We start from the raw sequence: 56,936 nt of genomic DNA, 5'->3' as shown, positions 1-56,936 counted from the left end.
ATGCACGGCGCGGGCAACGACTTCGTCGTGCTCGACGGCTACACGCGCGAACTCGCGTTGACGCCCGAGCGCGTGCGCGCGCTGGCGGACCGCCATTTCGGCATCGGTGCTGATCAGCTGCTGCTCGTCGAGCGGCCGCGTACCGCCGGCGCCGACTTTCGGTACCGCATCTTCAACTGCGACGGCGGCGAGGTCGAGCATTGCGGCAATGGCGCGCGCTGCTTCGTCAAGTTCGTCCGCGATAGAGGGCTCACCGACAAGCGCAACGTGCGCGTGGAGGTCCATGGCGGCCTCATCACGCTGACGGTGCAGGACAACGGCGAAGTGATCGTCGACATGGGCCGGCCCGTCTTCGAGCCTGAAAAGGTGCCGTTCGACGCGAGCGGTCTCGCGGGTCGCCGGGAAGGCGCCGATACCGTCTGGCCCGTCGAGGCAGCCGGAGCAACGCATTGGGTGTCGGTCGTGTCGATGGGCAATCCGCATGCGGTGCAAGTCGTCGATGATGTGGAGGCTTACCCCGTCCTGACGGTAGGCCCGGATATCGAGCGTCACGCTCGGTTTGCCCAACGCGTCAATGCCGGCTTCATGCAGATCGTCTCGCGCGGCGCGATCAAGCTGCGCGTCTTCGAGCGTGGCGCCGGCGAGACACTGGCCTGCGGAACCGGCGCCTGCGCGGCGGTCGCGGCCGGCATCCGGCGCGGCCTTCTCGATTCGCCCGTCACCGTTGAAACGCATGGCGGCACATTGACCATCGCCTGGGACGGCGCGCGCGACGAAACGGCCCCGCTCACGATGGCCGGCCCCGCCGCCACGGTGTTCGAGGGTGAAATCGAATTGCCGGATTGAGCAGACGTGGTTAGCGTTTGCCCCAGCCCCTTTTTTGCACCCCCATGATGAACGATCGCGAAGTCGCCGAATTTCTGCTCGCCAACCCGGAGTTTTTCTCGCGGCACGCGGAGTTGCTTGCCGCCGTCCGGCTCGCGAATCCGCATGGCAAAGCCGCCGTCTCGCTGCAGGAGAGGCAGATGGACATGCTGCGTGAGAAGAACAAGCTCCTCGAGCGGCGGCTCGCCGAGCTCGTGCGCTATGGGCACGAGAACGACAGCATCGCGGCGAAGTTCAACCGCTGGACCGCGAGAGTGATGGCCGAGCGCGATGCGCATGCGCTGCCGCGCACCGTCACGCAGGGGCTGACCGAAGTCTTCGACGTGCCGAGCGCGGCACTGCGTCTCTGGGATGTCGCCGAGCCTTACGCGCACGCGGAGTTTGCGCGCCATGTCGGCGAGGAAGTGCGGATCTTCGCGGCGAGCCTCGGGGCGCCTTATTGCGGAACCAACACGGGCTTCGAGGCGGCGCAATGGCTCGACGCCGCGGCACCCATGGCGAAAGCAAGCGCCGCGGCATCGGAAAACGGCAGCGTCGAAGTCTCGCCAGGCGAATCGACCGAAGCATTTCAGTCGGTCGCGCTGATCGCGCTGCGCGAGCCGGCCCGCGCCTCGGCGAGCTCGGCGCCGGGCGCCGACGATGCAGGCCCGACGTTCGGCCTTCTTGTGATGGGCTCGCCCGATCCGCGACGTTTTCATGAAGGAATGGCGACCGACTTCCTCATGCAAATCGGCACGCTCGCGAGCGCGGCGTTGAGCCGGTTGCTGATGCGATAGCCGAACAACGGGGGCCTAGCGTTGCGCGCCGTCTCGCTGTTTTCTTCTCGATACTTGCCCACCGCCCCGGGACCGCGACCGTGCAGTCGGCCGACAAAGAACTGATCGCTGCCTATCTGTCGAGCCTCGAGCACGGCCGCAGGCTCTCCGAGCACACGCTGCGCAGCTACATGCACGAGCTTGAGGCGCTTGCGGTGCTGGCGAACGGGCGCCCGCTCGCAGCCCTGACAGCGATCGACATGCGCGGCGCCGTTGCGCGCGCGCATGCGAACGGCCTCTCGGCGCGCTCGATCGCGCACCGCCTGTCGGCTTGGCGCGCGTTCTACCGGTGGCTCGCCGAGCGCATCGAGATGCCGGCCAATCCTGTGGCGGCCGTGCGCGCGCCCAAGCAGCCCAAGCGGCTGCCGAAAGCGCTGTCCGTGGACGACGCGGCGGCGCTCATGGATGCCGAGCGCAGTGTCGACGCCGAAGGCCTGCGCGATCAGGCGATCCTCGAGCTCTTCTATTCGTCGGGGTTGCGTCTCGCCGAACTCGTCGGACTCGACGTCGCGTTCGCTGAAGTCGACGGCTACCGCTCGGCCGGTTGGCTCGACCTCGCGGCGGCGGAGGTGACGGTGCTCGGCAAGGGCAAGCGACGGCGCACGGTTCCCGTCGGGCGCAAAGCCGTCGAGGCGCTGTCGGCCTGGCTCGCCGCGCGCGGCGCGTTCGTCAAGCTGGACCCGCATCCGCTCTTTCTCTCCGCGCGCGGTGCGCGCATGTCGCCGAACGTCGTGCGCGAGCGGGTCAAGCGCGCGGCGCTCACCGCGGGCGTCCCGGCGAACGTCCACCCGCACGTCCTGCGCCACTCGTTCGCGACGCATCTGCTGCAATCGAGCGGCGATCTGCGCGCGGTGCAGGAGCTGCTTGGCCATGCGAGCGTCGCCGCGACGCAGATTTATACGTCGCTCGACTTCCAGCACCTCGCGCAAATTTACGATACGGCGCATCCGCGCGCTAAAAAGCGCGATTGACGTTCGCTGCGCGTCACGAAGACCGGTGCCTTCGTAACCAAGCATCGATACGCAAACCTTGTTTTCATTTCATGAATACCGTCACGCTCAAACCGTCGAAAGAAAAATCGCTGTTGCGCCGTCACCCGTGGGTCTACGCGAACGCCATCGAGCGCGTCGACGGCAAGCCCGCGCCCGGCGCGACCGTCGTCGTGCGCGCGAGCGACGGCCGCTTTCTCGCCCGCGCGGCCTTCAGTCCTCATTCGCAAATTCGCCTGCGCGTCTGGAGCTTCGATGAAGGGGAGCCGGTCGATCACGCTTTCTTCAAGCGTCGCGTGCAACGCGCCGTGGCCCACCGGCGCTCGTTCGTCAGCGGCACGCGGGGCGTGCGGCTCGTCTTCGGCGAAGCCGACGGGCTGCCGGGGCTCATCGTCGACTATTACGTCGCGGACGCCCCGAAGGAAATCCCCCACGGTGATGCCGCGACGGAAATCCCTTTGGGCGACTCTGCGAAGGAAGACGGCAGCCTTCCGCAGCCCGGCGATGAAGCGACCACTCGAGGTCAACTCGTCTGCCAGTTCATGGCCGCCGGCGTGGAGGCGTGGAAAGAGGCGATCGTCGCCGCGCTCGTCGGCGCGACGGGCTGCCCCAACGTCTACGAGCGCTCGGACGTGGCGATCCGCGAAAAGGAGGGGCTCGAGCAAACGACGGGCGTACTCGCGGGCGCCGCGCCGCCGGAGACGCTGATCGCCCGCGAGAACGGCGTGCGCTATCACGTCGACGTTCGAAGCGGGCACAAAACGGGTTTTTATGTCGATCAGCGCGACAACCGCGCGCTCGTGCAGGCCTACGCCGCCGATCGAGACGTACTGAACTGCTTCTGCTACACAGGCGGCTTTTCGCTTGCGGCGCTGAAAGGCGGTGCGCGCCGCGTGGTGTCGATCGATTCGTCGGGCGAAGCGCTTGCGCTCGCGCGCGCGAACGTCGAAGCGAACGGCTTCGAGGCGGCCCGCGCCGAGTGGCTCGACGCCGACGCGTTCCGCACGCTGCGGCGGCTTGCCGACGAAGGCGAGCGCTTCGACCTCGTCGTTCTCGACCCGCCGAAGTTCGCGCCGGCACGCGAGCACGTCGATCGCGCCGCGCGCGCCTATAAGGACATCAACCTGTCGGGCTTCCGGCTGCTGCGCCCGGGCGGGCTGCTCTTCACCTATTCGTGCTCGGGTGCAATCGATGCCGACCTGTTCCAAAAAATCGTCGCGGGTGCCGCGGCGGATGCACGCGTCGACGCCCGTATCCTCAGGCGGCTAGGCGCCGGCGTCGATCATCCGCTGCTCGCTTCGTTTCCCGAGGGCGAGTATCTGAAAGGCCTGCTATTGCAAATCCTCTAGCGCACCCCCATTTGAGGGGAGTTTCCGTGCGGAGGCCGGCCGCCGGCGGCCGGCACGGCGCCAGTGCGGATGCGCCAGCGAGCGCGCCATCCCGCCGACGAGTATCCTTCGATATTTAGTTGACCGCCCGATAGCGGTTACGACCCTGATTCAACCCGATTCGACAGGCGATTCCCATGATTCCCGTCACCATCCTGACCGGCTTCCTCGGCAGCGGCAAAACCACGCTGCTCAAGCGCATCCTGAACGAAAAGCACGGCATGAAGATCGCCGTCATTGAAAACGAGTTCGGCGAAGAGAACATCGACAACGAGATCCTCGTCCAGGAGCAGGGCGAGCAAATCGTGCAGATGAGCAACGGCTGCATCTGCTGCACGATCCGCGGCGACCTCGTGCGGGCGCTTGGCGATCTGGCCGAAAAGAAGCGTTCGGGCGAGCTCGCGTTCGACCGCGTCGTCATCGAGACGACAGGCCTCGCCAATCCAGGCCCCGTCGCGCAGACGTTTTTCATCGACAATGAAATCGCCGACGAATTCCTGCTCGACGCGATCATCACGCTCGTCGACGCGAAGCATGCCGACAATCAGCTCGACGAACATGAAGTCGTGCAACGTCAGGTCGGGTTCGCCGACCGCCTGTTCGTGACGAAGGCCGACCTCGTGGACGAAGCCGCGCTCGGCGAGCTACGTCACCGCCTCGTGCATATGAATCCCAGGGCGCCGATCAAGCTGGTCAACTTCGGCGACGCCGACATCAAGGAAATCTTCGATCTGCGCGGCTTCAACCTCAACGCGAAGCTCGAGATCGACCCGGACTTCCTGGCCGAAGACGATCACGATCACGATCACGATCATGACCACGCGCACGGCCATGACCATGATCACGATCATGCCGATTGCGATCATGACCACGGGCATTGCGCCCACGACGGCCATGCGCATCACCACCACGCGCACCACGACGACCGCATCAAGTCGTTCGTCTACCGCAACGACCGTCCATTCGATCCGAACAAGCTCGAGGATTTTCTCGGCGGAGTCCTGCAAATCTACGGCGAGCGACTATTGCGCTACAAGGGCGTGCTCTACATGAAAGGCGTCGACCGCAAGGTGGTGTTTCAGGGCGTCCACCAGATGATGGGCAGCGACTTGGCCGCCAAGTGGCTGCCGGCGGAGAAGAAGACGAACAAGATGGTCTTCATCGGTATCGATCTGCCGCAAGATCTGATCACGGACGGCCTCGACGCCTGCCTCGTCTGAGGCTCCCGCCGACGACGCGTGCCGGAGCGTGCGCAAGCGAGCGCGGCTGCGAGAGTGGGTGATCGCTTTTTGTCCGCTCGCACGCTATATTTTTGGGTTATTAGAGGTGCCGCGACACGGGTTTTCTCTGTTGCGGCGCGCAAGGGCGATTCAGTTACAATACGTGCCCGCCGGAGTATGGCAGGGGGCCGCAAGGCTTCTCCGGCGGCGCGGGCGCCTGCTTAGACGGGGCTGAGCGGGTACGACGACACCGGAAAATCTTATCCGGGCATTGTCGAAACAAAAGACGACACGAAGCGAAACGTCGGCGCTCGGCCTCGTTTCGCGGATGACGGGCCGCCCGTATCGAGAAATGTGGCTCGACACGGGAAGGAGCATCCGAGGATCGGTTTCCAAGGAGTTCGGCCCCGCAGCGGCGCTCGCCGGATTGACGGCCGGGCTGCCGCAGGCGCCTCTCGTTTATGGCGCCGCTTGCGGGCAACACGAAAGTGCAGGCAATATGTATAGGTTTTGCCTCGCAATTGAAGAAGCACGCAGATGACGACGAAACGACTCTTGACCGAAGCCGAAATCCTGAAGATGAGCGAGAAGGATTACATGAACGAGGACCAGCTCGCCTTCTTCAAGAATCGGCTCGAACAGTTGCAAGCGGAGATCCTCCGCAACGCGGGTCAGACGACCGAGAACCTGCGCGAAACGGTGATTGTGCCGGACCCGGCTGATCGCGCGACGATCGAGGAAGAACATGCGCTCGAGCTGCGCACCCGCGATCGCGAACGCAAGCTGCTGAAGAAGGTGCAGCAATCGCTTGCGCGGATCGAATCGGGTGAGTATGGCTGGTGCGAGGAAACGGGCGAGCCGATTGGCATTCCGCGCCTGCTCGCGCGTCCCACGGCCACGCTGTCGCTCGAGGCGCAGGAGCGCCGCGAGTTGCGTCAGAAGCTTTTCGGCGACTGATACGCGCGTTTTCGCGCGGCGGCAACGGCCGCGCGTCTTTACGCTGCTTCCTCAAGAGGCGCGCGGCATACCGCGCGCTTTTCTTTTTCCGCTGCTCAATGCGCCGCTGCACGTTTGCCGGTCCCGCTGCGGCTGCTCAGTGCGCTTACGGCTCCAGACTCGCTTCGAGTTCGTGCAGTGCTCCCTCGTGGGCGGACTCCATATGCCGGCGAACTTCGGGCAGCACGCGGCGCACGAGCGAGCGGGAGGACTTCGGGAGTGCGGCGCATGCACCTTCGATCTCTCCGCTGCGATGCTCACCGAGCATGGCGAGTAACACGCAGGCTTGCTGGACATCCTTCTGAGACTTGACGAGCGTATTGGTCCGCAACCTCGAGACAAGTAGCTTGTGAACGGCGAATCTCGCCGGATCCGGTACGCGCACGGGTACCGCCCCATGGCGCGAAATCAAAGTGCCCATGTGCGACTTGCCAAGCAGATAGGCGAGATACGGCAAGCCCGTCGCATGAGCGTTGAGCTCAGGCACGGCAACCGTCGGGAAAGTATCGTCCTGCGAAGGGACGAGCAAGTCGACATGGAAACGAGCGACCCCGGCCTGCTTGTAGGATGTCGACGGCGCACCCCGTGTCATCGCTGGAACTTCGACGAAGTGGATGCCAGTTTCCTTCAGGATTGCCAACAGCCCGCCGGTCGGAACATCCTCTAAAGCGAGCTGGTGTCCGCGCGCGATATCGATATCCTCGGTCTGATAGGCGATCGCCTTGATCCCCAGCCCGTTGAGCAGCGCCGCGAAAGCGTGTGAGCCGATCAGTACGGCGCCGGCCTGAAACAAGCCATGGTTGAACAGGACGCCCATCGTGGCGAACGTCTTGTTGTCCGATAACTGGAAGCCGAGCTTGGCGAGTTCCCGAATGCGGTCAATGAGGCCCTTACCGAGCTCGATGCGCTCTCGAACTTGCTGGATGCGAGCCTCAACGGCCGGGTCGCCCTGCGGCCCGCCGAGATTTTCCTCCTGTTTCTTGCCCTCCGGGCTCATGTACTGCCTTGCGTAATAGACGAGCTCGCCGCGCTTATGCTCGATGATGGTGCCTGGCGCGCCGAGGAGGATCGTGTCCTGCGCCGCCGCAGCCTGCTCGACATTCGCAAATTGCAAGCAGTACGCTTGGTCGTGCTGCTCGTAAAGAGGCATTCGATGCATGTTGGGGGCTTTCAGTAATTTTTCAAATTTTACTGAAAGAGGCGGTGGGCGTCCAATTTCAGTAATTTTTCAATCTTTACTGAAAACTGTCCCTTATTCTTACTCTGCGTCTTCAGTCTTGCCGCTGCGCGCCCGCGTCGTAGGGCTGGAGAGCTACTTTCCGGTCCAGGCGTGCCATTGGCTCTTGATAAAACAGCGCTCGCCCTAAAATGGACTCGACGTGCGTCGCGCGAGCGGTGGGCTTTTGGCGGCCACCGGTCGCCCACCACCCGTTTCTGCCGCGCGGTGCATGCGCCGACGGCGCTTTCGACGTTTTTGAAGGAACGCACAATGGAGCAATTTCACGGCACGACGATCGTTTCCGTGCGGCGCGGCAGCCAGGTCGCGCTGGGCGGCGACGGCCAGGTGACGCTTGGCAACATCGTCATGAAAGGCGGCGCAAAGAAAGTCCGGCGCATCTACAACGACAAGGTGCTCGTCGGATTCGCCGGCGGCACGGCCGATGCGTTCTCGTTGCTCGATCGGTTCGAGGCGAAATTGGAGAAGCACCAGGGGAATCTCACGCGCGCCGCCGTCGAGCTCGCCAAGGATTGGCGTACCGACCGTATGTTGCGCCGCCTCGAAGCGATGCTGATCACGGCCGACGCGAACACCACGCTCGTCATCACCGGCAACGGCGACGTGCTCGATCCCGAAGGCGGAATCTGCGCGATCGGCTCGGGCGGGGCCTATGCCCAGGCCGCGGCGCGCGCGCTCGCCGAAAACACGAGCCTTTCGCCGCGCGAGATCGTCGAGAAATCCCTCGCGATCGCGGGCGACATGTGCATCTATACGAACCATAACCGCGTCATCGAGACAATCGAGTAAGGAAGGGAGAACAGAGTGAGCACCATGACGCCCGCCGAGATCGTCTCGGAACTCGACAAATTCATCATCGGCCAGCAAAAGGCGAAAAAGGCCGTTGCGGTCGCGCTGCGCAACCGCTGGCGCCGCCAACAGGTCGCCGAGCCGCTGCGACAGGAAATCACGCCGAAAAACATCATGATGATCGGGCCGACCGGCGTCGGCAAAACCGAAATCGCCCGGCGTCTCGCGAAGCTCGCCGATGCGCCGTTCATCAAGATCGAGGCGACGAAATTCACGGAAGTCGGCTATGTGGGCCGCGATGTCGACAGCATCGTGCGCGATCTCGTCGAGATTTCGCTGAAGCAGACGCGCGAAACGGAGATGCGCAAGGTGCGCACGCAGGCGCAGGATCAGGCCGAGGACCGCATTCTCGACATCCTGCTGCCGAGCGCGCGGCCCGTCGGCTTCGGCTCGCAAGCGTCGAGCAGCGAGTCTGCCGAAGGCAGCGCGACGCGCCAGACGTTTCGCAAACGCCTGCGCGAGGGCCAGCTCGACGACAAGGAGATCGAGCTCGACGTCGAGCTGCCGCAGCTCGGCATGGACATCATGGGGCCGCCCGGCATGGAGGACATGACCGAGCAGATCCGCTCGATGTTCGCGAACCTGGGTGGGGGCAAAAAGACGCGCCGCAAAATGAAGGTCAAGGAAGCGCTGAAAGTGCTGACCGACGAGGAAGCGTCGAAGATGCTCAACGACGAGGAGGTCAAGTCGAAGGCCGTCCAGAACGTCGAGCAGAACGGCATCGTCTTTCTCGATGAAATCGACAAGATCGCCTCGCGCAGCGGCGAGCTGGGCGGCGGCGGGGGTGAGGTGTCGCGCCAGGGCGTGCAGCGCGATTTGCTGCCGCTCGTCGAAGGAACGACGATCAATACGCGCTACGGCATGGTGAAGACCGATCACATTCTCTTCATTGCGAGCGGTGCCTTTCATCTGTCGAAGCCGAGCGATCTGATTCCCGAGCTGCAAGGGCGTTTTCCGATTCGTGTAGAGCTCGATTCGCTCTCCGTGCAAGACTTCGAATCGATTCTCGTGGCAACTGACGCGAGCCTCGTGAAGCAATATCAAGCGCTGCTCGCGACAGAAAGCGTCGAACTCGAGTTCGCGGACGACGGCATCCGGCGCATGGCTGAAATAGCGTACTCGGTCAACGAGCGCACGGAAAACATCGGGGCGCGTCGACTTTATACCGTCATCGAAAAGCTGCTTGAAGACGTTTCGTTCGCGGCCGGCAATCATGCGGGCAAGGTCGTGCGGATCGACGCAGCCTATGTCGATCAAGCGCTCGGTGACATTGCGCAGAGCGAGGATTTGTCGCGGTACGTGCTGTGAGGCTGGCACTCATCGCGATCGCACGTTCCGCAGAGGGGGCGGTCTGCGCGAGCCGCCTTCTCTTTTCGTTCGCGCGTCCTGTTATGTGCCGCCGCAGGCCTACTGCTTCACCGGCCGCTTAGCCAGCTTCCTCTGCAACGTCCGACGATGCATGTTGAGCGCGCGCGCTGTCGCCGAGATATTCCCCCCATTCTCAGCCAGCGCCCGCTGAATGTGCTCCCATTCGAGCCGCGCCACCGATAGTAGTGACGGATTCTCGAGCGCGGCTTCTGCCTGCTCCACACTCGCCTCGACCTTCAGCGCATTCAAAATCGACTCGACGTTCGCCGGCTTCGCCAAATAGTTATCGGCCCCATCCTTCACGGCCTGCACCGCCGTCGCGATGCTCGCGTACCCGGTCAGCACGAGCATGCGCGCATCGGGCTGCAGATCGCGCAACGGGGCAACGAGATTCAACCCGGAATCCCCGCCGAGATGCAAATCGACCGTCATGAGCTCGAACTGATGCTCGTTCGCGAGCTTGATGGCCTCCTTCGCGTCGTGCGCCTGAAAGACCGCGTAGCCCCGGCGCGTGAGTCCGCGTGCGAGAACGCCCGCGAACACTTCGTCATCGTCGATCACGAGGAAGTTCGTATCGCTCATGTTGTACTCTCCTTCGAATCCGAAATTGAAGCCGACGAGGCGGCCGGCACGCGCAGCACAGCGCGCGTGCCGCGCGGCTCGCCTTCGACGAGCTCGAGCGAGCCGTTGAGTCGCGCCGCGGCCGAGAATGCCAGATACAAGCCCACGCCGTGGCCGCCTTGCGTACTGTCGACGGGCGCCGCGCCGAGTTGCGCGCGTAATGCGGGCGAAATGCCGGGCCCGCTGTCGCGTACTTCGAATTCGATCGAACCGCCGTCGACCGTCGCCCGCAGCGTCACGCTATCTCGGCTCACACGCGCCGCATTGTCGAGCAGAATTGTCAGAATCTGACCGACGGCCGTCGTGTCTTCCACCCAGGCGTCGCCTGAAGGCGCGGCAAGCCGCTCGAATTTCACATGCGGATGCCGCAGCCGCCATTGCTCGCTGAAGCCGGCGAGCCATTCGCCGAGCTCCTCGCGATGCGAGGATACCGACGCGCGGCTTCTCAGCCGCGCCAGCGCCGACGTGCAAAGCGTCATCTGCTTCTCGAGCACTTCGAGATCGGCCGCGTAAGGCGCAAGACCCTTGTCCGTGCTTGCCGCGTCGCGGAGTTCTTCTGTGATCATGGAAATCGTCGACAGCGGCGTGCCCATCTCGTGCGCGACGGTCGCGGCCTGCACGCCGAGCGCCACCGCCCGCTCGTCGCGCAGCAAACGCTGCTGCGCGTCGCCGAGCGCCGCATCGCGCTGGCGCAGCGCATTCGACATGCGCGCAACGAACCAGGCGATGAGGCCCACGCTCACCATGAAGTTGACCCACATGCCGGCGCGGTAATAGTCGAAAAGGTTCGCCGGGTTATCCATATTGAGCGGCACCGAGTCGAAGCCGAGCGCCACGTAGCAGCACATCGCGAAGATCGCGAGCCAGATCATGTGGGTCCACGGCAGCACGGCGGCCGCGATCGCAAGCGACGGCAGGTAGAGCGAGACGAACGGGTTCGTCGTGCCGCCCGACAAAAACAGCAACCCGGACAGCGCGCCGAGGTCGACCCAGAGCTGCCCCAGCAACTCCAGGTTCGTCTCCGGCCGCGCGCTCTTCACGCGCATCCAGGTCAGCGCGTTGAACATGACTTCCAGCGCGATGATCATCAGCATGGCCGGCAAAGGCAGATGCACGCCGAAGAACTGCTGGACGACGGCGATCGTCGTCAGCTGGCCGATGATGGCGAGGCTGCGCAGCCAGAACAGATGGCCCAGATTGACGCGACCGGTGTTGGTGATACGCTGCATCGGAACGATCAGTGTGACTTAGACGACGAAGAGGGCGAAGAGGGCGAAAACGACGAATCGAGAGTCCCGGCCGCCGAATGCCCTGAAGACTCGCCGGCCGAGGCCGCGAGTTCCGTGGCGAGGCATTGCGGACACAAGCACGGCGCGCCGGGGACGAGACGCCCGGCAGGCAGCTTCGGCATCGAGGCGCACCAGCAGTCGGAGGACCCGCTCTCGCGCCCGCAATCGAACGCCTCGCCGCAACGCGGACAACGTGCCGGTGCGGCGGAGGCCGGCGAGGCCGCGGATCGGTTCGGGGGACACATGACGGTTCGCCGCGGGAAAATGACAATATAAGTGCATGATGCCAGCGTTCGAGGCACGCCGCATGCGCGCCCCGCCGCCGAGCCGCGTGTAACCGTTGCGCCTGCGACTAAAAACCGCGGAGCAAGCCGCCCGTCCACAATCAGTCCTGTACAATTCGGCCTGTTTTCGCCCCGGTTCCGCGCGTTTTCGACCGTTCCTACCGTTTCAACCCGTTTGCCCGCCGAGCTTGCCGCCATGTCCGAGCCCATCGACCTCTCCCAGATTCCGCCCGCTCTGAAAGCCGAAATACTGGCCGAGGCCCTGCCCTATATCCGTCAATACCACGGCAAGACCGTCGTCATCAAATACGGCGGCAACGCGATGATCGAGGAGCGGCTCAAGCAAGGCTTCGCGCGCGACGTGATCCTGCTCAAGCTGGTCGGGATCAATCCGGTCATCGTGCATGGCGGCGGCCCGCAGATCGACCAGGCCCTCAAGAAGATCGGCAAGCAGGGCACGTTCGTGCAAGGCATGCGCGTCACCGACGAAGAGACGATGGAAGTCGTCGAGTGGGTGCTCGGCGGGGAAGTGCAGCAGGACATCGTCACGCTCATCAACCATTTCGGCGGTCATGCCGTGGGCCTGACCGGCAAGGACGGCGGCCTCATTCACGCGCGCAAGCTGATGATGCCGGACCGCGAGAATCCCGGCCAATACGTTGACATCGGCCAGGTCGGCGAGGTCGAGTCGATCAACCCGGCCGTCGTGCGCGCGCTGCAGGATGACGCCTTCATCCCCGTGATTTCTCCGATCGGCTTCGGCGAGGACGGCCTCTCGTACAACATCAACGCGGACCTCGTCGCCGGCAAGCTCGCCGTCGTCCTCAACGCCGAGAAGCTCGTCATGATGACGAACATCCCCGGCGTGATGGACAAATCGGGCAACCTGCTGACGGATCTCTCGGCGCGCGAGATCGACGCGCTCTTCGAAGACGGCACCATCTCGGGCGGCATGCTGCCGAAGATCGCCTCCGCGCTCGACGCGGCGAAGAGCGGCGTGCGCTCGGTCCACATCATCGACGGTCGGATCGAGCACTCGGTGCTGCTCGAAATCCTGACCGAGCAGCCGTTCGGCACGATGATCCGCTCTCATTGAGCGCTCCCTGAACGCGCTCCCAAGGCAGGAGGCGGCTGCGCCGGTGCCCCGAAGGTAATCCCCTTGGGGACGCGAGCCGCCGGCCGCCGCAGCTCCGTCCGCAACCATGCCCAGCCTGCTGACCCGGCGCCGCCGACTGCGCCGCACCTCGAACGCCTCGCGCCCCGTCTGGCTCTTCGACCTCGACAACACGCTGCATCGCGCGTCGTTCGCGATCTTTCCGGCGATCAATGAGGCGATGACGCAGTACATCGTCGATGCGCTGGGCGTCGAGCGCGCCGAGGCCGACCGTTTGCGACTCGGCTACGTCCGCCGCTATGGTGCGACGCTGACGGGGCTGGCGCGCCATCATCCGATCGATCCTCACGATTTCCTGCGGGTCGTTCACACGCTGCCGGACTTGAGCGACATGCTGCGCGCCGAACGCGGCCTCGCGCGCCTCATCGCCGCGCTGCCGGGCCGCAAGTTCATTCTCACCAATGCGCCCGAAGCTTACGCGCGGGCCGTGCTGGCTGGGCTCGGGATCGAGCGGCTCTTCGAGCGCGTCGTCGCCATCGAGCATATGCAGCAGGGTGGCGTCTGGCGCGCCAAGCCCGATCTCGCGATGTTGCGCGGCGTGCTGCGCGAGGCCCGTGCGAGAATGGCCGACGCCGTTCTCGTCGAAGACACGCGCGGCCACCTGAAACGCTATCGGCGTCTCGGCATCCGCACAGTCTGGGTCGTCGGTCACCTCGTCGCCGCGCCGAAGCGCGATGGGTCGAGCCCGCGCCTGCCCGGCACGGGCCGACCGCATTATGTCGATCGCCGCGTTCGTTCGCTAAAATCGCTGCAAAAGCAAAAGCTCTAACAGGTTTCCCGAGTCGGGACACCTGGCAAACGCGGTCCCTGCGAGCGGCACGCCGCCGCGGTCACGGACGCACGTTCCAAAACGGAAGACAACGTTGTCGGGGGCGCAGATGCAATCGACCGAGCGGCAGTCAGCAGCGATCGTAGACGGCGAGCCGGACCCCTCGGGCCCGGCCCGGGCACCGCGCATGAAGCCGGGCGAGCGGCGCGTGCACATCCTTCAGACGCTCGCGGCGATGCTCGAAGCCCCCAAAGGCGAAAAAATCACGACGGCCGCGCTCGCGGGTCGGCTCGGCGTCTCGGAGGCGGCGCTTTACCGGCAATTCGCGAGCAAAGCGCAAATGTTCGAAGCGCTCATCGAATTCATCGAAGGAACGCTCTTCGCGCTCATCAACCAGATTGTCGCCAAGGAGCCGAACGGCGTCCTGCAGGCGCGCGCGATCGGCCTGATGCTGCTCAACTTCGCCGCCAAGAACCCCGGCATGACGCGCGTGTTGACGGGCGAGGCGCTCGTCGGCGAGCACGAGCGCCTCGCCGGGCGCATCAACCAAATGCTCGAGCGCGTCGAGGCCTCGGTGAAACAATGTCTGCGGCTGGCGCTGATGGAGGCCAATCAAGCTGCGGGCACCGCGCCCGGCGCCGACGGGACGCCAAGCGTGCCGCTGCCGGCCGACTACGATCCCGCCGTGCGCGCGAGCCTGGTCGTCAGCTATGTGCTCGGCCGCTGGCACCGCTACGCGAAGAGCGGGTTCACGCGCGCGCCCGCCGAGCATGCCGACGCGCAACTTCGGCTCATTCTGCAATAGCTGATAGCGCCTAATGACATTTTCCGCTATGCTTTGCGACTCGCCTGGGAGCGTCCTGGGCAAGTGAAGTGACGCGCCGATTTGTCGACTCGATTGCGGGCGCGTGAACCCTGGTGTCCTGAGGTTCGGTATAAATGCGGCTAAAGAGGTCGTCAGCCGCGCAACCGCCCGCCCGCGCACCGCCGACACCATTTAGCCGCTCAATCAGAAGGCGGAGTGAATGGAATCAGTCGGGATCGTCGCCCCACAACGGATGCGGTTCAGCCAGCCGCTCGCGCTGCAAAACGGCAGCGCGCTCGCGGGCTACGAGCTGATGGTCGAAACGTATGGCACGCTCAACGCCGCGCGCTCGAACGCGGTGCTCGTCTGCCATGCGCTCAACGCCTCCCATCATGTCGCCGGCACGTACGCCGGCGAGCCTAAGAACGTCGGCTGGTGGGACAACATGGTCGGCCCTGGCAAGCCGCTCGATACCAACCGCTTCTTCGTGATCGGCGTCAACAATCTGGGCTCGTGCTTCGGCTCGACGGGCCCGATGAGCATCGATCCCGCCACGGGGCGCCCGTTTGGCGCGAGCTTTCCCGTCGTCACCGTCGAAGACTGGGTCCATGCGCAAGCGCGCGTGGCCGACGCGTTCGGCATCGAGCGTTTCGCCGCCGTGATGGGCGGCAGCCTGGGCGGCATGCAGGCGCTCGCCTGGAGCATGATGTATCCCGAGCGCGTCGCGCACTGTATCGATATCGCATCGACGCCGAAGCTTTCCGCGCAGAACATCGCGTTCAACGAAGTGGCGCGCTCGGCGATTCTCTCCGATCCCGACTTTCATGGCGGCGACTATTACGCGCATGGCGTGAAACCGAAGCGCGGCCTGCGCGTCGCGCGGATGATCGGACATATCACCTATCTGTCCGACGACGACATGGCGACGAAGTTCGGCCGCGCGTTGCGCCGCGAGAACGGCTCGGTCGGCGCCGCGGAGGCCTACAACTTCAGCTTCGACGTCGAGTTCGAGGTCGAGTCGTATCTGCGGTACCAGGGCGAAAAATTCGCCGACTACTTCGATGCGAACACTTACTTGCTGCTCACCCGCGCGCTCGACTACTTCGATCCGGCCAAGGCCTTCGGCGGCGACCTGACCGCCGCGCTCGCGCGGACGAGCGCGCGGTATCTCGTCATCAGCTTCGCGACGGACTGGCGCTTCGCACCCGCGCGCTCGCGCGAGATCGTGAAGGCGCTGCTCGACAATAAGCGGCACGTTACGTACGCGGAAATCGATGCGCCGCACGGCCACGACGCCTTCCTGCTCGACGACGCGCGCTATCACAATGCCGTGCGCGCCTATTACGAACGCATTGCCGAGGAGGTCGGAGCGTGAACCAGGCCGTCATCGATTCGCTCGCGACGCGAGCCGATTTTCGCGCGATCGCGCGCTGGGTCGAGCCGCGCTCGACCGTCCTCGACCTTGGCTGCGGCGACGGCGCACTGCTCGCCCTGCTCGGCGAGGAGCTCGAGGTGCGAGGCTACGGCATCGAGATCAACGATGCCGGCGTGCTGGCCTGCGTCAAGCACGGTGTCAACGTCATCCAGCAAAACCTCGAAGACGGCTTGCGTCTCTTCGAGGACGACAGCTTCGATTTCGCAATCCTCTCCCAGACACTGCAAACGATCCATCAGACGGCCGCGATCCTGCGCGAGACGGTGCGCGTCGGCAAGCAATGCATCGTCTCGTTCCCTAACTTCGGCTACTGGCCGCATCGGCTGTCGGTCGTGAAAGGGCGCATGCCCGTTTCGAAGTCGCTGCCGTATCAGTGGCACAACACGCCGAACGTGCGCGTGCTGACTATCGAAGACTTCGAGGCGCTCGCGCCCGAGGTCGGCATCGAAATCCTCGATCGCGTCGTCCTGCACGACGGCCGCACGGTGCGATGGGGCGAGAACTGGCGTGGTAGTCTTGCGGTCTACCGCGTGAAGCGCCGCTGAGCCCCCGGGGCCATCGCCCGGGCTTTTGGGCGTTGCGCGCGAAACCGACGAGGCCGACTATCAAACGCGATATTCCCAATCCGCCGCACGAGGCGCGCGCGCTCGCCGCCCACGAGGACCATCCCGGCTGGCGGGCGTTCCTCAACCGGCGCATCCTGATTTGCGTCTTCCTCGGCTTCACGTCTGGATTGCCGCTCTTCACGCTCGTTTATCTCGTGCAGGCCTGGCTGCGCTCGGAAGGCGTCAATCTCAAGGAAATCGGTCTTTTCGCGCTGATTCAATTTCCGTACACCTGGAAGTTCATCTGGGCGCCGCTGATGGACCGCTACGTGCCGCGCCTGCCCGGCTGGCGCCCAGGCCGCAGGCGTGGCTGGATGCTGGCCACGCAGATCCTCGTCGCCTGCGCGATCGCCTCGCTCGGCTTCGTGTCGCCGCGCGACGCGATCTGGACCGTCGCCGCGCTGACCGCGCTCGTCGCGTTCTTCGGCGCGAGCCAGGACATCGTCATCGACGCCTACAGGCGTGAGCTGCTCGCCGATACGGAGCAGGGGCTCGGCAATGCGGTGCACGTGAACGCGTACAAAGTTGCCGCGCTGATTCCGGGCTCGTTGTCGCTGATTCTATCCGACCATCTGCCCTGGACCACCGTCTTCGCCGCGACGGCCGCGTTCATGCTGCCCGGCATGGCGATGACGCTCGTCGTGCGCGAGCCCGAAGTGCATGGCGCACCGCCAAAAAACCTGCGCGAGGCGATCGTTTTGCCGCTTTCGGAATTCGTCGCACGCGACGGTTGGGTGGCGGCGCTCGTCGTCCTTGCGTTCATCTTCCTCTACAAGCTCGGCGACACGATGGCGACGACGCTTTCGACGTCGTTCTTCCTCGATCTCGGCTTCGAAAAGACGCAGATCGGCGTGATCGCCAAGACGACGGCGTTCTGGGCCAGTCTCGCCGGCGGCATAATCGGCGGCGCGTGGCTCGTCAAGATCGGCATCGCGCGCGGGCTGTGGATCTTCGGCGCGGTGCAGATCGTCTCGACGCTCGGCTTCGCCTGGCTCGCGAAGATCGGCCCCTCGCCCGCGGCGCTGGCACTCATCTACGGTTTTGAAACGTTTTCGACGGGGCTCACGCTCGCCGCTTTCACCGCATACATCGCGAGCACCACCGATCCGCGCTACACGGCGACGCAGTTCGCGCTATTCACGAGCCTCGCCTCGGTGCCGCGCACATTGGCGTCGGCCGCGAGCGGCTTCATCGTCGCCCGCATCGGCTGGTTCGACTATTTTCTGGTTTGCGCCGTGCTGGCCGCACCCGGCATGCTGCTGTTGCCGAAGATCGCACCATGGCGGGTCCGCACATAACGGCTCAGGGCCGTCCGTACAATCGTTCGCTCGATCGGCGCTGCTTCGCGTCGGCGCGCGTGCTGCTGTCAGCATTCGCTATTTTGCTGGGCCTTGTCGGATTGCCGGGAGGCACACATGCGGCCAATCCGAGCGCGACCGCGGGCTCGGCCGCGAAAGACCCGGCCTATACGCCCGGCACCGACATCCACTTCGGCAACGACGCCATGTTCCGCAACCTCGTGCCGCCGCCGATTCTCGAGGCGCAGTCGGCAGTGGAATACGCGGCGCTCGTCGAGCGCGCGCGCGAGTCGGGGCGGTTGCTTCCGGCGAGCGATGCCCGAGTCGACCGGGTCCGCGCCATCGCAATGAGGCTTGCCCCGCTTGCCGAAAAATGGAGCGACCGCATCAAGGACTGGCATTGGGAAGTCAACGTCGTCCGTTCGCCTCAGATCGGCATGTCTTGCTTGGCCGGGGGCAAGATTCTCGTCTATTCCGGGCTGCTCGATCGGATTCGCTTGCGCGACGACGAGCTCGGCCTGCTCATCGGGCATGAGATCGCGCACGCACTGCGTGAGCAGGTGCGCGAGCGGCTCGGCGGTCAACCGCCGTCGATCACCTTGGGCGCGAACCCGATTCCGCCGCTTTTCGGGGTAACCGGTCTCGACGGCACCCCGGCGACGGGAGCGACCTTCGGTCCGCCTGCCGCCTCGACGAAATACGACGCGACCGACGAAACCGAAGCCGACGTCATCGGCGCGGATATCGCCGCCCGCGCCGGGTTCGATCCTCGTGCCGCCGTGCCGGCCTGGGACAAGCTCGCCGATGCCACGCGGCGCGACAAGGACGGCTTCATTCGCGCGCACCCTTATACCGTAGCCCGGCGGCTCGATATCATCAAACGGCTGCCGGACATGCTCGCGCTTTACGCCAAAGCGCGCGGCGTATCGGTCAATCAGCTGCCGGACTATCCCGGGATGCGGGGAATGCTCGGCACCGTCACGCGCCATCGGTAGGTCCCCTCCCGCCATTTCTCTCTCGCTTTCTTTTTGAACCTCCTCGACGCAACGAGGCGCGGGGGGTTATTTCGTCCGATTTTCAAACAATGGGCTCTCTCAAAATCGCCCCCAAAGATGATTGAGGGCCTCACGCGAGGCAGGCGCCATCTCGGTGCCGGCGTGAGCGAACTATGGAGGCAAAAAAATGAGAATCACATTACGCAAGCCCGAACCATCTCGAGCAGCGGCCGCCGCGGCCCTCGCGCTGTCGTGCCTGCTGCCATGCGCCGCGCAAGCGGCTGCGGCCGCGCCGACGCCGCCCTCGGTGCTGCTTTCCGACGGCATCGTGGAAGGTATGCGCGTGCCCGCGTTCGGCCGCAGCATGCGAGCGCCCACCGTGAAGGTGTTCCGCGGGATTCCTTACGCCGCACCGCCCGTCGGCGAATTCCGCTGGCGCGAGCCGCAACCCGTTGCACGGTGGGCCGGCGTCCGCCCCGCCCGACAGTTCGGTCCCAGTTGCATGCAGCTCAAATCGTCGAAGCGCGACACGCGCGCCACTGGCATGAGCGAGGATTGCCTGTATCTGAATGTCTGGACGCCGGACATCGGCGAAAACAACAAGCGGCCCGTGCTCGTCTATTTTCATGGCGGCGGCTTCGCAGCCGGAGATGGCTCGGAGGCCCGCTATGATGGGGCGGAGCTTGCCTCGCGCGGCATTGTCGTCGTGACGGTCAACTATCGTCTCGGCGCATTCGGCTTCCTCGCGCTGCCCGAAGCGGCAAGCGAGTCGTCGCACGGGGCAACGGGAAATTACGGGCTGCTCGATCAGGCCGCCGCGCTGCGCTGGGTCCGCAACAACATCACGAAGTTCGGAGGCGACCCGGATCAGGTAACGATCGCCGGCAATTCTGCCGGTTCTGTTTCGGTCAGCGCCCACATGACCTCACCGGTATCGCGCGGGCTCTTCGCGCGCGCGATCGGCGAGAGCGGCGCGGCGTTCGGGTCGGTCGGGTTCAAGAAGCGCGATGAGGCCGAGCATGCGGCCACGCAATTCGCGGCGATGCTCGGCGGTACATCGCTGCAGCAACTGCGCGCAGTGCCGGCCGACAAGGTGCTCGCCGCCACGAAGACGAAGTCGACGGCCGCCATTTTCTGGCCGACTGTCGACGGACATTTCGTGACCGAGTCGCCTGAATCGATCTATAGCGCGGGTCAGCAGGCATCGGTCCCGCTGATGCTCGGCTCCAATTCGCAGGAAGCCCACTTCACTACGCTCCTTGGCGATGCCGCACCTACGCCGGAAAACTGGCGCCAAACGGTCACCACGATGTTCCCGGGTCATGCGCAGGAAGTGCTCGCGCATTACCCCGGCAATGACAACAACGAGGTGATGCACGCCGCCACGGCGCTTGCTGGAGATCTTTTCGTCGGCAACAGCGCCTGGCGCTGGATGCAGTCGCACCTGCAAGGCGGACACGCGCCCGTCTACTATTACCGATACACGCAACCGCGGCCGCCTGCGACGGATTCGGCGAAAGAGCAGCATAAAACGCCGCAGCCCACCCTCGGGGCGGCACACAGCGCAGAGGTGGAGTACGCGCTCGGCAACCTGCAGAAGCAGCGGCGATACGCATGGACCGCGGTGGACTACGACGTCTCGCGCATTTTCTCCGGCTACGTCGAGCAGTTCGTGAAGACCGGCAATCCCAACGGAACAGCGTCCGCCGGATCCGGCAGCGACACGGCAATCGAGTTGGTGCAGGTAGCCGCCGAAGCTGATGCACCCGCCCCCGTCACAAGTGGGGCAGAGCAGGCGTCTGCGAGCCGTCAAGCCGGCATGAACATCCCTGTCTGGCCGGCCGTGCGCGCCGACAACAGGGGCATTCTGCGCCAAGTGATCGGTGAAAACACGCACTTGGCGTGGGACCGCGAAGGGCCGCGCCAAGGCCTGGTTCAGCGGCTGCTTGAAAGCCGCGGCGGGAGCGGTCCTCAAGCATTGACGAGCCTTTCCCCGTCTAGCAGCCCGGCAGCATCAGCCGAGCAGTAAGGCTTGCCGTCGCGCGCATTCCGCCTCGCCGCTCGGTTCGATCCGGAATGCGCGCCTCTCTTCGAGAAGCACGACTCAATAGCAAGAGGCACTCAATGAAACTCGCCCTGGGGCGCGCCGCAGGGCGCTTCGCTGCAATAGTCGCAGCCGCAGTGACCGTATCGTTTCTTTTGATGGTTCCCTGCGCTGCGAGCGCGATGAACGCACAGCCATCGCTTGAAGTACCACTCGTCAATGGAACGATCGAAGGCAAGCGAATGCGTGTCGGCGAGACGGACCTGCGCGTGTTTCTCGGGATTCCCTATGCGGCTCCCCCGATCGGCACGTTGCGCTGGCGCGAACCGAAGCCGGTCGAGCGATGGGCCGGCGTGCGCCGCGCCATCGAATTCGGGCCGCGCTGCATGCAGGCGCCACCCTACGAGATCACGTTCCGTTCTGCTCAGATGAGCGAGGACTGCCTTTACCTCAACGTCTGGACGCCGGCATCCGGTCAGGCAGAAAAGCTGCCCGTGCTCGTTTACTTCCACGGCGGCAACTTCGACGTCGGAGACGGCTCGGAGCCGCGCTACGATGGCGGCAACCTCGCCGCACGCGGCATCGTCACGGTCACCCTCAATTACCGCCTAGGCGCATTCGGCTTCCTCGCTCTGCCGGAACTCGAAAGTGAATCTCCCCATGGCACGGCCGGGAATTACGGCCTGCTCGATCAGCACGCGGCTCTCGAATGGGTCCGGGATAACATCGCCGCATTTGGCGGGGATCCCGCGCAGGTGACGATCGCCGGCGATTCGGCCGGCGCGTTTTCCGTGAGCACCCATATGGCCTCACCGTTGTCCCGCGGCCTTTTCGCCCGTGCCGTCGGCTTCAGTGGCGGCGCGTTCAGGCCTCAACTCGCGCTTCCACGTGACCTAGCCCGAGCCTTGTCGACCGTATTTTCGTGGACGTCGGGAAGAACGTCGGTCGAATCGCTGCGAGTTGCCCCGGCCGATTCGATTCTTGCCGTCACGGGGTTGACGGGGCACCCCGCAATCGCATTCTGGCCGTCCGTCGACGGCCGGTTCTTGCCCAAAGCGCCGGGCGGCATCTTTGCCAGCGGCTCGCAGGCCCACGTGCCGCTCCTCGTCGGCTCCGATTTATACGTCGGCCACCATGATATGGCGCTCGAAGGCGCCGCGCCAACGCCACAAAACTGGCAGCATGTGCTCGAGGAACGCTTCGGCGATCGATCCGGTGAGGCGCATGCGCTCTATCCGGGCCAAAGCGAAGAAGAGATCAAGCGATCCGCTTCCGCCTTGGCCGGCGATGAGTGGGTGGGCCATTCGGCGCGGCGCTGGATGACCAGGCATCGGCAGACGAGTCTCGCTCGAATCTACTTTTATGGCTATACCCATCGGCACCCTATCGCCCCGAACGAAGAAGACTTCCCGGATCCTGTAGTCCGCCCCTGGAATGCGAAGGAGGCTCTTTTCGCACTCGACAACCTCGACAGTCGCCCCTCGTATTCTTGGAGCGCCGATGACCGCGAGATTTCGCGCGTCTTCTCGGGCCATGTCGAACAATTCATCAAAGACGGCAATCCAAATCGCGCCGGACTGCCAACGTGGCCCGCCGTACAGGACACTCGCGAGGGCAGTTTGCGGCATGCGATTGGCGCCGATAAGCAAAGGGCCGCTCAAGATGTCGACGCCCGGCATGCTCTCTTGGAAGCCAGCTACAGATTCAGAAAGGCCGGCGCGCTCGCCCGTTGAAGTGCGACGCAAACGCTCGTGTCCTGAACGACGCGATCCGTAAATTGGTCTGATTCTTAATAAAGAGACGATCTCGAAATCGATCGGTAAGACGATGACAGCCTCCCACGAAGTGCCATTGTCGCGAACATGGCGCCCCATCACCAAGGAGGCAAAAAGATGAGATTCATCGTCAGTCGAGTTGTGCGCCGTACGGCCGCTGCAGCCGCCCTATCGCTGATTTGCACGCTGCCCAACGCGGCGGGCGCGCTCCCCACGTCTCCGTCAGCCGAGGTCCGGTTGAACGAAGGCGTTGTCCAGGGCGAGCGTATCCGCGTCGGCAATACCGATTTGCATGTGTTTCGCGGCATTCCGTATGCCGCGCCGCCCATCGGCGAACTTCGCTGGCGCGAGCCGCAGCCTGTCGCTCGGTGGGCCGGCGTTCGGGACGCGCGCGAGTTCGGTCCTCGCTGCATGCAGTCGTCGCCGTTTAGGCCCGTGTTCCGCTCGAAGGTGATGAGCGAGGACTGTCTTTATCTCAATGTGTGGGCGCCGGCGCCCGGGCAGGATACAAAAGACGGCAAGCGCCCCGTCCTCGTCTACTTTCATGGCGGTGGTTTCATCGGCGGCGACGGCTCCGAAGGCCGCTACGACGGCGAAAATTTCGCGGCGCGCAGGCTCGTCGTGGTGACCGTCAACTATCGGCTGGGCGTGTTTGGATTTCTCGCGCCCCCCGAAGCGGCTCGCGAGTCGCCGCACGGCACGGCCGGCAACTATGGGCTGCTGGACCAGGTCGCCGCATTGCGCTGGGTGCGGGACAACATCGCTCAGTTCGGAGGCGATCCTGAGCAGGTGACGATAGCGGGCAACTCAGCGGGCTCAATCTCGGTCAGCGCGCACATGGCCTCGCCTCTATCGCGGGGGCTCTTTGCTCGCGCGATCGGCGAAAGCGGCGCCGCGTTCGCGCCGCTCAGACCGTGGTCTCGCGAAGAAGCCGAACGTGCGGCCGGCTATCTTGCAGAGCGCGTCGGCGCCACTTCGTTGAACCAACTACGCGCGTTGCCTGCGAGTACATTGCTGGACGCCACAGCCGAGACCGCCAAGCCAACCTACCGATTCTGGCCTCATGTCGACGGCCATTTTCTCCCCGAGTCCCCAGAATCGATCTTCGCGAGCGGCAGGCAGGCGCCGGTGCCCCTGTTGCTCGGCGCGAATTCGCAAGAGGGCCACTTCGACCAGGTGCTGGGCGGCGCGACGCCAACGCCCGAGAACTGGCGTGCTTCCATCGGCGAGCTATTCCGTGATGAAGCCAACGAAGCCTTGGCGTTCTATCCCGGCAAAGACGATGACGAAGTGATGCGCTCGGGCACCGCACTCGCGTCCGACTTATTCGTGGGTCACAGCACATGGCGGTGGATGGACTTGCACCGGCGCACCGGTCGCGCACCCGTCTACTTCTACCATTACGCGCATATTCGTCCGCCCGAAGTCGAGGTCGGTCCAGAACAACAACACGGGCCGCAACCGGCCATCGGTGCCGTACACAGCGCGGAGATCGAATATGCGCTCGGCAACCTCGACAAGCGGCCGAGATATGCATGGCGGCCCGAAGACTACAAGGTGTCGCAGGTCTTCTCGACGTATATCGCCCAATTTGTGCGAACGGGCAACCCGAACCCTCGCCATGCAGAAAATCCGCTCATGTATTTTTCCGCGCTGGGATTGACGCGCAAACCAAACCTTCTTACGCCGCCCAATTGGCCCGCCGTCAAGGAGGAGCAAGGCGGGCTTGCCCAGCAAGTGATCACGACGACCCCTTACACGTCGTGGAACCGCGACGCACCGCGGCATGCCTTCCTGCAGCAGTTCATAGAAAGCCGCGAATCGCCTTTGAACGCCGACTGATAACAAGCCTCGTCGCCGCGGCGGTCGCTCGAATTCGAATCCCAGAGCGGCCGTCAGCGGAAAGCCAGCAGCAAACCGTCATCGGGCCATTCGAGAATCTGGGCGACAGGCTACACTCTCCCATTCAGCCGATGAAGGGGCCGCACAATGTCGCCGAAGGATTTGCTGCTTGCACTCGTCGTCGTGGTGGTGTGGGGCGTGAACTTTGTCGTGATCAAGGTCGGTCTGCACGGTGTGCCGCCGATGCTGCTCGGCGCCTTGCGTTTCGCCGTGGCGGCCGTTCCGGCCGTATTTTTCGTCAAGCGGCCGAAAGTGGCATGGCGTTGGCTCTTCGCTTACGGGCTCACGATCTCGTTCGGGCAGTTCGCGTTCCTTTTTTCAGCAATGAACGTCGGCATGCCGGCAGGGCTCGCGTCGCTGGTGCTGCAGGCTCAGGCCTTTTTCACATTGTTATTCGCACGGTGGCTCCTCCACGAGCGGATGCGTGCGCAAAACATCGTGGGCCTTTTCGTCGCAGCCGCCGGTCTGGCGGTCATTGCGTTGCAAGGCGGCCAGGCGATGACAGCGGCCGGTTTCGTCCTGACACTTTGCGCGGCGGCATCGTGGGGGCTCGGCAATATCGTCGCGAAGAAGATCGGCAAAGTCGATCTGGTCGGCTTTATCGTGTGGGCGAGCCTCATCCCGCCGCTACCGTTTCTCGCGCTCTCCTACCTGTTCGAAGGCCGCGAGCGCATCGTCGCGGCGCTATCCGGCATCGGGCCGTCGTCGATCTTCGCCGTTGCTTATCTTGCGTTCGTGGCCACGTTGCTCGGCTATGGACTGTGGAGCCGCCTGCTTTCGCGCCATCCGGTCGGCGAAGTCGCTCCATTCTCGCTGCTCGTGCCGATCGTCGGCCTTGCCTCGGCATCGCTGCTGCTAGGCGAAGCGTTGTCGGCGGCTCAAATGGCCGGTGCGGCGCTCGTCATGGCAGGCCTCGCCGCGAGTGTACTCGGTGAGCGCATCGTCGGCGCTTTCCGTCCGCGGGAACGGACATCGACAGAACGGAATCGCTAGCCTGGATGCCGCAATCGAGCGGGAGCCCCGCTCGTTTTTACTTCACTTCGTGCTCGTAATCGACTGTCAACGGCGCGTGGTCGCTAAACTTAATGTCGCGAAAGATAGAGGTGCCCTTCGCCTTGCCCGCGATTTCAGGCGTCGCGATCTGATAGTCGATCCGCCACCCGACGTTCTTCGCATAGGCCTGCCCGCGATTGCTCCACCACGTGTACTGCTCGGGTCGCGGATCGAGCGTGCGGAAGACGTCGACGTAACCGACGTCGTCGAATAGCTTCGTCAGCCATGCGCGCTCCTCGGGGAGGCAGCCCGAATTCTTCTGATTGCTCTTCCAGTTCTTGATGTCGATTTCCTTGTGGACGATATTCACGTCCCCGCAGAGAACGACCTCGCGCTCCTTCTTGAGCGCCGCGAGATGCGGCATGAACTCGTCCATGAAACGGTACTTGGCCTGCTGCCGATCTTCGCCGCTCGATCCTGACGGAACATAGACCGATACGATCGAGAGCTTCCCGAAACGCGCCTCGACGTACCGCCCCTCCGGATCGAACTCCTCGCTGCCGAAGCCGATGATGACGTCGTCAGGCTTGTGACGCGTGTAAAGCCCCGCGCCGCTGTAGCCCTTCTTGACCGCATGCTGAAAATAGCCGGTGAAGCCGTGCGGAGCCAGGAACTCTGGCGTCATGTCGTCTTGCGAGCACTTCACTTCCTGCACGCAGACGATATCGGCGTTTTGTTGTCCGAACCATTCGAAAAAGCCTTTCTTCGCGGCGGAGCGAATACCGTTCAAATTGGCGGTGATGACTCGCAGCATGGTATTTTTCCCGTTCCTTTTCGTTCGTTCAAGCAACCGTGACGCCCTTCAGCGATTCCTTCGCCGGCGGGTATTCGAGCTTAAGGCCTTCGAGCAAGCGCAAGAGCAGCGTTGCGACCATCACATTCCGATACGACTTCGAGTCGGCCGGCACGATGTACCAGGGCGCACGCTCGGTCGATGTCGCCGCGAGCGCGTCGCGATAGGCCGCTTGATAGGCGTCCCAATGCTGCCTCGCTTCCAGGTCCGAGAGGTCGAACTTCCAGTGCTTGGTGGAATCATCGATGCGCGCCTGCAAGCGCCGGCGCTGCTCGTCCTTCGATATATGCAGAAAACATTTGACGATCGCCGTGCCTGAATCGGCAAGCAACGCCTCGAAATGCCGAATATGCTGATAGCGGCATGCAAGCTCGGCATCCGTAAGCTGGCCCAGCACGCGCGGCACGAGCACATCCTCGTAGTGACTGCGATTGAAGATCGCGAGCTCGCCGGCCGCGGGCGCATAGCGATGGACGCGCCAAAGAAAGTCGTGCGCGGCCTCGTCGAGCGTCGGTGCGCGAAAGGACGTAATCCGCAGTCCGAGCGGATCGGTTTCATGGAAGACGGCGCGGATCGTGCCGTCCTTGCCGCTCGTATCCATCCCCTGCAGGATCAGCAGCACGCGCTCGCGGCGCTGCGCATGCAAGCGCTCCTGCAGCTCGTCGAGCCGCACGGCCAACTCGGCGAGGCGCTCGCGATCGGCCGACTTCGAGCCCGCCGAAAAAGGCTTCGAGCGGGTATCGAAATCGTCGAGCGCAAACGCGTGAGCCTTCTTGCCGTTTTCAAAGAACGGAATGCGGAAATCGTCGAGATGCGCCTGTTTCATCATGCGGTGCTGTCCTTTCGTCCAGGGCTTGTTCACTCGCAGCGGCCCGCCCTCCTGCGCTGCGGCCGGCAACGCACGTTCGCAAGCCCGCAATCGAGGGTGAACATGCCGTGGCGTCACGACCGCCTTGTTCAGGACGACAGCTTCTTCTTCAAGAGCTCGCCCACCTGCTGCGGATTGGCCTTGCCTTTGGTCGCCTTCATCGCCTGGCCAATGAGCGCGTTGAATGCCTTCTCCTTGCCGGCACGATATTCGTCGACCGACTTCGGGTTCGCGGCGAGCACCTCGTCGATGATCGCCTCGAGCGCGCCCGTATCCGAGATCTGCTTCAGGCCCTTCGCCTCGATGATGCGGTCGGCCGCGCCTTCGTCCGTCGCCTTCTCTTCCCACATCGCGAGGAATACTTCCTTTGCGATCTTGTTCGAGATCGTTCCGTCGGCAATCCGTTGCAAGACCAGCGCCAGTTGCGCGGCCGAAACGGGGCTTTGCTCGATGTCGAGACCGTCGCGATTGAGCTGCGACGATACTTCGCCCATCAGCCAGTTCGCCGCCATCTTTGCTTGAGCCGCGCCCGTCTTTGCGACGACCGCCTCGAAGTAGCCTGCCATTGCCTTGCTCGATGTGAGCACCGACGCGTCATAGGCCGTCACGCCGTATTGCTCGACGAAGCGCTGCTGCATTGCCGCCGGCAGTTCCGGCATTTCTCCCTGCACGCGCTCGATCCAGCCCGCATCGATGACGAGCGGCATCAGGTCGGGATCGGGGAAATAGCGGTAATCGTGCGCATCTTCCTTACTGCGCATCGAGCGCGTCTCGCGCTTGTCAGGATCGTAAAGGCGCGTTTCCTGCACGACGGTGCCGCCGTCCTCGATCAGCTCGATCTGGCGGCGCACTTCGTACTGAATCGCCTCCTCGAGGAAGCGGAACGAATTCAGGTTCTTGATCTCCGCGCGCGTGCCGAACTCCTTCTGGCCGACCGGACGCACCGACACGTTCGCGTCGCAGCGAAAAGACCCTTCCTGCATGTTGCCGTCACAGATGCCGAGCCAAACGACGAGCGCATGCAGGGCCTTCGCGTACGCAACGGCCTCGGCCGCGCTGCGCATGTCGGGCTCGGTGACGATCTCGAGCAGCGGCGTGCCCGCACGGTTCAGGTCGATGCCGCTCATGCCCGCGAAGTCCTCGTGCAACGACTTGCCTGCATCCTCTTCGAGATGCGCGCGCGTGAGATGGATCGTCTTTTCGTACGCTTGCGTGCCCGCCTTTTCGTTGGCGGGGACCTGGATCGTGACGCTACCGCCTTGGACGACGGGTATTTCGTACTGGCTGATCTGATAGCCCTTCGGCAAATCGGGGTAGAAATAATTCTTGCGCGCGAAGATGCTGCGCGGCGCGACCCTCGCGCCGATCGCGAGGCCGAGGCGGATCGCACGCTCGACGGCACCGCGATTCAGCACGGGCAATACACCCGGCAGCGCGAGATCGACGGCGCATGCCTGCGTGTTCGGCTCGGCGCCGAAGCGCGTCGACGCGCCCGAGAAAATTTTCGAGTCCGTCGACAGTTGCGCGTGCGTCTCGAGACCGATTACGACTTCCCATTGCGACATAGGGTTCAAGCTCCTGCGGGGGACTGCGTATGCCAGGTCGTGACGCGCTGGAACGCATCCGCGACTTGCAGCATCCGCGCCTCGCTGAAATAGTTGCCGATGATTTGCAGACCGACGGGCCGCTTCGCATCGCCGCCCGTGCCGCCGAAGCCGCACGGCACGCTCATGCCGGGCAGGCCGGCAAGGCTCACCGAGAGGGTATAAATGTCGGCGAGATACATTTGCACGGGATCGTCGCCCTTCGCGCCGATATCCCAGGCGACCGTCGGCGCCACGGGGCCCATGATGACGTCGCAGACCTTGAACGCCTCCTGGAAATCGTGCGCGATGATGCGGCGAATCTTTTGCGCCTGCAGGTAATAGGCGTCGTAATAGCCGTGCGAAAGCACGTATGTGCCGACGAGAATTCGGCGCTTCACTTCGGGCCCGAACCCTTCGGCGCGCGACTTCTTGTACATGTCGAGCAGGTCGCGGTACTCGGCGGCGCGATGGCCGTAACGCACGCCGTCGAACCGCGAGAGATTCGACGAGGCTTCCGCCGGCGCGATCACGTAATAGACGGGGATCGAGAGCTCCGTCTTCGGCAGCGAGACAGGCACGAGCGTCGCGCCAAGCGCTTCGTACTGCGCGAGCGCCGCGTCGATGGCCGCGCGCACGTCGCCGGCCAGGCCCGCGCCGAAATACTCGTTCGGCAGACCGATGCGCAAGCCGGCGAGCGGCTTGCCCGCCGCTGCGTCGTCCGCCCACGTCTTGCCGAGATGACGCGCGAAGTCTTCGTCGGGGCGCTGCAAGCTCGTCGAATCGCGCTCATCGAAACCGGCCATCGCGTTCAGCAAAAGCGCGCAATCGGCCGCGCTTCCCGCCATGGGGCCGCCCTGGTCGAGCGACGAGGCGAACGCGATCATCCCGTAACGGGAGACGCGCCCGTAAGTCGGCTTGATCCCCGTCACGCCAGAGAACGACGCGGGCTGGCGAATCGAGCCGCCCGTATCGGTGGCGGTCGCCGCGGGCGCGAGACGCGCGGCCACGGCCGCGGCCGAGCCGCCCGAGGAGCCGCCCGGCACCGCTCGCGTGTCCCAAGGGTTGCGCACGGGCCCGAACGCCGAATTCTCGTTCGACGAGCCCATCGCGAACTCGTCCATGTTCGTCTTGCCGAGCGTCACCATGCCGGCACGCGCGAGACGCTCGACGACGGTCGCGTCGAACGGGCTCTCGTAGCCGGCCAACATCTTGGAGCCCGCGGTCGAATGCCAGCCGCGCGTGACGAACACGTCCTTGTGCGCGACGGGTACACCCGTCAGCGGCCCGGCGTTGCCGGCCGCGATCCGCGCATCGGCCGCACGCGCGGCTTCGAGCGTGCGCTCCGGCTCGACTTCGATGAACGCGTTGAGCTCGCGCGCGGCCTCGATTCGCGCAAGGTAGTGCTGCGCGAGCTCGACGGCGGAGATCTCTTTGGTGGCCAGCGCGCGCGCCAGCTCGGTCAAACTTTTGTCATGCATCTCGAATTCGTTCCTGTCCTGTCGTGAAGGCTTTCTACTCGATTACCTTCGGCACGAGGTAAAGGCCGTCCTGCACAGCCGGCGCGCTCTGCTGATTGTCGTCGCGATCGACGGTCTCGGTGACGGCGTCGTCACGCAAGCGCAGCGCGACGTCCTCGATCTGCTCGATCGGATGGGCGAGCGGAGCGATGCCGGTCGTGTCGACCGCCTGCATCTGCTCGACGAGCCCAAAGAACTCGTTGAGCTGGACGAGCGTATGCTCGGCGTCGGCGTCCGCGAGCTCGAGCCGCGCGAGGTGGGCGATGCGTTTCACATCGGTCAAGGTCAAGGCCATGCTCTCACCGGAAAAATAGGGCGCGGCGCAACGCAAAAAGCCTGCTGCGCCAAAGGGTCGGGACATCGGATCAGGCCCTCCGACCATGGGCCGAATAGCGGCAAAAAGGACCGTCTCTTCACTACAAAGAGGTCGAAATTATAAGGTATCATTACGCGTTCGAATCAAACCCGGACCGCCCCGGGCCCAGGCCACTCGGCGCTCTTCGAAGCCGCCGCCTCGCCCGCCGTCTCGTTTAGGGCGGCCCCCGGTCGAATTCATCATCGCAGCTTCGCGCTCGCGGTGGCGGCGCCCTCCATGTTCTCATGCGGCCGCTTTCGCCCGATCCCGAAGCTTTTATTTTAATTTCCGCTGCCGTGGCGGCGCCTCGTGGCGAAGCACGGCTCTCCGGCGAGACAGGAATTTCATGTTCGGCTTTTTGCGCAGCTACTTCTCGAACGATCTGGCGATCGACCTCGGCACCGCCAACACCCTCATCTACATGCGCGGCAAGGGCATCGTCCTCGATGAACCGTCCGTCGTGTCGATCCGCCAGGAAGGCGGTCCCAACGGCAAGAAAACGATCCAGGCGGTCGGCCGCGAAGCAAAGCAGATGCTCGGCAAGGTGCCCGGCAACATCGAAGCGATCCGCCCCATGAAAGACGGCGTGATCGCCGATTTCACCGTCACCGAGCAGATGATCAAGCAGTTCATCAAGACGGCGCACGAATCGCGGATGTTCTCGCCTTCGCCGCGCATCATCATCTGCGTGCCCTGCGGCTCCACTCAGGTCGAGCGCCGCGCGATCAAGGAAGCCGCGCATGGCGCCGGCGCCTCGCAGGTCTACCTGATCGAGGAGCCGATGGCCGCGGCGATCGGCGCCGGGCTCCCGGTCTCCGAAGCGACGGGCTCGATGGTCGTCGATATCGGCGGCGGCACCACGGAAGTCGGCGTGATCTCACTCGGCGGCATCGTCTACAAGGGCTCGGTGCGCGTCGGCGGCGACAAGTTCGACGAGGCGATCGTCAACTACATCCGCCGCAACTACGGCATGCTGATCGGTGAGCAGACGGCCGAAGCGATCAAGAAGGAAATCGGCTCAGCGTTCCCGGGCTCCGAAGTGAAGGAAATGGAAGTGAAGGGGCGCAACCTCTCGGAAGGCATCCCCCGCAGCTTCACGATCTCGAGCAACGAGATTCTCGAAGCGCTGACCGATCCGCTCAACCAGATCGTCTCCTCGGTCAAGATCGCGCTCGAGCAGACCCCGCCCGAGCTCGGCGCCGACATCGCCGAGCGCGGCATGATGCTGACGGGCGGCGGCGCGCTGCTGCGCGATCTCGACCGGCTGCTCGCCGAAGAAACGGGCCTGCCCGTGCTCGTCGCCGAAGATCCGCTCACCTGCGTCGTGCGCGGCTCGGGCATGGCGCTCGAGCGGATGGACAAGCTCGGCAGCATCTTCTCGTACGAGTGATGGCATTCGCGGGCGCCTCCCAAGCGGACTGCCTCAGGGAGCCCCCGAAAGGGTGCTCCGTTCCGGGCGCCGCAGGCACGACATCCCCGGCGCAGCCGATGCGCTGAGGAACGCGTCGCCCGCTCACGATCACGCCCCCGGCGTCGACCATGGAATACAGTCCGCCGCCGCTATTCAAGCAAGGCCCGTCCGCGCTTGCGCGGCTCATTTTCTTCGTTGCCCTGGCCCTCGCGCTGCTCGTCTCCGACGCGCGCTTCAGGACGCTCGAGATGGTGCGCGCCGTACTCGACATCGGACTCTACCCGTTGCAACGAGCGGCGCTCGTTCCGCGTGACATGATCGTCGGCGCGACGAGCTTCGTCGTCTCCACGGCGACATTGCGCCGCGACAACGCGAAGCTGACCTCGGACAATCTCCGGCTGTCCGTCCAGGCGAATCGAACCGCGTCGCTCGCCGCCGAAAACGCGCACCTGCGGGCGTTGCTCGCGCTTCGCGAACAAACGGGCGTGCAGACGACCCCGGCCGAGATCCAGTACGACATGCGCGACCCGTTCACGCAGAAGGTCGTCATCGGGCGCGGCTCACAGCAAAGCGTCGAGGAAGGTTCGCCCGTCGTCACCGAGGACGGCATGATCGGGCAGGTCACGCGCGTCTTCCCGATGCAGTCGGAGGTCACGCTGCTCACGGATAAGGATCAGGCCGTGCCCGTGCAGATCGTGCGCACCGGGCTGCGCGGCGTCGTCTACGGCACACCCGCCGGCAATGCGCTCGAATTGCGCTTCGTGCCGATCAGCGCCGACATCGTCGTCGGCGACGAGCTCGTGACGAGCGGCCTCGACGGCATTTATCCGCCCGGACTGCCCGTCGCGAAAGTCGTGCGTGTCGACAAGCTCGCCGATACGGCGTTCGCACGCGTCGTTTGCGTGCCTGTCGCCGCCGTGCGCGGCGCGCGCGACGTGCTCGTGATCAGCTACAGGAGTGGCATACCGCCGCGCCCCGAGCCGTTGCCGGCGCCGGCCGCGCAGAAGGACGCGAAAGGCAAGAAAGCGGCAAAGATGGCCGACAAAAACGACAAGGCCGCGCAGGGCGGCAAGACCGACAAGGCCGCCTCACAGACAGTCGGGAAGCCCGTCGACAAGGCGACGTCCGACTCGCAAGCGAGCTCTGCGACCGGCAAAGCGGCCGGGCACGCCGCGACGCCCGCGGACAAACCGGCTGCCGGCACGAAGAACCCACAAGCGCCGGCCGCAGGTCATGCGGCATCGGGAGCCGCGCGATGAATCGTCCGCAATACATCCTGCTGCCGGTCAATCCGTATTTCATCGCGTTCAGTCTCGCGGCCGCGTTCCTGCTGAATCTGATGCCATGGGGCCGGCTCATCGGCGTGCCCGACTTCGTCGCGCTCGTCCTGCTGTTCTGGAACGTCCATCAGCCGCGCAAAGTCGGCATGGGCATCGCGTTCCTGCTCGGCCTCCTGATGGACGTGCACGACGCAAGCCTGCTCGGCGAGCACGCGCTCGCCTACACGCTGCTCTCGTACGGCGCGATCACGATTCACCGGCGCGTGCTCTGGATGCCGCGCGGCTTGCAGGTCTTCGCCGTCGCGCCGCTGCTCGTCACCGCTCAGCTCGTCCCGTTCGTCACTCGCCTGCTGACCGGCGCCGCGTTTCCGGGCTGGGGTTACCTGATCCACGGTTTCGTCGAAGCCGCGCTCTGGCCGCTCGCCTGCACGCTGCTCTTGATTCCGCAGCGCCGCCCGGCCGATCCGGACGACACGCGTCCCATCTAATCAAGCGCCGCGAAGACGCGAGAGCGCGAGAGCATGACCGAATTCAAGAACACTCAGCAGCAGGTATGGCAGTTTCGCGTGCGCGTGGCGGCGGCGGGATTCTTCGTGCTCGTCTGCTTCGGCCTGCTCGTGCTGCGCTTTCTCTTTCTGCAGGTCTGGCATTACAGCAAGTACTCGCTGCAGGCCGACGAAAACCGCATCTCGGTCGCGCCGATCGTGCCGAACCGCGGCATCATCACGGATCGCAACGGCGTGGTGCTGGCCCGCAACTATTCGGCCTACACGCTCGAGATCACGCCGTCGAAGCTCGACGACACGCTGGAGAACGTCATCAACAAGCTGGCCACGGTCGTCAATATCGATGCGGTCGACCGGCGGCGCTTCAAGAAGCTGCTCGAGGACTCGAAGAACTTCGAGAGCCTGCCCATTCGCACTCGGCTCTCCGACGAGGAGGTCGCGCGCTTCACGGCGCAGCGTTTCCGTTTTCCGGGCGTCGACGTGCGCGCGCGGCTCTTCCGCAATTATCCGCTCGGGCCGACGGCCGCTCATGTGATCGGCTACATCGGACGCATCTCGCAACGGGACCAGGAGCGCATCGACGCAGCGAGCGAGCAGAACGACAGCGACCCCGATCACTATGATCCGCGGCTCGACGCAAACAATTACAAGGGCACCGATTACATGGGCAAGATCGGCGTCGAGCAAAGCTACGAAACCGAGCTTCACGGCCTCACCGGCTTCGAGGAGGTCGAAGTCACGGCGGGCGGCCGGCCGGTGCGCACGCTCTCGCGCACGCAGGCGACACCGGGCAACAACCTCGTGCTTTCGATCGACATCGGCTTGCAGGAAGTCGCCGAGCAGGCGTTCGCGGGACGCCGGGGCGCCCTCGTCGCGATCGAGCCATCGACGGGCGACGTACTCGCCTTCGTCTCGGCGCCGAGCTTCGACCCGAACGCATTCGTCGACGGCATCGATCAGCAGAACTGGGACGCGCTCAACAATTCGCCCGATCACCCGCTGCTCAATCGCCCGCTCCATAGCGCCTATCCGCCCGGCTCCACCTACAAGCCGTTCATGGCGCTCGCCGCGCTGGCGCTGAAGAAGCGCACGCCCGAGTGGGGCTTTCACGATCCCGGGTTTTATACGTTCGGCGGCCATACGTTCCGCAACGACGTGCCGCAGGGCCAGGGGTGGATCGATCTGGACCGCGCGATCATGGTGTCGAACGACACCTACTTCTATATGCTGGCGCACGATCTCGGCGTCAATGCGATCGCCAATTTCATGAAGCCATGGGGCTTTGGCCAGATCACGGGCATCGACATCGCAGGCGAGGCGCGTGGGATTCTGCCGTCCACCGACTGGAAGAAGCATGCCTATCGCAAGCCTGAGCAACAGCGCTGGTACGAGGGCGAAACGATCAGCCTCGGCATCGGCCAAGGCTACAACTCGTTCACGATGCTGCAGATGGCGCACGCGGTAGCGACGCTCGCGAACGACGGCGTCGTCATGCGGCCGCACCTCGTGAAGGAAATCGAGAATCCGATCTCGCATCAGACGAGGCTCACCGTACCGCACGAGAGCGGACGCATTCCGCTCGTCACGCAAGACGAGATCGATCTCGTCAAGAAAGCGATGACCGAGGTGACGAGCAACCCGTCCGGTACAGCCTATCAAGTGTTCCGCAACGCAGCCTATAGCGTCGGGGGCAAGACGGGCACGGCGCAGGTGTTCTCGCTGCAAGGCCAGAAGTATCATGGCGGCGCCCTCGCGGAACACTTGCGCGATCACTCGCTTTTCATCGCATTCGCGCCGGCCGACCATCCGCAGATCGCCGTCGCGTTGATCGTCGAGAACGGCGGCTGGGGAGCCAGCGTCGCGGCGCCGATCGCAAAGAGCGTGCTCGATTACTACCTGCTCCAGCGCAATAAGCCGGGCGTGCTCGCGCAGGAGGTCGCGGCGGCCGCCGCCGCGGCATCGGCGACGGCCGCCTCCGAAGCCGCCGTTGTGTCCGGGGCGGGGCAAGTCGCGCAGCCGGCCGAGGCCGGCTCTGGCGCCAGCGCCAGCGCCAGCGTAGCGGTGAGCGCCGGCAATTCGGAGCCGCATGCCGATCAATCGCTCCCGATCAAAGTAGCGGCCGGCTTCAAAGCACTGCCTCTGCCCGATGTACCGGCTTCCGTGCCGCCCGCCGCATCGGCGGCCGAAGCCGCGATCGTCGCTTCGGGATTGATGCCCGCTTCCGACACGTTCACCTCCGCGGCTCCAGCCCTGGCGGCATCCGGCGCATCGGGCTCGGTCGCCGATCTATTCCCGGCCGCCGATCCCGACGCCGGCATGGGCTCGTCGGCCAGCGCGACGAGGTCGCGCTCTACGGCATCGCTGCCGGGCCTCAGCGCGGCCGCATCGGCCGCGCTCGCCGCCAAGCTGAGGCATCATGCGCCGGCACCGCGTCCGCCCGGATCCGCCCAGGGCGGCGCTTTAGGGCCCGCGAGCGAGCCTCGCGGCGCCGCGTCGGGTACATCGGCCGCCGCACACCAATAAGGGACGAGGGGAACATGAATTCCGACGACAAGCGCGTCTGGCTCGAACGAGTCAAGAAGCTCTTCGTGGGCTTCGATCGCCCGCTGGCGCTGATCGTCTTCCTGCTGCTCTGCGTCGGGCTCGTCACGCTCTACAGCGCGAGCCTCGACGTGCCGGGCCGCGTGGAAGACCAGATGCGCAACATCGTGCTGACGTTCGTCCTGATGTGGGGGCTCGCGACCGTGCCGCCCACCACGCTGATGCGCTTCGCCGTGCCGCTCTATACGTTCGGCATAGCGCTGCTCGTCGGCGTCGCGCTCTTCGGCATCACGAAAAAGGGGGCCAAGCGCTGGATCAATGTCGGCGTCGTGATTCAGCCGTCCGAGATTCTCAAGATCGCCACGCCGATGATGCTGGCCTGGTACTACCAGAAGCGCGAAGCGGGGCTGCGCTGGTGGGACTTCATCGTCGGCTTCGTCATACTGCTCGTGCCCGTTGGCCTCATCGCGAAGCAGCCCGATCTCGGGACGGCCATGCTCGTCTTCGCCGCCGGTCTTTTCGTCATCTACTTCGCGGGCCTTTCTTTCAAGATCATTGCGCCCGTGCTCATCGCCGTCGTCATCGCGGTGGCCTCGATCGCCGCGTTCCAGGACAAAATCTGCCAGCCGCAGGTGCAATGGCCGCTCATGCACGACTACCAGAAGCACCGTATCTGTACGCTGCTCGATCCCACCTCCGATCCGCTCGGCAAGGGATTTCACACGATCCAGGCCGTCATCGCAATCGGCTCGGGCGGACCGCTCGGCAAAGGCTGGTTGAAGGGGACGCAGGCGCATCTCGATTTCATCCCCGAAAAGCACACCGACTTCATTTTCGCGGTGTTCTCCGAGGAGTTCGGGCTCGCCGGCGAGCTCGTGCTGCTGCTGCTCTACTCTGCGCTGATCGCGCGCGGGCTCTTTATCGCGGCGAACGGCGCGACGCAGTTCGCGCGCCTCTTGGCCGGCTCGCTGACGATGGCGTTCTTCACCTATGCGTTCGTCAACGTCGGGATGGTGAGCGGAGTCCTGCCCGTCGTCGGCGTGCCGCTGCCGTTCATGAGCTATGGCGGTACGGCGCTGACGACGCTCGGCGTCGCGATCGGCCTCATCATGAGCGTCGGCCGGCACAAGCGGCTCATGAAGTCGTAAAGCTTCGACACGCCGCGTGCGGGCAGAGCGCACGCCTCCGTGGCTGCGTGTGTCAACCGGCTCCGAGCGGCTCGCGGCTACTGCGGCTTCGGCTGCTGCCCTTGCGCTTCGCGCTTCAACTCGCTTGAGAGCTGTTGAAACTTGAGGCGCGCCGCCGGATCGCCCTGCGCGGCCGCGGCCGCGTAGTAAGCGCGTGCGACGTTGATGTTGCGCGTGACGCCGTCACCGCCTCGCTCATAGAAAGAGCCCGTCACGTATTGAGCCGTCATGTCGCCGCCTTCGGCCGCCTTCTTGTACCAGTAGAACGCCTGCTTGTTGTCGCGCGCGGTGCCGCGTCCGTCGAGAAACTGGTTCGCGAGCGCGAGCTCGGCCTGCACGTGGCCCTGCTGCGCGGCTTTCAGGAACCACCGGTGTGCTTCGGCAGGGTCGCGCGAAACGAACTCGCCGTCGTCGTACATGCGGCCGTAGATGTACTGCGCGTGCGACATGTTGGCGTCCGCCGCTTTGCGCAGCCATCGGCGCGCTTCGTCGACGTTCGTCGGCGTCCCCTCGCCGTTGAGCAGCATCATCGCGTAGTTGAACTGCGCGAGCCGATTGCCGCGCTCGGCCGCATCGTGGAACTCCTTGAGCGCCGAGCCGAAGTTGCCGGCGTTGTAGTCCGCGACTGCCGACTGCGTCTCGGGGTCGCTCTCCGCGGGAGCGGGGCCGGCCGGCTTCGCTTGCGGCGATTTCGCTTGCGCGAGCGGCGCCTCATCGGCAAGCGCGGCTCCGCCGTGCACGAGCCCGCCGAGGGTCAGCGCGAGCGCGGAAACTGCCGGGAGCGCCGAACGCGCCCACGCGGCCAGCATCTCTTTCCTCATGTCCGTACCTCCTGCAACGCGCTGCGCGCGGCGCGCACGAGCCACAGCACGTCGGCGGCGAGCGAGATGAACTGAAAGCCCGCCTCGCGGTATTGCCGGGCGCTCGCCGGGTCGAGCGCGAAAATGCCCGCCGCCACCGCGGCCTGCTTAGCCGCCGCGGCCACGCGAGCGAGCGCGGCCAGCACGTCCGGATGCTTCGTATCGCCGAGATGGCCGAGGCTCGCGGCGAGATCGGCAGGCCCGACGAACAGGCAATCGACGCCCGGCGTCGCGGCGATCCGCTCGACCTCTTCGAGTGCGCGTGCCGATTCGATCTGCACGATCGTCGCGATTTGCGTGTTGGCGCTCTGCAGATAGTCGCGCCGCGCACCGAACGCGGACGCCCGGACGACCCCCGCCACGCCGCGCAGACCATCGGGCGAACCCGCGCCGGGATACCGCGTAAGACGCACAACGCGTGCCGCGGCTTCGGCCGATTCGATATTGGGGAACATCAGCGTCCGCGCGCCCGCATCGAGGACGCGCTTGACGAGCCATGGCTCGTCCGCCGGCACGCGCACGACGGGCTCGGTCGGCATATGGGCTGCCGCGATGGCCCGCAACTGGGCCGTGACGTCGGCCGAATCGTTGGGCGCGTGCTCCATATCGATGCAGAGCCAGTCGAACCCGGTATGCGCGAGCGCCTCGGCCGCGTCGGGGCTGCCGAGCGACAGCCAAAGCCCATAGAGAGGCTCGGCTTCCTTCAGGCGCTCTTTGAGGGGATTCGTGAATGCGCTCATCGGCCGCTTCCTCCCTTGAACGCCACCGATCATACCGTGACAATAACGCGGCCGCCCGACGCCGTCATGCGTCGCGGGCGAAATCGGCCCAGCAGTTCGGCGTTTCGAAAAGCCGCACGCGAGTGAGGCGAAGATTGACGCCATAATGCGCGTCATAGACGTGAGAAAGCGTCTCGAAAGCGATCGCCGCGAGATTTTCGACGGTGGGTACGCGCTCGAGCACGACGGTCTTGTGATCGGGCATCGACTGGAGAAAATCGCGCACGCGCTCGTCGCCTTCATAGACGAGGAATGCGTGGTCCCAACGGCTCACGAGATGCTCCATCGCGAGCGATTTCACGTCGGCGAAATCCATCACCATGCCGCGATCGGGCGCGCCCTCCGTCTCGATCACGTCGCCTTGCAGCGTGATTTCGAGCACATAGCGATGCCCGTGCAAATTGCGGCACTGGCTGCGGTGATCGGGAATGCGGTGGCCCGCATCGAATTCGAGTTTTCGAGTAATCGTCAGCACGGCAAAGTCAGGGAATATTGAGGTACTTGTGCGTTTGCATCGACAAGCGCCACTTCGGATGACGCTTGCACCAGTCGATCGCAAGCCGCGTGTTGAGGTCGCGCGACGGGCCGTCCATCGGCTGCACGAGGAAGTGATCGAAATCGAGCGCCGCGTATTCGGCGAGACGCTGATTGTCCTGCGGAATGACGACCTTCAACTCGTTGCCCTTCGTGACGACGAGCGGCGCATCGGCCTTCGGGCTCACGCAAACCCAATCGATCGATTCGAGCACCGGCAGAGAGCCGTTCGTCTCGATCGCCACCTCGAAGCCGGCCGCATGCAGCGCATCGATGAGCAGCGCGTCGAGCTGCAGCATCGGCTCCCCGCCCGTGCAGACGACGAAACGATAGTCCTCGCCCGTCGGCCAGAGCGAGGCGATCTTGTCGACGAGCGCGGCGGCATCGCGATACTTGCCACCGTTTTCGCCGTCCGTGCCGACGAAGTCCGTATCGCAAAAGCGGCACACGGCGCTCTCGCGGTCCTCTTCGCGCCCGGACCAGAGATTGCATCCGGCGAAGCGGCAGAAGACGGCGGGGCGCCCTGCATTCGCGCCTTCGCCCTGCAGCGTGTAGAAGACTTCCTTGACTGCGTATGTCATGTTGCCTTTTTTCCGTCCATGCTCGCGGCGACGCGCGGTGCGCCCGGCTCACGCGGGCTGGGTCACCTTCTCGCCGGTCAGATAGGCCTCGTAGCCGCGCTTGCGCAGCCGGCACGCCGGGCATTCGCCGCAGCCGAAACCCCAGTCGTGCAGCTCCGCGCGCTCGCCGACGTAGCACGTGTGAGTTTCGACCCGAATCAACTCCACGAGCGCCTGCCCGCCGATCGAATCGGCAAGCCGCCACGTGTCGGCCTTGTCGAGCCACATCAGCGGCGTTTCGATGATCTGGCGGCTCGCCATCCCGAGATTGAGCGTGACCTGCAGCGCCTTCATCGTGTCGTCGCGACAATCCGGGTAACCCGAAAAGTCAGTCTCGCACATTCCGCCGACGAGCACGCGCAGACCGCGCCGATAAGCCACCGCGGCGGCGATCGTCATGAACATCAGGTTGCGGCCCGGCACGAACGTATTCGGCAACCCGCTCGCGGCAGTCTCGATCTCGATCTCTCGCGTCATGGCGGTATCGCTGATCGAGCCGAGCACGGAGAGATCGATCAGATGATCGTCGCCGAGCCGGCCGGCCCACGCGGGGAAGTCTCGGGCGAGCCTTTCACGGATACCCTCGCGGCAGTCGAGCTCGACGCGATGGCGCTGGCCATAATCGAAGCCGATCGTTTCTACGGTCTCGTAGCGATCGAGCGCCCATGCCAGACACGTGGCCGAATCCTGGCCGCCCGAAAACAACACGAGCGCGCCTGTCTTAGCGTCTCTCTCAATCACCGTGAACACTCCGTGACGCGTAATGAAAAGGAACCGCAGAGATTGCGCGGCATATCGCGCGCCGCGCCGATACGCCTTCGGCTTCCCCAGTATAGGCCTCACCTTCCGAAGCCAGGCGTTCCGTTCCTTATACCGCGGGTCGGACCGGCAACATTGCGCTTGCCCGCACGCTCGACGCGTGCCGATGCGCCTCGGCGACGATCCCGAAGCAATGAAGAAAACCCCAAGAACCTTGCGATTCTTGGGGTTATGTACCGCTGGTGGCCTGGGGCGGAATCGAACCACCGACACGCGGATTTTCAATCCGCTGCTCTACCAACTGAGCTACCGGGCCACGAAGAAGCGAGATTATAGCAAGGTCTTCATGGCTCCTCAAGCGCTTTTGACGCCTCGTCATTCCCCTTTGTTCTTGCCGAGGTCGACGCCGAGTTGCTTGAGCTTTCGATAAAGGTGGGTGCGCTCGAGGCCCGTCTTTTCGGCCACGCGCGTCATGCTCCCGTTCTCGCGCGCGAGATGGTACTCGAAGTAGGCGCGCTCGAACGCGTCGCGCGCGTCGCGCAGCGGGATATCGAATGAAATCGAGGCCGCCTGCGCGGCGACGGCGCCCGCCGACGCATTGTCGGCAGTGAGGCCGGGCAGCGCAACGGCCGCGGCGACCGTCGTCGCGTTGGCGGGCACGGTCGACTTCGCCGCGGCGACGCCGCCTACGGCCGGCAGCGCGGTGCCACGCGCCAGCCCTTGCTCGACCGCCTTCAACAACTTCTGCAACGCGATCGGTTTTTCCAGAAAGTTGAGCGCGCCGATTTTCGTCGCTTCGACGGCCGTATCGATCGTCGCATGTCCCGACATCATGATGACGGGCATCGTCAATTGCCCCTGCGCCGCCCACTCCTTGAGCAGCGTCACGCCGTCCGTATCGGGCATCCAGATGTCGAGCAACACAAGGTCGGGCGCTTGGCGCAAGCGGTAATCCCGCGCCTGCTGCGCGTTTTCCGCCACTTCCACGGCATGTCCCTCGTCGCTCAGGATTTCCGAGAGCAACTCTCGAATACCCATTTCGTCGTCTACCACCAGGATGGTTGCCATTTATGCTGCCCTTGTCTGCGCTATTGCTTTTGTCGTTCCCGGCGTGGCGCCCCCGCGCGTTGCCGCATGCCCTGCCGCGGGCGGCGCGCCGTCGTCCGCCATCTCCAGGAACAAAATCGAAATCTGCGCACCCTCGACGGTCTCGCCCGACTTGACGCGATTGCGGATGTCGATGCGAGCGCCGTGCTCGTCGACGATCTTCTTCACCGTGGCAAGCCCGAGCCCCGTCCCTTTGGCCTTCGTCGTCACATAAGGTTCGAATGCGCGTGTGAGAATGCGGGCGGGAAAGCCCGGTCCGTTGTCCGAGACCGTCAGGCGAACCGCGACGCGCACTTTGCCTTGGGCGTCGGGATCGCCATATTCTACTGTCTTGGTCTCGAGCACGACACGTGGATTTTCGACGTCGGCGACCGCATCCTGCGCATTTTGCAGCAGATTGTGAATGACCTGGCGCAACTGCGTCGCGTCGCCTTTGATGACCGGCAACGTGTGCAGATCGACGACGATCGGGCTCTTGCCTTCCTCGATGCCATAAAGCGAAAGGACTTCGGTCACGAGTTCGTTCAGCTGCAAGTTCGCCAGCACGGCCGGGGGCGTGCGCGCGTACTCGCGAAAATCGTCCACCATTCGCTTCATCGCGGCCACCTGGTTCACGATTGTCGTCGCGCCACGCTTGAGCACGTCAGCATCGGGCGGTGTCAGCTTGTCCGCGAGCTTCATCTGCAATCGCTCGGCCGAGAGCTGAATCGGCGTGAGTGGGTTCTTGATCTCATGGGCGAGCCGCCGCGCTACTTCTCCCCATGCAGCGGAGCGCTGCGCCGAGATCACGTCGGAGATGTCGTCGAACACGATCACGTAGCCCGTCGTTTGCGCTTCGTCGGATTCCGCGTCGAGGCCGCCCTCGAGACTCGCAACGAGCCGCGAGCCACGCACGAGCAGCGTGATCGGCTCCGTTTCACCGGCCACCGGTACGGCGAATTGCTGCTGCCAGTGACCGTCGTCCGGGCCGCCCGTGCTCGCCGCGTCGCGATCCGCGAACGCCTTGCGGACCATCGCCGCGAATTCCGCCATGACGCCGATGCGCTCGAGCGAAGCGCCGAGCATCGACTGGAACGGTTGCCGGAAGATGCGCTCGGCGCCGCGATTGGCCGTGGTGAGACGGAACTGCCGGTCGAGCACGAACACGCCCGCCGTCAGATTCGCGAGGATGCTCTCGAGGTAAGCCTTCGAGTGCTCGAGCGCGATACGGTTTCGCTCCACGGCCGCGCGCGCCTCCGAGAGCTGGCGCGTCATCGCATTGAACGACTGGGTCAGAAAGCCGAGCTCATCGCGCGTCTTGATCTCGCGCTTGGGCGTGTAGTCGCCCTCGGCGACTTCCTTCGTTCCCTGCGCCAGCAGGAAAAGCGGCCGGGCGAGCTGATTGCCGAGCGCGAGCGCAAGCATCATCGCGATGAACGTCGCGAGAAAGAGGGCGAGCGTCAGCGTCCCGATGTACATCTTGCGCAGCCCCGTGCGGCCCAGCGCCTTCTCCTGATATTCACGATAGGCGCGTTGTACCGCGTCGGCATTGCGCGCAAGCGAGGGCGATACGGGTTGCGTCAGTTGCAAGTAGCGCTCGGCCGGCTGCAACAGCGACGTACTGGCATCCGGAATGCGCTCGACGACGCGCAAGCGCAGCGCACCCTTGGAGCCTTTCGCATGCGAATCGTCGTCGACTTCGCCCTCGACCGCCGCGAAACCGCGCCTACGAGCCTGGTCGATCATCAGCGCTGTCGGCATATCGTCCGGCACGAGCGACGCGATGTTGCCGCCCGACGCCTGCGCGACGACATGCAGCCCCGGCGCTGCACCCGACACGCCGCCGCTCACCGATTCGAGGACCATCGCCTCCTGAACGCCGAACTGGTCGCGCAACCGCAGCAGCGTGATCGTCGTGTTGGCCGGACCGGCGCTCGCGAGCTGCTCGGACATCAGACGTGCCTTCGTCTGCAGATCCGAGAGCGTCGCGTCGAGCATGCCGCGGCCAAGATTAAGACCCGACGTGAGCGCCGTCTCGACGTTCACGTCGAACCACGACTCGATGCTGCGCGAGACGAATTGATACGAGACGACATAGATGATGGCACCCGGCACGACGCCGACGAGCGCGAAAAAGATAGCGAGCTTCGCAAGCAGCCGCGTGCCGAATTTGCCCTTGCGCAAGCGCACCAGAATCATCACGCAAAGCGCGACGACGACGAGCAGGAAAACGAGCGCAACGGCGATGTTCGCTGCGTAGAGCCACGAGTAGTAGCGATCGAAGAACTCGGTGTTCGCGCTCGCGGCGGCCAGCAGCAAGAGCAGCAAGAGCGCCGTCACCGCGACCGTCGAGACGAGCACGCGCAGCACGATGCTCTTGGCGTCAGCGGCTCGACGCACCTGCGCCTTACTTAGCATGTTCGGCCACCGTAAACGTAAAGCGCTTCCAATCGGAAGCAAGCGACCAATCGCGGTTGTTCACCGCGTCGACCTGAAACGGCTTCGGCATCAGCGCCGTATCGAGCGCCATCCGTACCGATGCCGTGTACGTTTCGCCCGCCCGCACCTGCGTGCGGTCGATCACGTGCCAGGAGGTCACGTGCTTGATGACCGCAAGGGCGTCGTCGAGCGAGCCGAAACCGAGCTGCAGACCGCCACTCGTGACACGGTACTCGCGTGTGAGCGGCTGAAACGAAAGACGCCACGTCTGGGAGATCGACACCGGCTGCTCGTCGAACCAATACCAGCGCGCGCGCGTCAACTCGAAGTCGGTCGTGAAATAGAGCGGCACGCCCCGATTGACCGCCTCGACGAGGCTGCTGTTCAGCTCGAACTCGAAGCGAGCATCGAGGCTCCAGCCCGAACCGTCGGCCTGCAGCGACGCGCGCTGGACGGCAATCGGATCGGCATGCGCCGGCGCCGCCGCGGCGAGGCAAAGGGTCAGCCCTATCCAGAGCACGGCCACGAGCCGAAGCGGGAAAAAGCGTTTGCTGATCGTCACCGTTTCTGAAAGCGCGCGTAGAAAAAACCGTCGTGGTCGATGTCGGACCCGGTGCGCTCAGCGGCGCGCATGCCGGCTGTCGTGGACGCCGCCAGTGCGTTCGCCGCGCTGGCCGAGACCGGCGCCAGCTGCCCCGGCGCGTCCAATCGTACCGCATCTTGATGCACGCGTTCAAACCGCGCGGCCTGCTCCTCGCCCTCCTCGGGAAAGATCGAACACGTGACGTAAAGCAGCTCCCCTCCAGGCGCGACGAGCGGCCAAAGCGCATCGACGATACGTTGCTGCTCGCGCGCGAGCGCCGCGATGTCGGCGGGCCGGCGCAGCCAGCGGATGTCCGGATGACGGCGAACGATGCCGGACGCCGAACAAGGCACGTCGGCAAGAACGCGATCGAACGCGGCACCGTCGTGCCACGTCTCGGGCGCGCCCGCATCGCCGATGCGCACTTCGGCCGCGAGCCCGAGACGCTGCAGATTTTCGCCGATGCGCACGGCCCGCTCGGCATCGCTCTCGAGCGCGACGAGTCTCACGTCGGCAAGCTCGAGGACGTGGCAGGTCTTTCCGCCCGGTGCCGCGCAGGCATCGAGCACGCGCATGCCGTCGCGCGCGCCGAGCCATTCGGCCGCGAGCTGCGCCCCGGCGTCCTGCACCGATACGACGCCTTCCGCGAAGCCTGGAATTCGCTCGACCGGCATCGGCGCCGCAAGCCGCAGCGCATGCGTGCCGATTGCGAGCGCCTCGATTCCCGCTTCGCGCAGCGTCTGCTCATAGGCCCCGACTGTCGCGCGTCGAGCATTGACGCGCAGCGTGAGCGGACCAGGCCGATTGCCGATGTCGAGAATTTGCTGCCAACGCTCGGGCCACGCGCGCGCCACCGCGTCGAGCCACCAGCGCGGATAATTCCATCGCGCGACGGCATCAGTCGCGGCCTCGCCGAGTAGCGAAGCGCGCTCGCGCAAGAAGTTGCGCAGCACCGCGTTGACAAGTCCCTTGGCGAAGACCAGCTCGCGCCGCGCACCAATCGCGCTGACGGCTTGATCCACGACGGTATAGGGCGGATAGGCCGAACGGCTCTCGGCTCCGGCCATTGGGCCGTCTTCCTCGTCGGCAAGCAAAGCCAGCGCACAGGCAAGCAGGCTGGCGACATGAGTGGGCGGCGGCTTGCGAACGAGCCGCGCTATCAGCCAATCCGCCGTGCCGAGGCGGCGCAGCGTCCGATAAGCGATATCCTGCACCGCCCCCCGCGAGAGCGCGACCGCGGCGGCCGGGCTTTGTGCGTGGACGGCGGCGAGCGCCGCGGGCAACGCCGTGCCCCCGCGCACCGCGCCCACTGCTTGTGCCGCCGCATCGAGTGCGAAACCGAGCGAATCGGGCGCGAGATGCAGTGCCGAGAGATGGGAGCCGCGCTCGGTTGCAGGCTTAGCGGCGTGACGGCGCGGCGACGAAGATCGGGTCATGGGAAGAGACGAACCGGCATGCCGCTCAGGGCATCGCGTAGAACAAACGCGACATTGTAGCCGCTCTCGTCGGAGAGCCCGATACCATGACGGGGCGCGCACGGCCGCCCCGTTTGCGCTCAGTCGTAACGTCCCGTACGAGCCATTTCCATCAGGCGCGCAATGCGCTCCTCCGTGGACGGGTGCGTGGAGAAGAGATTCGCGATACCGCCGCCCGAGAGCGGATTCAGAATCATCATTTGCGCCGTGGTGGGATGGGCTTCGGCCGCCGGGAACGGGATGCCCGAGGCGTACCGGTGGATCTTGTCGAGCGCCGACGCGAGCGCCTGAGGATCGCCGGACAGCCGTGCGCCGCCGCGATCGGCCTCGAACTCGCGCGAGCGCGAAATTGCCATCTGGATCATCGCCGCCGCGATCGGTGCGAGCAACGCCACGGCAATGCCCGCGATCGGATTGGCGGGACGCCCTTCCTCGTCGCGCCCGCCGAAGAACATCGCGAAATTGGCAAGCGCGGAGATCGCGCCGGCCATCGTCGCCGAAATCGTCGAGATCAGGATGTCGCGGTGCTTCACGTGCGAGAGCTCGTGCGCCATCACGCCGCGCATCTCCCGCTCGGACAGGATGCGCAAGATGCCCGTCGTCGCGGCGACGGCCGCGTGCTCGGGATTGCGTCCCGTTGCGAAAGCATTCGGCGCATCTTCGTTGATCAGATAGACGCGCGGCATCGGCAGTTCGGCGCGTGTCGCAAGCTCACGAACCATCCTGTAGAACTGCGGCGCCGCGGCCTCGTCGACTTCCTGAGCGTTGTACATGCGCAGGACCATCTTGTCCGAGAACCAGTACGAAAAGAAATTCATCGCAAACGCAATGACCAGCGCGAAGACCATGCCGCGCGAACCGCCGATCATCCCACCGATCACGACAAAAAGGGCCGTGATCGCCGCCATCAGCATCGCGGTTTTGACCCAGTTGAACATGTGGACTCCTTTTCCTTTCTTCTCACCAAGGGCTTCGTTGCCGGCGCGCGGAAAGCGCGCCGCGTCGCCATACGCAGCGATCGATTGTAAGCGATTCGTTAGGTTGTGGCGGAGCAGAAAAATTCAATGTTCAATGTTGCGCCGTGGCGAGTTTCAGTCCCAGGCCGACAAATGCGCTGCCTACGACGCGGTCGAGCCACTTCTTGACGCCGGGCTTGCCGCCGAGACGCTGCGTCACGCTGCCGGCAATCCAGGCCACGAAGCTGTTCCAGACCGTGCTCATCGCGATGAAGACGGCGCCGAGCATCAGGAACGCGAGGGTCTTGTGTTCGCTTTCGGCCGCGACGAACTGCGGGAAAAAGGAGACGAAGAACAAGACTACCTTCGGGTTCAGCACGTTGGTCCAGAAGCCTTGGACGAAAAGCTGCCTCAGCGGCTTCGGTGCGGCGGGCGCGCTGGGTTGTCGTGCGGCATCCGCGCCCTTCTTTGAAGGACCGGTGAAAATGAGCCGCACGCCAAGATACATCAGATAAATGGCGCCGACGATTTTGACCACCGTGAAGGCAGCCGCCGAGGCGGCAATGAGCGCAGTCAGGCCGAATGCGCAGGCGAGCGTATGCACGCAGCAGCCGGCCGAGATGCCGAGCGCCGACATCAGCCCCGGCCCGCGTCCTTGCGCGACGCTGCGGCCAACGATGTATGCCGTGTCTGGCCCCGGCGTCACATTCAAGAGGAAAACCGCGACGACGAAAAACGGGAAATGGGTGATGCCGAACATAGGCCAGTGCTCCTTGCCAAAACTAGTGCGGCAGCGCGAACCGCCTGCCGGCCTCGAGCGGAACGCCCGCGAGGAACTCGCGTACCGTCAGGCGCTTGCCGCCGGGCCTTTGCAACTGCGTGAGTCGCAGGGCGCCTTCGCCGCAGGCGACGACGACGCCGGCGGACGCGACCTCGACGATCGTACCCGGTTCGGTACCGTTTCGCTCGGAGGCAACGGGCTCGGCGGCCCAAATCTTCAGGTGCGAGCCGTCGTCGAGCGTGGCGGCGCCCCCGGGGAACGGATCGAATGCGCGGACTTGCCGGGCAAGCGCCTCGGCCGGCCGCCGCCAATCGAGCGCCGCTTCCTCCTTGCCGATCTTTTCGGCGTAGGTCACGCCGACGTCAGGCTGGGGCGTGGCAACGAGCCTGCCGCTCCGCTCGAGCTCGACGAGCGCTTCGACGATCAGCCGGGCGCCGAGAGCGGCAAGCTTGTCGTGCAGCGTCGCCGTCGTGTCGCGCGGCTCGATCGGCGTACGCGCGACGCTCAGCATCGGCCCCGTGTCGAGTCCCGCGTCCATCCGCATAATCGTGATGCCCGTTTCGAAGTCGCCCGCCTCGATCGCTCGATGGATCGGGGCAGCGCCGCGCCAGCGCGGCAAAAGCGAAGCATGGATGTTGATGCAGCCATGCGGGGGGATGTCGAGCACTTCCTGCGGAAGCAGCAGCCCATAGGCCGCTACGACCATCACGTCGTGCGGCGTCGCCTTCAGCTCTTCGATCGCGGCCGCGGCCTCGGCCGGGAACTTGCCGTCACGGCGCAGCGACGGGGGCTGCGCGAGCGCGAGCCCGTGCTCGACGGCGTAGCGCTTGACGGCGCTCGCCTGCAGCTTCATGCCGCGCCCGGCGGGCCGGTCCGGCTGCGTCAGCACGAGCGGCACGGCAAAGCCCGCCTCGTGAATCTCGGCCAAGGCCGCCGCGGCGAACTCGGGCGTGCCGGCGAAAACGACGCGTAATCGGTGTGTCATGAGCAAGCGCGTATCCGAAGGCGGGCGTTACATCGCGTGCTCGAGTTTTTTCATCTTCGTCTTGATGCGCGACTGCTTGAGCGGCGACAGGTATTCGACGAAAACGCGCCCCAACAGGTGATCCATTTCGTGCTGGATGCAGACCGCGAGCAAGCCTTCGCAATCGAGCTCGAACGGCTCGCCGCGCTCGTTCAACGCGCGCACGCGGACCTTTTCGGCGCGCTCGACGTTGTCATAAATGCCCGGCACGGAGAGGCAGCCCTCTTCGGCAATCTTGCGCTCATCGCTCGACCAGACGATCTCGGGGTTGATGAAGACGCGCAGCTCCTCGTGCGTCTCGGATACGTCGATCACGATGACGCGCTCGTGGACGTCCACCTGCGTCGCCGCGAGTCCCACGCCGGGCGCCGCGTACATCGTCTCGGCCATGTCGGCGACGAGTTTGCGGATGCGCTCGTCGACGACCGCGACGGGTTTGGCGACCTTGTGCAGCCGCTTGTCTGGGTAATGGAGGATGTTCAACAAAGCCATGATTCAAAAAGTCTCGTTCCCGAGCGCAACGCGCGCGACGTTCGTTCGCGCATGAGCCGATACGACGGCAGGCGCTCGCATACAAATGATGATGGTCGGAATTCCCGCGCTCGTCGATATGCCGTTCGGCCAGCTTGTCCGGTCCCGATCGCACGGCCAAGATACGCCGGAGGCCGCGCGCCTCGGCCCCCTGCGAACCAAGGCAGGCGGGCGCTCGCGTTGCACAGGAGATCATTTCGGATGATGAAAATTCTATCATGCAGCTCGCCCTTTCGTGCGCGGCGAGTCCACGCCCCATGCAAGCGCCGCGCATGACCGACGACGAGTTGGCCGCGTGGCTGACGCTCGCCAGGGCGCGCGGGCTCACGCACGCCGCGCTACGCGCGCTCATCGACACATTCGGCACGCCGCAGGCGATACGCTCCGAGCCGTTCCAGTCGCTCGCGGCGGTGGCCGGCGAGCCCGCCGCACGTGCCGTGCTTGCGCCGCCCTCGGCCATGCTCGATGAAATCGTGGCAAGCGTTGCCGCCTGGTGCCGGGCGGCCGGCAACGCGCTCGTTTCCCTGCGCGACGCGGCCTATCCGGCCGCCTTGCGGGCCATGCACGATCCGCCGCCGCTGCTCTATGTGAAAGGGCGGCTGGAACTGCTGCACGAGCCGGCAGTGGCCATCGTCGGCAGTCGCGGCGCCACGCCTCAGGGGCTCGAGGATGCCGAATACTTCGCCAGCGCCCTCGCGAGCGCGGGGCTCACGATCGTCTCCGGACTCGCGCTCGGCATCGATGGCGCCGCCCACCGCGGCGCGCTCGATGTACACGGCGGCACCGTCGCGGTCGTCGGCACGGGCGTCGACATCGTCTATCCGGCTCGGCATGGCGCGCTCGCCTCCGAGATTGCCGAGCGGGGCGCTATCGTCTCGGAATGGCCGCTCGGCACACCAGCGCGGCGCGAGCATTTCCCACGGCGCAATCGGCTGATCGCGGGGCTCGCGAGAGGCGTCCTGATCGTCGAGGCAGCGCTGCGCTCGGGATCGCTGATCACGGCGCGGCTCGCCAACGAAATGGGGCGCGAGGTGTTCGCGGTGCCCGGATCGATCCACTCGCCGCTTTCTCGCGGCTGCCACCGGCTCATCAAAGACGGTGCGAAGCTGACCGAGACGCCGGAGGACGTCTTCGAGGAACTCGGCATCGAGCCGGCGCCAGCGCAGCAACGAGCGGGCAGACGCGCGACGCCACGGCCCGACGCCCGGACGGCTCGCGTGCTCGATGCGCTCGGCCACGCACCCGCGACCCTTGAAATTCTCGCGGCGAGGACCGACATCGACAGCGCGACGCTCCAAGGCATGCTCCTCGAGCTCGAACTGGCGGGACGGCTGAGCGTGCTGCCGGGCGGACGATTCGTGATAACCGTGCCGCCCGCGCGCTGACCGACAAGACTACGGCGTGCTAGAGTCACACGAGACAAAGAGCCAAAAACATTGCAAGGAATACCTCGATGCCCGCGCTGAACCTCGATACCGATTCGGACCGGATCGCCGAGCGCGTGAATGACGGCGAGACGCTTCTCGTCGCGTGCCTGTGCGCCGAGTGGTGCGGTACATGTCGGGACTATCGCGCCGATTTCGACCGGCTTGCGGATGCCCATCCCGAGATTTGCTTCGTCTGGATCGACATCGAAACGCATGCGGATCGCTTCGAAGACCTCGACGTCGAAAACTTTCCGACCCTGCTCATCGAAGACGCCACAACCACGCGCTTTTTTGGCACCGTGTTGCCGCACGTCTCGATCGCTGAACGCCTGCTTTCGGAGCTGACCGCCCTGCCCGGCGCCGTCGGAGCCCCGAAGCTTCGTCCGGCGCTCATCGCAGCCTGACCCTTTTTCTTTGCGTGCCCCAAAGCGCGATTGCGCAATCGGGCGATCGCGGCACCGACGATGCTGGATGGCTGATCTGTGTCGCTACCACGGCGCTCGAAATAATGCATCGACGACGCTCGTTTTCGGATGGAAGGCCGCCATCCGCGCGCCGTGTGCTATAAAGCGGTCGTTGAAGGGAACCACTATACGGGTTATGACCCCGAACACCCACGATATCCAGTCATGTCCAAAGCACTGATCATTGCCGAGAAGCCCTCCGTCGCGAACGACATCGCTCGAGCGCTCGGCGGCTTCACGAAACATGACGATTACTTCGAGAGCGACGAATACGTTCTTTCGTCGGCGGTCGGCCATTTGTTGGAGATCGCCGCACCCGAGGAATACGAAGTCAAGCGCGGCAAGTGGAGCTTCGCGCACTTGCCCGTGATTCCGCCGCACTTCGATCTGAATCCCATTGCGAAAAGCGAGTCGCGGCTCAAGGTCCTGACCAAGCTGATGAAGCGCAAGGACGTCGATCGACTCATCAACGCATGCGACGCGGGCCGCGAAGGCGAGCTCATCTTTCGGCTGATCGTCCAGCATGCGAAGGCCAAGCAGCCGGTGCAACGGCTGTGGCTGCAATCGATGACGCCCGCCGCGATCCGCGATGGCTTCGCGCGTCTGCGCAGCGACGCCGACATGCAGCCGCTCGCCGACGCGGCGCGCTGCCGCTCCGAGGCCGACTGGCTCGTCGGCATCAACGGCACGCGGGCGATGACGGCGTTCAACAGCAAGGGCGGCGGCTTCTTCCTCACGACCGTCGGGCGCGTGCAGACACCTACACTGTCGATCGTCGTCGAGCGCGAGGAGAAGATCCGCACGTTCGTGCCGCGCGACTATTGGGAAGTGCGCGCCGACTTCGTCTGTGCGGGCGGCTTCTACGAGGGCCGCTGGTTCGACCCGAAGTTCAAGCGCGACGAGTTCGATCCCGAAAAACGCGAATCGCGGCTCTGGAGCGTTGCCGCCGCCGAGACCGTCGTGGCAGCGTGCCGCGACCAGATCGGCACGGTGACGGAGGAATCGAAGCCGTCGAGCCAGCTTTCGCCGCTGCTCTTCGATCTGACGAGCTTGCAACGCGAAGCGAACGGCCGCTTCGGTTTTTCCGCAAAGAACACGCTCGGCCTCGCCCAGGCGCTTTACGAGAAGCACAAGGTGCTCACCTACCCGCGTACCGATGCGCGCGCACTGCCCGAGGACTACCTCGGCACGGTGAAGAGCACGCTCGAAATGCTGAAAGAGAGCAACAACTACCTGCCGTTCGCGAAGCAGGTGCTCGACAAGAACTGGGTCAAGCCTAACAAGCGGATCTTCGACAATTCGAAGATCAGCGATCACTTCGCGATCATTCCGACGCTGCAGGCACCGAAGTCGCTCTCCGAGCCCGAGCAGAAGCTTTACGATCTCGTCGTCAAGCGTTTTCTCGCGGTCTTCTTCCCCGCGGCCGAGTATCGCGTCACGACGCGCATCACGGAGGTCGCCGGGCATCAGTTCAAGACCGAAGGGAAAGTACTGGTAGAGGCGGGCTGGCTGCAAGTGTACGGCCGCGACGCGGGCGGCGAGGAAGGCAACCTCGCCCCTGTGCAGAAAGACGAGAAGGTCAAGACCGACAAGATCGCCGCGCACGGGCTGACGACGAAGCCGCCCGCGCGCTACAACGAAGCGACGCTGCTCTCGGCGATGGAGGGCGCCGGCAAGCTCGTCGAAGACGACGAGCTGCGCGAGGCGATGGCGGCGAAGGGACTCGGCACGCCGGCCACACGGGCGGCGATCATCGAAGGCTTGCTCGGCGAGAAGTATCTCGTGCGCGAGGGCCGCGACCTGATCCCGACCGCCAAGGCGTTTCAGCTGATGACGTTGTTACGCGGGCTCGGCGTCAAGGAACTGACGGCCCCCGAGCTCACGGGCGAGTGGGAGCACAAGCTTGCGCAGATGGAGCGCGGCGGGCTCGCGCGCGACGCGTTCATGCAGGAGATCGCGCGCATGACGCAAACCATCGTCAAGCGTGCGAAGGAATACGACTCGGACACGATTCCCGGCGATTATGCGACGCTTTCCACGCCTTGCCCGAATTGCGGTGGGCAGGTGAAGGAAAACTATCGGCGCTTCGCCTGCACTCAGTGTGATTTCTCGATCTCGAAGATTCCGGGTAGCCGGCAGTTCGAAATCGACGAAGTGGAAACGTTGCTGGCCAAGAAAGAGATCGGCCCACTGTCAGGTTTTCGCAGCAAGATGGGGCGGCCGTTCTCGGCCATTCTCAAGCTCGCGTTCGACGACGAAATCAAGAACTACAAGCTTGAATTCGACTTCGGCCAGGACCAGGGAGGCGAGGACGGCGAAGCGCCCGATTTTTCCGATCAGGAACCCGTAGGCGCTTGCCCGAAATGCGGATCGAACGTCTACGAGCATGGCATGAGCTACGTCTGCGAGAACGCCGTGGCGACGCCGAAGAGTTGCGATTTTCGCTCGGGCAAGGTCATCCTCCAGCAGGAGATCGCACGAGACCAAATGGCGAAACTGCTCACGGAAGGCCGTACCGATCTGCTGACGGGCTTCAAATCCTCGCGCACGGGCCGCAATTTCAAGGCCTACCTCGTCAAGCAGAGCGACGGAAAGATCGGCTTCGAGTTCGAAAAGAAGGAGCCCTCGGCCAAGACCGCGGCCAAGTCGGCCGGACGATCACAGGGAACGGCGCGGGCCGCGGCGGCCGACGAGACGCAAGAGCATGAAGCCGAGGCCGTAGCAGCGCCGGCAAAGAAGACGGCCGCAAAGACGGCCGCAAGGACGGCGACGAAGGCGCCGGCCGCAAAGAAAGCGCCCGTTCGGAAAGTCGGGGCGTGACTGCCCCGATCGATCTGGGCCAGTGCTTCAGCACTGACTCAGATCATCTCTTGCAGCGGCCGGCACCGGAAGCGGAACTGGAACCGGCTGCGGGCTCGATCCGAAAACGACGAATCAGAGCGGCGACGGCGTGCTCACACGCGGGCGGGCCGCCCTCGGCACCTTGGATAGCGCGCCGTCGTGCCGCCCGTCATACGAATGCTGCGCACCCACCTCGTACTCTTCGTTCGATTCGACGATGTCCTCGTCGTCCCCCCGCGCGAGGGCTCCGTCCTGCACGGCCGAGCCGTCCTGGTGTAGCCAGAGCTCGCCGAGTGTGCCATTCGGCGTCCGGCTGAAGTGCTCGACGAGATGGTCGATGAACGTGCGCACTTTCGCCGGAAGATGCCGGCGGCTCGGATAGCCGATATTGACCTCGACCTTGGGCAGCTTATAGTCGGCGAGCACGCGGACGAGATTGCCGCGCGTGGCGTCGCTGCCGATCAGATAGCTCGGCAAAATCGCGATGCCCATGCCGAGCAGCGCGAACTGGCGCAGCATTTCGGTGTTGTTGGAAACGATGACGTTCGACGGGCGCACGCGCACCTCGCCCTCGGGCCCCGTGAATACGCGCTCTTCGCCCCAGTACTCGGAAGGAAGACTCAGGCACGCATGATCGGCGAGGTGCTCGGGCCGCGTCGGCACGCCGTGTTTCTCGAGATAGGCCGGTGTGGCGCAGACGATCATGCAGCCTGTGGTGAGACGCCGCGTGACGATGCTGGCGCTGCGCATCTTCTGCGCGATGACGATGCCGACGTCGAACCCTTCTTCGACGAGATCGACGCCGCGATCGACGAGCGTGAGATCGGGGATGACCTTCGGATAGCGACGGACGTAGGTCTGCAATACGGGGGCGAGGTTATGCAGGCCGAAGACGACCGGTGCGACGATGCGCAGCGTGCCGACCGGTTCGTGATTGCGGGCGACGACCATCTGCTCGACGTCCTCGAGTTCGTCGAGAATCTGGCGGGCGCGCTCCAAATAGACTTGCCCTGATTCGGTGAGCGAGAGGCTGCGGGTAGTGCGGTTCAACAAGCGCGTGCCGAGCCGGGCTTCCAGGTCCGCGACATGGCGCGTGGCGACCGCGTTGGAGATATCCATCGCGCTCGCGGCGCGGGCGAAACTGCCCAAGTCGGAGACTTTCACGAACACGCGCATTGACTGCAAATGATCCATTGACAACTCCTGCCGCTGTTATTGCTCAGAAAAAAATTCCCAAGCCAATACGTAATTGTCCTACGACTCTCGAATCGGTGCAGAGTTGCGCGCCGTAGCGCTTTTTTTCCGACCTTGAAGTAGTGACAGGTTTCCGTCCGTTACGCGGCGGCGCTTCCAGTGGATGCGGAGGCACGCAAAAAAGCCGCCCGCAGGCGGCCTTTTGATCGTCGGCAAAGGCGGCTGAGCCGCCCAGTCTCGGTATCAGGCGGCGGCGAGCCGCTCCTCGATACCGGCCTTCGTCTGTGTCAGCGCAGCAGGCAGATGATCGTGGAGCTTCTCGAAAAGCTCGTCGTGCAGCGCGAGCTCCTGCCGCCATGCCGCCTCGTCGACGGAGATCACCTGATCGAATTGCTCACGCGTGAATTCGAGCCCGGTCCAGTCGATGTCCTCGTAGTGCGGCGAAATGCCGAATGCGTGCTCGACTCCGCCCGCGCGGCCTTCGATTCGCCCGATCATCCAGCGCAACACGCGCATGTTCTCGCCGAAGCCGGGCCAGACAAACTTGCCGTCGGGTCCCTTCCGGAACCAATTGACGCAGAAAATTTTCGGCAGCTTGCCGGCGAGCGCGTCCACGCGCTTGCCGAGCTTGAGCCAATGGTCGAAGTAATCAGCCATGTTGTAGCCGCAAAACGGCAGCATGGCGAATGGATCGCGACGCACGACGCCCTGCTGGCCCGCAGCGGCGGCCGTGGTTTCGGACC

Annotated in this window: 50 protein-coding genes, 1 tRNA gene and 1 pseudogene (2 of these 52 cut by a window edge); 27 read left to right on the top strand and 25 right to left on the bottom strand. The window is 64.6% G+C overall.

Annotation, left to right across the window (positions count from 1 at the left end; all coding sequences use genetic code 11):
- From dapF to dksA, 6 genes are all read left to right on the top strand, one after another.
- Positions 1 to 846, top strand: the 3' portion of a protein-coding gene (gene dapF, locus AB4Y31_RS09985; protein ID WP_368673786.1) for a diaminopimelate epimerase. Its footprint begins 21 nt before the window's first position; the window shows 846 of its 867 coding nt (coding positions 22–867); its start codon lies off the left edge, out of view; it ends in the stop codon at positions 844 to 846.
- A 47-nt stretch (positions 847 to 893) separates the two neighbouring features.
- On the top strand, positions 894 to 1,661 hold the full coding sequence (locus AB4Y31_RS09980; protein WP_368674474.1) for a DUF484 family protein: 768 nt from the start codon (positions 894 to 896) through the stop codon (positions 1,659 to 1,661).
- A gap of 80 nt (positions 1,662 to 1,741) precedes the next feature.
- Positions 1,742 to 2,671, top strand: coding sequence for a tyrosine recombinase XerC (xerC, locus tag AB4Y31_RS09975; protein ID WP_368673785.1), 930 nt, complete (start codon positions 1,742 to 1,744; stop codon positions 2,669 to 2,671).
- A gap of 71 nt (positions 2,672 to 2,742) precedes the next feature.
- Positions 2,743 to 4,038: a class I SAM-dependent rRNA methyltransferase gene (locus AB4Y31_RS09970; protein ID WP_368673784.1), complete on the top strand. Its 1,296-nt coding sequence runs from the start codon at positions 2,743 to 2,745 to the stop codon at positions 4,036 to 4,038.
- 176 nt (positions 4,039 to 4,214) lie between these two features.
- Positions 4,215 to 5,297 (top strand): GTP-binding protein, encoded by a 1,083-nt coding sequence (locus AB4Y31_RS09965; RefSeq protein WP_368673783.1) that lies wholly within the window; start codon positions 4,215 to 4,217, stop codon positions 5,295 to 5,297.
- Positions 5,298 to 5,834: 537 nt separating this feature from the next.
- Positions 5,835 to 6,254, top strand: a complete 420-nt coding sequence (dksA, locus tag AB4Y31_RS09960; RefSeq protein WP_018441253.1) for an RNA polymerase-binding protein DksA — start codon at positions 5,835 to 5,837, stop codon at positions 6,252 to 6,254.
- Between the two features lie 145 nt (positions 6,255 to 6,399).
- Here the strand turns inward: dksA and AB4Y31_RS09955 are convergent, their stop codons facing one another.
- Entirely contained in the window at positions 6,400 to 7,452 is a 1,053-nt protein-coding gene (locus tag AB4Y31_RS09955) for a GSU2403 family nucleotidyltransferase fold protein (protein WP_368673782.1), read from the bottom strand.
- Between the two features lie 330 nt (positions 7,453 to 7,782).
- Between AB4Y31_RS09955 and hslV the strand changes: the two genes are divergently transcribed.
- Together hslV and hslU are read left to right on the top strand one after the other, a co-directional pair.
- Positions 7,783 to 8,319, top strand: a complete 537-nt coding sequence (gene hslV, locus AB4Y31_RS09950; protein ID WP_026229773.1) for an ATP-dependent protease subunit HslV — start codon at positions 7,783 to 7,785, stop codon at positions 8,317 to 8,319.
- Between the two features lie 15 nt (positions 8,320 to 8,334).
- A complete protein-coding gene (gene hslU / locus AB4Y31_RS09945; protein ID WP_026229774.1) occupies positions 8,335 to 9,687 on the top strand; it encodes an ATP-dependent protease ATPase subunit HslU in 1,353 nt (450 codons plus the stop codon).
- 99 nt (positions 9,688 to 9,786) lie between these two features.
- Here the strand turns inward: hslU and AB4Y31_RS09940 are convergent, their stop codons facing one another.
- Genes AB4Y31_RS09940 through AB4Y31_RS09930 form a run of 3 tightly spaced genes read right to left on the bottom strand, consistent with a single transcriptional unit; the run spans position 9,787 to position 11,902 of the window.
- Complete coding sequence (locus AB4Y31_RS09940) at positions 9,787 to 10,329, bottom strand: response regulator transcription factor (RefSeq protein WP_368673781.1); 543 nt, start codon at positions 10,327 to 10,329, stop codon at positions 9,787 to 9,789.
- Positions 10,326 to 11,597 carry an ATP-binding protein gene (locus tag AB4Y31_RS09935; RefSeq protein ID WP_368673780.1) on the bottom strand — a complete coding sequence of 424 codons (1,272 nt, stop codon included), beginning with the start codon at positions 11,595 to 11,597 and terminating at the stop codon, positions 10,326 to 10,328. The genes AB4Y31_RS09940 and AB4Y31_RS09935 overlap by 4 nt, the downstream gene beginning before the upstream one ends.
- Before the next feature lie 8 nt (positions 11,598 to 11,605).
- A complete protein-coding gene (locus AB4Y31_RS09930) occupies positions 11,606 to 11,902 on the bottom strand; it encodes a cysteine-rich CWC family protein (RefSeq protein WP_368673779.1) in 297 nt (98 codons plus the stop codon).
- 235 nt (positions 11,903 to 12,137) lie between these two features.
- Here AB4Y31_RS09930 and argB point away from each other — a divergent pair, with 235 nt between their 5' ends.
- From argB to AB4Y31_RS09875, 11 genes are all read left to right on the top strand, one after another.
- The gene (argB, locus tag AB4Y31_RS09925) at positions 12,138 to 13,037 is read left to right on the top strand and encodes an acetylglutamate kinase (protein WP_026229775.1); all 900 of its coding nucleotides are present in this window, start codon (positions 12,138 to 12,140) and stop codon (positions 13,035 to 13,037) included.
- A gap of 106 nt (positions 13,038 to 13,143) precedes the next feature.
- Positions 13,144 to 13,884 (top strand): pyrimidine 5'-nucleotidase, encoded by a 741-nt coding sequence (locus tag AB4Y31_RS09920; protein WP_018441263.1) that lies wholly within the window; start codon positions 13,144 to 13,146, stop codon positions 13,882 to 13,884.
- A gap of 109 nt (positions 13,885 to 13,993) precedes the next feature.
- Complete coding sequence (gene slmA / locus AB4Y31_RS09915; protein ID WP_368673778.1) at positions 13,994 to 14,689, top strand: nucleoid occlusion factor SlmA; 696 nt, start codon at positions 13,994 to 13,996, stop codon at positions 14,687 to 14,689.
- Between the two features lie 220 nt (positions 14,690 to 14,909).
- A complete protein-coding gene (locus tag AB4Y31_RS09910) occupies positions 14,910 to 16,064 on the top strand; it encodes a homoserine O-acetyltransferase (RefSeq protein WP_368673777.1) in 1,155 nt (384 codons plus the stop codon).
- Entirely contained in the window at positions 16,061 to 16,669 is a 609-nt protein-coding gene (gene metW, locus AB4Y31_RS09905; RefSeq protein WP_368673776.1) for a methionine biosynthesis protein MetW, read from the top strand. The genes AB4Y31_RS09910 and metW overlap by 4 nt, the downstream gene beginning before the upstream one ends.
- Positions 16,670 to 16,740: 71 nt before the next feature.
- Positions 16,741 to 18,027 carry an AmpG family muropeptide MFS transporter gene (locus AB4Y31_RS09900; protein ID WP_368674473.1) on the top strand — a complete coding sequence of 429 codons (1,287 nt, stop codon included), beginning with the start codon at positions 16,741 to 16,743 and terminating at the stop codon, positions 18,025 to 18,027.
- Complete coding sequence (locus AB4Y31_RS09895) at positions 18,009 to 19,022, top strand: M48 family metallopeptidase (protein WP_368673775.1); 1,014 nt, start codon at positions 18,009 to 18,011, stop codon at positions 19,020 to 19,022. Before AB4Y31_RS09900 ends, AB4Y31_RS09895 begins: the two co-directional genes overlap by 19 nt.
- A 187-nt stretch (positions 19,023 to 19,209) precedes the next feature.
- Complete coding sequence (locus tag AB4Y31_RS09890) at positions 19,210 to 21,051, top strand: carboxylesterase/lipase family protein (protein ID WP_368673774.1); 1,842 nt, start codon at positions 19,210 to 19,212, stop codon at positions 21,049 to 21,051.
- A gap of 95 nt (positions 21,052 to 21,146) precedes the next feature.
- Complete coding sequence (locus AB4Y31_RS09885; protein ID WP_368673773.1) at positions 21,147 to 22,799, top strand: carboxylesterase/lipase family protein; 1,653 nt, start codon at positions 21,147 to 21,149, stop codon at positions 22,797 to 22,799.
- Between the two features lie 159 nt (positions 22,800 to 22,958).
- The gene (locus tag AB4Y31_RS09880) at positions 22,959 to 24,683 is read left to right on the top strand and encodes a carboxylesterase/lipase family protein (RefSeq protein ID WP_368673772.1); all 1,725 of its coding nucleotides are present in this window, start codon (positions 22,959 to 22,961) and stop codon (positions 24,681 to 24,683) included.
- A 147-nt stretch (positions 24,684 to 24,830) separates the two neighbouring features.
- Positions 24,831 to 25,736 (top strand): EamA family transporter, encoded by a 906-nt coding sequence (locus AB4Y31_RS09875; protein WP_368673771.1) that lies wholly within the window; start codon positions 24,831 to 24,833, stop codon positions 25,734 to 25,736.
- Between the two features lie 37 nt (positions 25,737 to 25,773).
- Here AB4Y31_RS09875 and AB4Y31_RS09870 read toward each other — a convergent pair whose 3' ends face one another.
- From AB4Y31_RS09870 to gatC, 5 genes are all read right to left on the bottom strand, one after another.
- The gene (locus AB4Y31_RS09870) at positions 25,774 to 26,550 is read right to left on the bottom strand and encodes an exodeoxyribonuclease III (protein ID WP_018441273.1); all 777 of its coding nucleotides are present in this window, start codon (positions 26,548 to 26,550) and stop codon (positions 25,774 to 25,776) included.
- 28 nt (positions 26,551 to 26,578) lie between these two features.
- Complete coding sequence (locus AB4Y31_RS09865) at positions 26,579 to 27,418, bottom strand: PPK2 family polyphosphate kinase (protein ID WP_368673770.1); 840 nt, start codon at positions 27,416 to 27,418, stop codon at positions 26,579 to 26,581.
- Between the two features lie 128 nt (positions 27,419 to 27,546).
- Positions 27,547 to 29,022, bottom strand: a complete 1,476-nt coding sequence (gene gatB, locus AB4Y31_RS09860; RefSeq protein ID WP_368673769.1) for an Asp-tRNA(Asn)/Glu-tRNA(Gln) amidotransferase subunit GatB — start codon at positions 29,020 to 29,022, stop codon at positions 27,547 to 27,549.
- A gap of 5 nt (positions 29,023 to 29,027) precedes the next feature.
- Positions 29,028 to 30,521 (bottom strand): Asp-tRNA(Asn)/Glu-tRNA(Gln) amidotransferase subunit GatA, encoded by a 1,494-nt coding sequence (gene gatA / locus AB4Y31_RS09855; protein WP_368673768.1) that lies wholly within the window; start codon positions 30,519 to 30,521, stop codon positions 29,028 to 29,030.
- Between the two features lie 34 nt (positions 30,522 to 30,555).
- Entirely contained in the window at positions 30,556 to 30,855 is a 300-nt protein-coding gene (gatC, locus tag AB4Y31_RS09850; protein ID WP_368674472.1) for an Asp-tRNA(Asn)/Glu-tRNA(Gln) amidotransferase subunit GatC, read from the bottom strand.
- Between the two features lie 406 nt (positions 30,856 to 31,261).
- Here gatC and AB4Y31_RS09845 point away from each other — a divergent pair, with 406 nt between their 5' ends.
- From AB4Y31_RS09845 to rodA, 5 genes are all read left to right on the top strand, one after another.
- Positions 31,262 to 32,305 (top strand): rod shape-determining protein, encoded by a 1,044-nt coding sequence (locus tag AB4Y31_RS09845; protein ID WP_017772379.1) that lies wholly within the window; start codon positions 31,262 to 31,264, stop codon positions 32,303 to 32,305.
- Positions 32,306 to 32,454: 149 nt separating this feature from the next.
- Complete coding sequence (mreC, locus tag AB4Y31_RS09840) at positions 32,455 to 33,585, top strand: rod shape-determining protein MreC (protein WP_368673767.1); 1,131 nt, start codon at positions 32,455 to 32,457, stop codon at positions 33,583 to 33,585.
- Positions 33,582 to 34,094, top strand: coding sequence for a rod shape-determining protein MreD (mreD, locus tag AB4Y31_RS09835; RefSeq protein WP_018441279.1), 513 nt, complete (start codon positions 33,582 to 33,584; stop codon positions 34,092 to 34,094). Before mreC ends, mreD begins: the two co-directional genes overlap by 4 nt.
- A gap of 33 nt (positions 34,095 to 34,127) precedes the next feature.
- Positions 34,128 to 36,635, top strand: coding sequence for a penicillin-binding protein 2 (gene mrdA / locus AB4Y31_RS09830; protein ID WP_368673766.1), 2,508 nt, complete (start codon positions 34,128 to 34,130; stop codon positions 36,633 to 36,635).
- A 14-nt stretch (positions 36,636 to 36,649) separates the two neighbouring features.
- On the top strand, positions 36,650 to 37,801 hold the full coding sequence (rodA, locus tag AB4Y31_RS09825) for a rod shape-determining protein RodA (RefSeq protein ID WP_368673765.1): 1,152 nt from the start codon (positions 36,650 to 36,652) through the stop codon (positions 37,799 to 37,801).
- Positions 37,802 to 37,878: 77 nt separating this feature from the next.
- On the opposite strand, the gene AB4Y31_RS09820 is transcribed toward rodA, so the two are convergent.
- From AB4Y31_RS09820 to def, 14 genes are all read right to left on the bottom strand, one after another.
- The gene (locus tag AB4Y31_RS09820) at positions 37,879 to 38,661 is read right to left on the bottom strand and encodes a tetratricopeptide repeat protein (RefSeq protein ID WP_368673764.1); all 783 of its coding nucleotides are present in this window, start codon (positions 38,659 to 38,661) and stop codon (positions 37,879 to 37,881) included.
- Positions 38,658 to 39,440, bottom strand: a complete 783-nt coding sequence (locus AB4Y31_RS09815) for an HpcH/HpaI aldolase/citrate lyase family protein (RefSeq protein WP_368673763.1) — start codon at positions 39,438 to 39,440, stop codon at positions 38,658 to 38,660. Before AB4Y31_RS09815 ends, AB4Y31_RS09820 begins: the two co-directional genes overlap by 4 nt.
- Positions 39,441 to 39,504: 64 nt before the next feature.
- Positions 39,505 to 39,951: a 6-carboxytetrahydropterin synthase QueD gene (queD, locus tag AB4Y31_RS09810; protein ID WP_368674471.1), complete on the bottom strand. Its 447-nt coding sequence runs from the start codon at positions 39,949 to 39,951 to the stop codon at positions 39,505 to 39,507.
- 10 nt (positions 39,952 to 39,961) lie between these two features.
- Positions 39,962 to 40,594 carry a 7-carboxy-7-deazaguanine synthase gene (gene queE / locus AB4Y31_RS09805; protein ID WP_368673762.1) on the bottom strand — a complete coding sequence of 211 codons (633 nt, stop codon included), beginning with the start codon at positions 40,592 to 40,594 and terminating at the stop codon, positions 39,962 to 39,964.
- Between the two features lie 48 nt (positions 40,595 to 40,642).
- Positions 40,643 to 41,374, bottom strand: a complete 732-nt coding sequence (gene queC / locus AB4Y31_RS09800; protein ID WP_368673761.1) for a 7-cyano-7-deazaguanine synthase QueC — start codon at positions 41,372 to 41,374, stop codon at positions 40,643 to 40,645.
- 258 nt (positions 41,375 to 41,632) lie between these two features.
- Positions 41,633 to 41,708, bottom strand: a tRNA-Phe gene (locus tag AB4Y31_RS09795).
- A 59-nt stretch (positions 41,709 to 41,767) separates the two neighbouring features.
- Complete coding sequence (gene esaR / locus AB4Y31_RS09790) at positions 41,768 to 42,460, bottom strand: response regulator transcription factor EsaR (RefSeq protein ID WP_018441287.1); 693 nt, start codon at positions 42,458 to 42,460, stop codon at positions 41,768 to 41,770.
- A complete protein-coding gene (locus tag AB4Y31_RS09785; protein ID WP_368673760.1) occupies positions 42,461 to 44,896 on the bottom strand; it encodes an ATP-binding protein in 2,436 nt (811 codons plus the stop codon). It abuts the gene before it with no gap.
- Positions 44,886 to 45,479, bottom strand: coding sequence for a DUF4390 domain-containing protein (locus AB4Y31_RS09780; protein ID WP_368673759.1), 594 nt, complete (start codon positions 45,477 to 45,479; stop codon positions 44,886 to 44,888). The genes AB4Y31_RS09785 and AB4Y31_RS09780 overlap by 11 nt, the downstream gene beginning before the upstream one ends.
- Entirely contained in the window at positions 45,476 to 46,936 is a 1,461-nt protein-coding gene (gene rsmB, locus AB4Y31_RS09775; protein WP_368673758.1) for a 16S rRNA (cytosine(967)-C(5))-methyltransferase RsmB, read from the bottom strand. Before rsmB ends, AB4Y31_RS09780 begins: the two co-directional genes overlap by 4 nt.
- A 119-nt stretch (positions 46,937 to 47,055) precedes the next feature.
- A complete protein-coding gene (gene htpX, locus AB4Y31_RS09770; RefSeq protein ID WP_018441291.1) occupies positions 47,056 to 47,913 on the bottom strand; it encodes a zinc metalloprotease HtpX in 858 nt (285 codons plus the stop codon).
- A 130-nt stretch (positions 47,914 to 48,043) separates the two neighbouring features.
- A complete protein-coding gene (locus AB4Y31_RS09765) occupies positions 48,044 to 48,691 on the bottom strand; it encodes a LysE family translocator (RefSeq protein ID WP_368673757.1) in 648 nt (215 codons plus the stop codon).
- A gap of 22 nt (positions 48,692 to 48,713) precedes the next feature.
- On the bottom strand, positions 48,714 to 49,697 hold the full coding sequence (gene fmt, locus AB4Y31_RS09760) for a methionyl-tRNA formyltransferase (protein WP_368673756.1): 984 nt from the start codon (positions 49,695 to 49,697) through the stop codon (positions 48,714 to 48,716).
- Positions 49,698 to 49,724: 27 nt separating this feature from the next.
- A complete protein-coding gene (gene def / locus AB4Y31_RS09755) occupies positions 49,725 to 50,228 on the bottom strand; it encodes a peptide deformylase (protein ID WP_018441295.1) in 504 nt (167 codons plus the stop codon).
- Between the two features lie 296 nt (positions 50,229 to 50,524).
- On the opposite strand from def, the gene dprA reads away from it, so the two are divergent.
- From dprA to AB4Y31_RS09740, 3 genes are all read left to right on the top strand, one after another.
- Entirely contained in the window at positions 50,525 to 51,652 is a 1,128-nt protein-coding gene (dprA, locus tag AB4Y31_RS09750; RefSeq protein WP_368674470.1) for a DNA-processing protein DprA, read from the top strand.
- Positions 51,653 to 51,720: 68 nt separating this feature from the next.
- The gene (locus tag AB4Y31_RS09745; RefSeq protein WP_368673755.1) at positions 51,721 to 52,098 is read left to right on the top strand and encodes a thioredoxin family protein; all 378 of its coding nucleotides are present in this window, start codon (positions 51,721 to 51,723) and stop codon (positions 52,096 to 52,098) included.
- A 225-nt stretch (positions 52,099 to 52,323) separates the two neighbouring features.
- A complete protein-coding gene (locus tag AB4Y31_RS09740) occupies positions 52,324 to 54,978 on the top strand; it encodes a DNA topoisomerase III (RefSeq protein ID WP_368673754.1) in 2,655 nt (884 codons plus the stop codon).
- A gap of 285 nt (positions 54,979 to 55,263) precedes the next feature.
- Here the strand turns inward: AB4Y31_RS09740 and AB4Y31_RS09735 are convergent.
- Together AB4Y31_RS09735 and AB4Y31_RS09730 are read right to left on the bottom strand one after the other, a co-directional pair.
- Positions 55,264 to 56,193 (bottom strand): annotated as a pseudogene (locus AB4Y31_RS09735) (LysR family transcriptional regulator); the annotation flags it as partial.
- Positions 56,194 to 56,436: 243 nt separating this feature from the next.
- On the bottom strand, positions 56,437 to 56,936 hold the final stretch of the coding sequence (locus AB4Y31_RS09730; RefSeq protein WP_368673753.1) for a phosphoenolpyruvate carboxykinase (GTP). 1,360 nt of this gene lie beyond the right edge of the window; the window shows 500 of its 1,860 coding nt (coding positions 1,361–1,860); its start codon lies off the right edge, out of view — the gene reads right to left on this strand; it ends in the stop codon at positions 56,437 to 56,439.

It is taken from the genome of Trinickia sp. EG282A (assembly GCF_040965455.1).
Taxonomy (GTDB): domain Bacteria; phylum Pseudomonadota; class Gammaproteobacteria; order Burkholderiales; family Burkholderiaceae; genus Trinickia; species Trinickia symbiotica.
The sequence above is the reverse complement of the archived record's forward strand: the minus strand, read 5'-3'. Positions and strand labels throughout refer to the sequence as shown.

Coding starts and splice junctions, on each gene's coding strand:
- esaR (WP_018441287.1), bottom strand. CDS start 42,460: ATGGCAACCATCCTGGTGGTAGACGACGAAATGGGTATTCGAGAGTTG.
- AB4Y31_RS09815 (WP_368673763.1), bottom strand. CDS start 39,440: ATGAGCGCATTCACGAATCCCCTCAAAGAGCGCCTGAAGGAAGCCGAG.
- dprA (WP_368674470.1), top strand. CDS start 50,525: ATGCAAGCGCCGCGCATGACCGACGACGAGTTGGCCGCGTGGCTGACG.
- AB4Y31_RS09935 (WP_368673780.1), bottom strand. CDS start 11,597: ATGCAGCGTATCACCAACACCGGTCGCGTCAATCTGGGCCATCTGTTC.
- AB4Y31_RS09880 (WP_368673772.1), top strand. CDS start 22,959: ATGAGATTCATCGTCAGTCGAGTTGTGCGCCGTACGGCCGCTGCAGCC.
- AB4Y31_RS09785 (WP_368673760.1), bottom strand. CDS start 44,896: ATGCTAAGTAAGGCGCAGGTGCGTCGAGCCGCTGACGCCAAGAGCATC.
- AB4Y31_RS09970 (WP_368673784.1), top strand. CDS start 2,743: ATGAATACCGTCACGCTCAAACCGTCGAAAGAAAAATCGCTGTTGCGC.
- AB4Y31_RS09845 (WP_017772379.1), top strand. CDS start 31,262: ATGTTCGGCTTTTTGCGCAGCTACTTCTCGAACGATCTGGCGATCGAC.
- slmA (WP_368673778.1), top strand. CDS start 13,994: ATGCAATCGACCGAGCGGCAGTCAGCAGCGATCGTAGACGGCGAGCCG.
- AB4Y31_RS09930 (WP_368673779.1), bottom strand. CDS start 11,902: ATGTGTCCCCCGAACCGATCCGCGGCCTCGCCGGCCTCCGCCGCACCG.
- AB4Y31_RS09745 (WP_368673755.1), top strand. CDS start 51,721: ATGCCCGCGCTGAACCTCGATACCGATTCGGACCGGATCGCCGAGCGC.
- gatA (WP_368673768.1), bottom strand. CDS start 30,521: ATGCATGACAAAAGTTTGACCGAGCTGGCGCGCGCGCTGGCCACCAAA.
- gatB (WP_368673769.1), bottom strand. CDS start 29,022: ATGTCGCAATGGGAAGTCGTAATCGGTCTCGAGACGCACGCGCAACTG.
- AB4Y31_RS09885 (WP_368673773.1), top strand. CDS start 21,147: ATGAAACTCGCCCTGGGGCGCGCCGCAGGGCGCTTCGCTGCAATAGTC.
- AB4Y31_RS09955 (WP_368673782.1), bottom strand. CDS start 7,452: ATGCATCGAATGCCTCTTTACGAGCAGCACGACCAAGCGTACTGCTTG.
- queE (WP_368673762.1), bottom strand. CDS start 40,594: ATGACATACGCAGTCAAGGAAGTCTTCTACACGCTGCAGGGCGAAGGC.
- AB4Y31_RS09740 (WP_368673754.1), top strand. CDS start 52,324: ATGTCCAAAGCACTGATCATTGCCGAGAAGCCCTCCGTCGCGAACGAC.
- AB4Y31_RS09980 (WP_368674474.1), top strand. CDS start 894: ATGAACGATCGCGAAGTCGCCGAATTTCTGCTCGCCAACCCGGAGTTT.
- def (WP_018441295.1), bottom strand. CDS start 50,228: ATGGCTTTGTTGAACATCCTCCATTACCCAGACAAGCGGCTGCACAAG.
- AB4Y31_RS09765 (WP_368673757.1), bottom strand. CDS start 48,691: ATGTTCGGCATCACCCATTTCCCGTTTTTCGTCGTCGCGGTTTTCCTC.
- AB4Y31_RS09875 (WP_368673771.1), top strand. CDS start 24,831: ATGTCGCCGAAGGATTTGCTGCTTGCACTCGTCGTCGTGGTGGTGTGG.
- htpX (WP_018441291.1), bottom strand. CDS start 47,913: ATGTTCAACTGGGTCAAAACCGCGATGCTGATGGCGGCGATCACGGCC.
- gatC (WP_368674472.1), bottom strand. CDS start 30,855: ATGGCCTTGACCTTGACCGATGTGAAACGCATCGCCCACCTCGCGCGG.
- AB4Y31_RS09965 (WP_368673783.1), top strand. CDS start 4,215: ATGATTCCCGTCACCATCCTGACCGGCTTCCTCGGCAGCGGCAAAACC.
- AB4Y31_RS09895 (WP_368673775.1), top strand. CDS start 18,009: ATGGCGGGTCCGCACATAACGGCTCAGGGCCGTCCGTACAATCGTTCG.
- argB (WP_026229775.1), top strand. CDS start 12,138: ATGTCCGAGCCCATCGACCTCTCCCAGATTCCGCCCGCTCTGAAAGCC.
- mreC (WP_368673767.1), top strand. CDS start 32,455: ATGGAATACAGTCCGCCGCCGCTATTCAAGCAAGGCCCGTCCGCGCTT.
- rsmB (WP_368673758.1), bottom strand. CDS start 46,936: ATGACCCGATCTTCGTCGCCGCGCCGTCACGCCGCTAAGCCTGCAACC.
- fmt (WP_368673756.1), bottom strand. CDS start 49,697: ATGACACACCGATTACGCGTCGTTTTCGCCGGCACGCCCGAGTTCGCC.
- mreD (WP_018441279.1), top strand. CDS start 33,582: ATGAATCGTCCGCAATACATCCTGCTGCCGGTCAATCCGTATTTCATC.
- AB4Y31_RS09890 (WP_368673774.1), top strand. CDS start 19,210: ATGAGAATCACATTACGCAAGCCCGAACCATCTCGAGCAGCGGCCGCC.
- dksA (WP_018441253.1), top strand. CDS start 5,835: ATGACGACGAAACGACTCTTGACCGAAGCCGAAATCCTGAAGATGAGC.
- AB4Y31_RS09820 (WP_368673764.1), bottom strand. CDS start 38,661: ATGAGGAAAGAGATGCTGGCCGCGTGGGCGCGTTCGGCGCTCCCGGCA.
- rodA (WP_368673765.1), top strand. CDS start 36,650: ATGAATTCCGACGACAAGCGCGTCTGGCTCGAACGAGTCAAGAAGCTC.
- AB4Y31_RS09920 (WP_018441263.1), top strand. CDS start 13,144: ATGCCCAGCCTGCTGACCCGGCGCCGCCGACTGCGCCGCACCTCGAAC.
- mrdA (WP_368673766.1), top strand. CDS start 34,128: ATGACCGAATTCAAGAACACTCAGCAGCAGGTATGGCAGTTTCGCGTG.
- AB4Y31_RS09870 (WP_018441273.1), bottom strand. CDS start 26,550: ATGCTGCGAGTCATCACCGCCAATTTGAACGGTATTCGCTCCGCCGCG.
- AB4Y31_RS09910 (WP_368673777.1), top strand. CDS start 14,910: ATGGAATCAGTCGGGATCGTCGCCCCACAACGGATGCGGTTCAGCCAG.
- AB4Y31_RS09940 (WP_368673781.1), bottom strand. CDS start 10,329: ATGAGCGATACGAACTTCCTCGTGATCGACGATGACGAAGTGTTCGCG.
- hslV (WP_026229773.1), top strand. CDS start 7,783: ATGGAGCAATTTCACGGCACGACGATCGTTTCCGTGCGGCGCGGCAGC.
- AB4Y31_RS09865 (WP_368673770.1), bottom strand. CDS start 27,418: ATGATGAAACAGGCGCATCTCGACGATTTCCGCATTCCGTTCTTTGAA.